Source organism: Shewanella sp. c952, assembly GCF_019654975.1.
In the GTDB taxonomy this organism is placed as follows: Bacteria; Pseudomonadota; Gammaproteobacteria; order Enterobacterales; family Shewanellaceae; genus Shewanella.
Genome location: NZ_BPEW01000012.1, coordinates 1 through 57671 on the forward strand (window position 1 = coordinate 1; position 57671 = coordinate 57671).

A 57671-nucleotide genomic window follows, 5' to 3' on the forward strand; every position below is an offset into this window, starting at 1 on the left:
TAGCAAAATGCACTGGCAGAGCGAGTGAATGGTATTTTGAAGCATGAGTTTCTGCTTTGTCGTTGCCGAACGATAAAAGAGCTTGGTGTGTTAGTTAAAGAATCGATAGAGATTTATAACCAATTACGGCCGCATCTTAGTTTAGGAATGAAAACGCCGAACGAAGTGCATGAAAAAGCCAGTAGGGGGTACCAACTGGCTTAATAAAAACCGTCAACCTATTTTAGGACTAGACATATTCAATAGTTAGCCAAAGGGACTAATTATTTTGCATCTAATATTCTTGAACTACCTATCTCAATTTTTCTTGGCTTTAATGCCTCAGGGATCTCTCTCTTAAGATCAATGTTGAGTAAACCATTTTCAAGATCTGCGCCAATAACAGTAACATAATCAGCAAGCTGGAATGTGCGCTCAAACCCGCGTTCAGCGATGCCTTGATATAGATACTTACGCTCTTCGCTCTGCTCTGCTTTGGTGCCTTTTACCAGTAACTTGTCGCCTTCACTGGTTATATCGAGTTCATCCATGGTAAACCCAGCAACGGCCATGGTAATGCGATAGCGGTGTTCATTGAGCAGTTCGATATTGTATGGTGGGTAACCTGAATTGCCTTTGTTTGACGCGGCATGTTCAGCAAGTTGTGCCAAACGGTCAAATCCAATAGCGCTACGGTAAAGTGGTGTTAGGTCGTAATTTCTCATGGTATATCCTTGTATAAAGCAATATATTTAATTTTATTGGCCGACTCATTCAAAATGTGAATAGTTGTCGCACCGGGCTAATTTTCACTAACGTTCTCGACCCCGAAGGCATCGTAATCTTGCTAGCTAAGAACCTCGTTGAGCGTTCCATAATTAATATATGTAGCCAATATTTTGCTTTTCAAGGGACATTTCACAATTATTTTTAATAATTCCTACAATCCACGATTTTTAGCATTCAATGTGCAACGAACATAAAAAAAGCAGCCATTAGGATGCTTTTTATCTTAAAAGCTACAGGTTTAGTTTGCAGCAGGTGCTGCTGGGCAACCCTTCAATGATTCGCCACCAGCAAGGTATTCAATATCTCCAGCAACAGGGTTAAAGTCACCAACTAAAATTGAATCCTGAGTTTCGATATAATCACGTAAAACTAATGCATCAGCGATTTCAATTGAAGTCGCTTCAATTGCTGGGTAACCATCACCACCGGCCGCCAAGAAAGTAGAAAGTGAAAACTTATAATCTTTACTTGCGTCGAATGTTTCGCCAGCGATTTCATTAATCGTTACTTTTTTAGCATCACAATCTACAGAAAGCTTAATGCCATCTAACTGAGCGTAAGAACCTGCACCAACAGTTTTTGTTGCAACTTCGTTCATATACTCAATAAGATCAGTACCACTCATAGTCGCATAAGCTACCATGTTACCGAATGGCTGTACGGTTAATACATCACGGTAAGTAATATCACCCTCAGTGATTGAAGCTCTAACTCCACCAGAATTCATGATACCGAAATCTGCTTCTACCAGTTTATAAGCGCTTTGCGCTCTTGCAAGTAAGTGGCCTAGGTTAGTTTGCTCATAACGAACAGTCGACTTTACACCAACAAGTTCACCATCTGTAGAGCCAATAACTACGTCCAATAGCTTCTGTCCCTCTTCTTGATAAGCTCTCAATGCTTCTAAGACACCCAAGTTTTGTTCAATTTCTGTCGTTCCTGGGATCAAAGTCCCTGACATTGGATCATCTCTATCTGCTAGTTCAGGTGAACCATATTTATTAAGCACCATCAGGTTTACAGGAACAAGCTTATAGGTCGCGAGATGAAGCTCACCATTAAAGTATTCAAAATCTGCTCGACCTACATACTTACCCCATTCATGGGCTTGCATGATATATGTGCCGTTTTGTGTATCTGGTGCACAATCATCGCCGCGATTAAAGTCAGCATAATTATTAGTACCAGGCTCCATACATACAGGGTTCTGAGAATGACCGCCTATTACGGCTTGAAGGTCACCTGCAGTGACTGCACGAGCAAGTGCAACATCACCCGGTGCGTTACTACCACTAGCAGCATCTGCATAGTGGCCCATATGAGTAGTCGCAAAAATCAAATCAGCGGCATCAGCGCCTTGTATTTCTTTAATAACTGCTTTTAGCTCTTTAGTTGGGTCTTTAAAATCAAGACCGCTGATGTATTCTGCGTTACCGATTCTGACAGTATCTTCAGTCGTTAAACCAACAACAGCTATACGCAAGCCATTAACATTGAAAACCTTATAAGCATCAAAGTAACGTTCACCTGTCTCTTTGTCATAGATGTTTGCAGCAAGCATTGGGAAATCCGCAAGTTTACGCTGCATTTCAACAACATCTAATGAGTTATCAAATTCGTGGTTACCGACAGCCATAGCGTCATAACCTATTAAATTCATGCCAATAAAATCAGGTACAGCATCTTGCATATCAGACTCTGGTACACCAGTGTTGATATCACCGCCAGAAAGCAGCAATGTTTCACCACCTGCAGCTTCAACTTCGGCGCGGATCTGATCGATCAGCGTTTTACGCGCCGCCATACCGTACTCACCATTGGCACTTTGCCAGAAGCGACCATGGTTATCATTGGTATGTAATACGGTGAACTTTGTACAAGCTTCGCCAGCTTCTGCACACGTAGCAGGTAGCACTACTTCTTTGTTGTCATCATTATCGCTACCACATGCTGTTAACGCTGTAACAACAGCTGTCGCGATTAGTCCTTTAATTAAAGTCTTTTTCATTACAATCAACCCCTTGATTATTTTTATGTTTTTGCAACATTTTATATATTCGGCAGAAATAACCCTATTTTCGCCGAGAATCATCTTAGCAAAGATTATGCTTTATTTGTGTCACATTCATTACATAAGATGATCTAAACCACTCTTTATTAAGTGTTTTGTTTCAAGTTATGTATCATTAACAGAACAAGGGGGTACTTGGTGAATTTAATATCAACAGCAGATAAAGGGATTGTTACTAATACTGGAAACTAAAACAAATAATTTCATTACGTTATAGGGATAAGGAAGATAGAATCGATTGTTTCTAATAGAGAACAGGCGCTGCCCTATTTAGCAACGCCGGATCGAACAAAAAAACAGCTATTAGTTTTCACTAATTTTAATTAAGTAACTTTTGCAACCATATAGAGATATCTCGTAGCTGCTCAGGTAACACATTATGTCCCATATTATAGGTTTGCCATTCAGTAGCATAACCTTGGCTTTGCAATAGTTCGAATGCCATTATGCCGGCATTAAGCGGCACAACTTCATCTTGAGTACCGTGTTGTTGCAAAATAGGCGTAGCGCTATTCTCAGTAGCAAGGTCAACAGGCATTTTATCAGCCGTAGGCAGGTAGCATGATAATGCCATAATTCCTGCTAGTTTTTGCTTAAATCTTAAGCCACAAAACAGACTCATTACTCCACCTTGGCTAAACCCAGCAAGGACGATTCGGTTTGCCTCAATGCCGAGTGCTATTTGTTCATCTACTAACGCACTAATTAGATGCTCGCTTTCAAGCACTCCACTCATATCAGCACGGTCGTGAAGATCCATACTCTTTATGTCATACCAAGCACGCATAATGTAGCCACTATTAATAGTGACAGCTTGCTCTGGCGCGTGAGGAAAAACAAAACGAATACTGTGACCATCTGGTAGCCCTAACGCTGGTACCACTGGGGCAAAGCCTGCTCCCGAATCACCTAATCCATGTAGCCAAATAACACAAGATGTAGCAGGAATTGAAGGCTCAACGGTAATTCTCTCTAACGGCTTATCTAGCATGACTTTCCTTTTGTTTTATTTAGTCCAAACTCAATTGCTGCATCATATCAGTCTCCCTGCAAACATCCTATATCGTTATTTAATAGAAAGGTTTGAGCAACTAAATGCACTTTAATACTGCCGCAGCTGCATCTAAGCTGAGCTAATTGATATAACAGAATACAGGCGAATAGCATGGGTTTACTTCAAAACGGACAGTGGGTCGATAAGTGGTACTCAACTGAGGAGACAGGCGGTAAATTTACTCGTTCAGAATCAAGCTTTAGAGATTGGGTAACCCCTGATGGCAAGCCGTTTGCAAACGGATTTAGAGGCTTTAAAGCTGAATCGAATCGTTACCACTTATATGTATCACTCGCCTGCCCTTGGGCTCATAGAACTCTAATTTACCTTCAACTCAAAGGTCTACAAGAGATTATTGGAGTAACCGTTGTCGAGCCGCACATGTTAACTAATGGCTGGGAGTTTTCTGGTAGTAAGCAAAGTCTAATCGCCCATCATATTGAAGGCGCTGATGTTGATGAATTAAACGCTGCTGACTTTCTTTATCAGATCTACCAAAAAGCAGATGCTAGTTATAACGGCCGAGTGACTGTCCCCGTGCTCTGGGATACGCGTACAAATACGATCGTCAGCAATGAATCTGCTGAAATCATACGCATGTTCAATAGCGCCTTTGATCATTTAGTTGATAGCAGTAGTGATTTTTACCCTCAAGCGCTGCATGCAGAAATCGATGAGCTAAATAGCTGGATCTATGACAGCATCAATAATGGCGTCTACAAGGCAGGCTTTGCCACGACTCAAGTCGCATATAATGAGGCATATGATCAACTGTTCACAGCTTTGGACACATTAGAAGAGCGACTGTCAACGCGCCGTTATCTTACTGGAGATGAATTCACAGAAGCTGATATTCGCTTGTTTACCACTTTAATTCGATTTGATGCCGTTTATGTCGGACATTTTAAAACCAATAAACAACGGATAGCAGATTACCCTCACCTGTTTGGTTATGTAAAAGATATTTATCAAATGGATGGTGTGTCACAAACAGTCGACTTTGACCACATTAAACAACATTACTATTTTAGCCATGAGATGATAAACCCAACTAGAATAGTGCCCAATGGGCCAGATATTGACTTCAATCAGCCCCATGGTAGAGAGCAAATAAACTAGCCGATCCCTAGCTCAGTTTTAATCTGTTGCAGTTGCTCGTCATTGTCTAACTTAAGGTTCCAGCGCACAGCGCCTGCATCAGCAATCATCATTAATGCATCTTGATGGAATTTGATGTCTTCCACCATGGCATATAAGTGACATTGATTATTTAGCCTTACTTGCACTTCAAATGGCGTGAGCACAATTTTTCCATTACTAAACTCAATAATCATCTATGGTCTCCGTTTTTAGCGCTATATTAAAAAAGCCCAACTCAGTTGGGCTTTTAATAGGCATTAACTCAGCTTAGTGCTGATGTCCGCCCTTACCATGTGCATGTCCATGAGCAATCTCTTCAGAGGTTGCATCACGTACGTCTGCAACTTCTAAATCAAATGTTAATTCACGGCCTGCTAATGGGTGGTTAACATCCACAGTTGCCATAAACTTACCCATTTTAATAATGGTGACTTGGCGTTGACCTTGATCAGTGCTGATCAAAGCGCGCATTCCAGCCTTCCATACTTTAGCGCCTTGTAGATGCTTAACAGATACGCGTTGTTCTGCATCTTCGTTACGCTCACCGTAAGTTTCGCTAGCAGGCAATGTGACAGAAAACTTAGCGCCCACTTCTTTACCAACAAGTGCATTTTCAACACCAGGCATCATATTGTCGTGACCATGAAGGTATGCGATAGGCTCAAGACCTTCGTTGCTCTCTAAAACTTCGCCCTGTTCATCACGTAATGTGTAGTTAAATTGCACTACAGAATCATCTTTAATACTCATGGTAATCCTTAACTCAAATTTTGTTGCGTGAGCTTAACAAAAGTCATTCAAAGCCACTAGTGTTATCTCCTATTACAATTGAGCACCTGGCACAATCGTAATATGCTCAATCTGCTGCAACACTTGATGATTGGCCAAGGCAAGTTGGCAAACACCAGATGTGATCTTATGCTTCGCAGAGCAATCTACACTCCATTGGCGCAGTAAATACCCTGCTAACGATGCTCGGCATGTCAGCATTAAGCGTTGATTTTCCATTTGGTAATCAAGCTCTATTGCTTCAGGGTGAGCCAAAGAGGGATGAGGAATGAGTTCAAGTTCAATTTCTTGTTGCCAATATTTATCATGCTCATAAGTCTCTAGGTATTTAACACTAGCATCTGAAAGCACGGCACTTTTAATACGAGTCACCACAAAGTCTGTAAACAATTGGTTAGCCCTATCAAATGCTCGAACATGCCAACGCTGACCATTATTTACCAACGCATGGGGGACTATCTCTCTGGGTTTATTGCCCGATGACACTGACACGTACTCTATCGCTAGTGCTTGTTTGGCTTGAATAGCCCGCATTAGTGCTGCAATGATGTCTGTGTCTGGGTGAATAAGTTGTATCGCATCAATACACACAGCGCTTGGCTTGACCGGATGTGATAAGCCATCTCCAAAACCTTTGGCAAGACCATGCAATATGGCTTCAGGTTCATGGGCAAATAGCGCTTTAAACTCTGGCAGACGGTGATAACACTTAGTCTGGTGTACCAAGCGCATATTTGTCGGCGCTAAAGTTTTATAGCTCTGAAAATCTCGGGTAGCCGCCGCTAAGCCGGTAGCAAATTTATTGATTAAATCTTGACGGGAAACTTGACCGAAATACTGCAAACTAAAATCAATAAAAGCGAGACGTTGTCGTTGCGCGTGAGAAAGGTTGTCCATTGTAATATGCCATTCCAGTCGATAACTTTATTGAAGAAATTCAATCTAATATATCGACAAAAAAGATGCAATCGTTTTGATTGCACCCTTTTTTTAAATCGCTATTTGCCTACTGGACTTTCTGCTTATTCAACACCGAGTGCTTTAAAGGTCGCTTCGCTTGGATAACCATCAGCGACCAAACCATTACCTTTTTGGAATGCTTGTAGTCCTTTTAAAGATTTAGATCCCAAGATACCATCAGGCTTACCGACATCAAAACCCAGCGTATTGAGCTGGCTTTGCAGTGCCTTTACCTTTGCGCGGCTCAAGTTTGGCATTTTAGGTGGCTTAACTTTAAGCCCGGCAGCACCATTGATTCTGTCAGCTAGATGCCCTACAGCTATTGCGTAAAACGTAGAGCGATTCCACTTCATAATGACATCAAAATTGTCATAGCCCAAAAATGCAGGACCAGTATGACCTGAGGGCAAATAAAGAGCAGCTTGCATGTCTGGTGTACTTAATGGGCTTCCATTGGTTTGTGTTAAGCCAAGTTCTGCCCACGTTGTCAAAGGTTGTGCTTCCGCTCGGCCAAGATAAGCGTAGGAAAAATTATTAGGTAGACTAACTTCTCTTCCCCAACGCTCGTCGCGCTTCCAACCTAGGTTTTGTAAAAAGTGCGCCGCTGAAGAAAGCGCATCCTCAGTGCTGTTCCAAAGATCCGCTTTGCCATCACCATCACCATCTACAGCATATTTAGCGTAAGCCGACGGCATAAACTGAGTATGCCCCATCGCGCCCGCCCATGAACCGACCATCTGCTTTTCATCAAAACCGTATTGCTCTTTTAACTTCAAGGCTTGCATCAATTCGGTAGTGAAATATTTGCTCCGACGCGGATCACACGCCAAAGTAGCTAGCGAGTTAAGCACTGACATTTTACCTTTATAGGAACCAAAGTTTGTTTCTAAGCCCCAAAATGCTAACAAATACTGTGGTGGAACACCGTATTCTTTTGCTAAGCGTTGCAGTAGTTCTCTGTGTTCTTTATAGAGCTTTCGCCCTTGTTGGACACGCCAATCTGTGACCCGTTTAGTAAAATAATTTTCAAAGGATGAGCTAAATTCTGGTTGTTGGTTATCGAGCTCAATGACCCTCGGCACAAATTTTACATTTGCCAAAGTGTTATCAATGGTATTTTGCGATAACCCTTGGGTTTTAGCTGTTTGTTGCAGATTAGCGACACAAGTCGCCCAATCAGGGGATGCGACGGATGCAAATACGGTAGAACTGCTAAAAACAAGCGTTGCTGCAAGGGGGATTAATTTAAACAATAGAAGGCTCCCAAAAAATGAATGACGCTAACGTATGAGTACACATATTACTGTGAGGTTAAAAGATTAATCTTACCTTAAAAAAAACAACTTTATAGATGATTTATAGTTCATTAAATCGATACTAGAAGACCTTAGACCGATTCACTGATAAAACGCCATCGATATCGACTAATATAGACTAAATTGAGACGGTTATAGCGGTAAATTCGGTCGTTTAGTTTGACTGCTCAAATTAACTGCTACGTATGCACTGCTCAGTCATCAAATACGCGGTTAAACAATCGAAAACAGTTAAATAACTTGCCAAAAGGTATGCGCAGTTGCAGACTACTGCCAATAGAGATAATCAATATCTTTCATTAACCAAAAGAGATTAATCATGACTGAGATGACTCCAGCTTTAGAAAGCTTTATCAACAACGTAAAGCAACACCAAGTGGTTTGGGGCCTGCAAGATGAAACAGGTGAAGGTTGGGTTGTATGTGACTCATCTGAATTTGAAGCAACAGATGTGATGCCTTTATGGTCTGAAGAAGCTCAAGCTAAAAGCCACTGTACTGACGAATGGCAGGCATACAGCGCCGTGGCTATTACTCTAGAAGAGTTTTTAGAGTACTGGGTAGGCGATTTAAATGATGACGGTGTGCTAGTTGGTCTTGATTGGGTCGCTGAGCAAGAGTGTCTTGAAGTTGACCCTATCGTTCTTGCTACTTCACTGGTTAATGTTGAAGAAGAGTAACCGTCTCAACAACCAGAACCAATCTAAAGTAAGCGCTAATCGTCAAGATTGAGCGCTTTCTTTTTAATAAAGGCCGTATTTAATAGGTGAAGCATATTGTTTGAACAAGCCCCGTTAATCGACATTCCATTTGATCGCAGGCATCAATGCTGGTTTTGTGGTGAACCTAGCTCAATGCAACTCAGTTACGCTAAAGAACATTACACTCCTCACCCATCACTGATGGTTCCAGCATGTAAGGAATGTTTTAAGATAGCTAAACAACACAAGCTAACGTCTATCTGGGACTGTAAAATGGCAGTTAAAGATGAACTCATGCGTATTTACGAAAAACATCTTGCCATTGGCGTTAACTGGACTAAGCAAGAACTTGAAGAATCAGAATTTGAAGATAAAGTTTTTGGTGGATTTAAGAAAAGCGCTTGGATGATGTATGAGATAGCAAGAGATAGAGTTAACTACCCTGCGTGGCCATTAAGTCTTAATGGTGTCGCTATTGACGACTTTGGTTACAATGCAGACTTTAGTTTTGACGGTGTTAACTACAGTTCTGTCACCCAAGCCATCAAATTCTACGCAAAACAATTTGTGCTCGATAAACGCTTTCTAGAGGATATTATCAGTATTGTTGGTAAACAACGTTTTGGATTTGCTATTCGAGTTGCACAAATCAATATCGCTGCCACTTCAGAGCTTAAGCGGCAGATCATCAATGACTTAAAGCTAGAACATCAGGATTAGCGGTTTAATGACTGCGTCAGCAGAGCCTCTGATTGACGCAATCTATCTTGCACAACTTCAACCAGTAGATCCGGCTGAAACTTCGAAATAAACCGGTCACAGCCTACTTTCTCAACCATTGCATTGTTAAAACTGCCACTTAGAGAAGTGTTTAAAGTGATGTAAAGATCACTCATACGTTTGTCTTTACGGATCTCATGAGTCAACTTGTAGCCATCCATTTCTGGCATCTCAGCATCTGTGATCAGCATAATAATATGTTCGGAGACGTTTATACCGCTGTCGCACCATTGTTGTAACTGATTAAGTGCCATTAACCCATCGGACACCTCTATAACTTCGAGCCCTAGTTGTTCAAGCGTCTCTCTCACTTGACGTCTAGCAGTAGCGGAATCATCTGCGATAAGCACCTTTCTACCTTGCATTAATGGCAACAGTTGTTCGTCTAACACTCCATCGGATAGTTTAATATCGTATTGAATAATTTCTGCCAGAACCTTTTCTACATCAATAATGGAAACAAGCTCTTGCTTATCTTGATATTCAATTCGGGTTATCGCAGTGAGATAATTATTAGGTCCGACGGTTTTAGGCGGAGGTAAAATATCGCTCCAAGTTAAATTGACTATGTGCTCGACTTTATCAACTAAAAACCCCTGAACTGAACGATTGTACTCAGTAATAATGAGATTACTCTGCTCATACACTGCCGAAGGTCGAAAGCCGATGGCTTTACGCAGGTCAATGACCGGAATGGCTAATCCACGAAGATTCGCAACACCAATAATACTTGGATGACTGCCAGGCATTGCAGTTAAAGGCGGTACTCTAACCACTTCCTTAACTTTAAAAACATTAATGGCAAATAGCTGGGTCACACTGATCCTGAACAACAACAGTTCCAGTCGGTTTTCACCAACCAGTTTTGTACGTTGATCTACACTTGCAAGCATTTGCGTCATGATGTTTCCACCTAAAGTACCATTAGAGCAGCGATTATAACGATATACGCCATAAGATAACTAGGTCAAAAATAACTTTAATGCACAGATTTTATTCAACATTACAAGTTTCGCAAGAAACATTGATCTCAATGACAAAATAATCGTGCCACGAACTGAATATGCTGGATTCAGTGGGATTTTAATCACAGGTTCATTGCTACAAGGTGAACCCAAGCACCGACATTCATATAGGCGAGGCGTTGATTGCCACTAATGGTCATTCCCTTGGTAAAATCAATAACGCTGAGTAAAGCCCACGCTCTTATACTAAAAAGCTGCCCATCATAGAAAGGCTTTGTGCCTGCCCACTTCGTTGCTGTATTCACTTAAACGAGAATAATCATTCCTACGCTAAAACGCCTAGAATTGAACTGACACAATGCCTCAGAAACGAACACCTTCAAGTAAAGCGGATATATGTGATCCAATTCAATTCAACCTGCGTAGTGGTAAACAAGAGCCAATAAAACAATATTTTGGCGATATTGATAGGCAGAGTGAAAATAATGCAAAATATTCAATCACAAAGTTCCCAAAGTCGTTATGCTAAGGGGTATGTTCCTTTCAAAAAGCCTTATATGGAAGAATCAAACTCAGATCTACAAGCACAGCAACTCAAAGAGAAGCTCGTTAACGTGGCTCATACACGTTGCAAACGAGACTACGCCGAACTATTTAGTTTCTTTGCGCCAAAAATATTAGCATTTGGCAATCAAAGGCTATCTACCCAAGGGTTAGCCATGGATCTTGTACAAGAGACCATGACGGCGGTTTGGACCAAAGCACATCTTTTTAATGCAGACAAAGGTGCCGTGACCACTTGGGTGTTTACTATAATGCGTAACCGTTGCTTTGATATGTTGCGAAAAGTCCAGCATAACAAAGAGGATACGGTTAGTGATGACATCTGGCCCATCTTTGAAACAGTAGAAGAAAACGAACCAGAAGATCACATACTCACCAACAAGCTTATGCATCATGTTGAGGAGCTTCCTCCTTTGCAACAGCAGGTAGTGCGAGGCATTTACCTTCAAGAGTTAAGCCAACAGGAGCTCGCAAGCAAGCTAAATGTTCCGTTAGGCACTGTAAAATCAAGGTTAAGATTAGGTTTGGTCAAACTTAGAAGTATTTTGGAGAAACATCATGATTAATTACCATCCAAATAACGACATGTTGCTCGAACATGCTAAGGGTAACCTCAATCTTGCTATGGCAACGGCTGTATCTGCACACTGCGAACTCTGTCAGAAGTGCCAGCACGTCCTAGCTGAGATGACTCAATTTCAAGCAGATGTCGCTTTATCCGAAACCGATAATTCAGCGCAGGAATTTGAAACCAGTATTGATCTAGATGACATGCTAACGTCTATTATGCAGCTTACCCCTGCATCAATAGCCAGTCGCCTTCCTCAACACGCCATTGTTTCAGTCAAAGGGCATGAATTTAGCTTACCTACAGCCTTCAGACAGCAAACAGACCAGACATGGAGCGGTATAGGTAAAATTAGTCGAATGCGACTTGATACTGAAAAAAGCCCTTCAAGAGCAAGTTTACTGCACATTGATGCTGGCGGAGAAATACCAGAACATACTCATCAGGGTACAGAGGTAACCTTACTGCTTGAAGGCCATTTTGAAGATGAATTTAATCGTTATGGTCCTGGAGATTTCATCGTACTCGATAGTAATCATCAGCACTCACCAAAAACTCAAGAGGGTTGTCTTTGCTATACAGTGGTTGATGCACCATTGCATTTCACCAAAGGCATTAGCAAGCTTTTAAACCCAATTGGCGAGCTAATCTACTAGTCAGCTTGAAACTAAAAAAGGCCGCATATTGCGGCCTTTTTATCAAAATGTTCTATTACTCTGGCGCGATGGGAACCACTGGAACGATACGCGAACCATGTTTGACCACTGTATTCATAATTCCAAAATGAAGCTCTTCTGAAACCAATTGGAACTCTGCAAAATCGGTTGTGCCGATGTAAGCAAAAACGTTCAGTTGCAAACCATGTAATCCAAAACCCTTAAAGGTCACTCTCAATGGTGTTTCATCCACTTTTTCGTGCTCTACAAGTAGGCTTTTTATATCGTCAATAATTCCATGTAACTGCTCAGTATTGGTTTTATAATCCAGCCTAATATCCGTTTTAAAACGAATTTTTTCTCGTTCTGATATGTTTTCGATATCCATTTCTGATAGTCGTGCATTTGGCACATTGATCACCGTTCTATCAATGGTTCGAATGCGAGTGCAGCGCAATCCAATCTCTTCTACCGTGCCCGAAATGGTGCTGAACCGACCAACGTCTCCTACTCTTATTGGCGCAGAAGAATAAAGAGTAATCGTACCAATAAAGTTTTCAATTGACTGTTTAGAGGCTAATGCAATCGCTACTCCACCAATCCCTAAACCGGCAAGGATCGTTGATGCATCAAAGCCTAGATGTTCAAGCCAGATCAAGATAGTCAGTGCGACGAGGATCACTCTTATAAAATTAGCTAACGGTCGTAACAGTGATGCAGTTTGACTCTTGCCTTGATTAATCCAACGTAAGCGTAAACTGTTCTGCAATACGTCAGTCAAACTCCAAATGAACCAAATTATTGCAATAACGAGTAGAAATCCAGTGTTAACTACCGCCATTACATTTGCCGAAAGCGTAGTGTTAGCCATCCAAGCACGGTCTAGCAATAACGCTAATAACAATCGAGAAGGTCCTACAACTAAATGGGCTAAATCAGCTTTATATTGATATTGGCTGCGAAGAATGAGTTTTTTTGCAAGCCAAGTCAGCGGAATAACAACCAGCAATGCCAGAACAAGGTAGCTAATCAGCAGTGCCCATTCCCACAAGTTCAGTTTAAAAAAGTGCCCTTGAGGAATATTCTGTACGTACCACTCAACAATGGGGCCATAGCCGAGTTCGCTATACAACATTGGTACTTTAGCGACTGTTGCATTGGAAATTTTCCAGATTTTACCAAGTTGCTTATCGGGGACTTTTTGCAACAAAAGTGTGATTTGATTGCCTTTAACTTCTACCCGGCCAAATGCGTCGCGATAATTTGGCAATTGGTCGTCACTTGCACCACTGGGTAAATCACTTATCTCTTCAAGGTTGACCCAAATATTACGCTCAATAATCGCCACTAATTGCTTGGCGTACTCAGGCCCAAGATCCTTTGACATCCCATCGGGCAAATAACGTAGATCTAGATACTTTGCTGCTTTATCGAAGTTCTGCTCAAATGTTGCCTCAAAGAACCCCTCTATCGTTCCCCGCGGAGTATCTCTAAACAAACTATCTTTATAGTCATAACTACTGGCTTTGGCGCTGGCAGTATTCAGCGCTTCTGTCGATTCAACATTCGGCTTCACTGCGCTCGCGAGTCCTGGTGTAACCGCAGATACAATGCCAATATTGCTTGCTAGCAATATCAGTCCCAAATAAAAAATAATCCTTGCCATTAATAGACCCCCTTTAAAAGCCAACAACTAAGAAGCTACGTTAAACTTAGCATGGTTCAACGTATTGTTAACATTTAATAATTGATAAGACTTTCACTTTAAGTGTTGACAAGTTGTACTAACTGGATATAATCCGCTCAGTTTTAGAGATATACCCTTTTTTGATATACTTTCACCGCCTTCTGTAAAGTCCACGATTCGTCGTTTGATCCCCACATAAGCGTTATCACAACAGGTTCGATCATCTTAATCGGCAGTCATTTTACTGTCATATCTTTATGTTTTACTTCGTTGCAGCTTGAGAATAGTTCAGTATTTGTGATCTTAACGACATATTCGTTAACAATACTGCGTACCAAGCCACTTGTATAAGCATAAAAAGATGAGTAATCTCGAATGGAACTTAAATTCATCTTTCGCGAAAATGCTAAGGATATTCTATCGTTATAAAACACTACCAATATTGGTAGCATTAATAAAAAGGAGTGTGACCATATGTCATACCTAGTAAATGGACATGAAATTACCGTTAACTTTCCAGTAGACTCAATTTCTGTCAACAAATCATCAATCGCCTTTACTGACAGTCAGGGTAAAAATAGACAGACTTTTTCAAAGCGCACTGAAGCGCTTAAATTTATGAAGTGGTTATTGTCTTCAAGTAAGTAAGTTTTAAATCTGTAGTACCGACTTTTCGATACATTTCCTCTCACTCGTATCGATAGTTTGTCTTCATAGGCAAACGAATAGGACTGAAACATATTCAGCTATTTAGTTAACTTCATTTGGTTCAGGCTTTACCTCTGCTCAGGTAAAAAGCCTAACCAAGTGGATACCCACCCTCTCAATGATAAATCTCCCCCGACTCAGTAAATCATAATGACACTAAGTCGCAGGATACTTACGTTGGTAACGCGGTAACATGGTCGCATTCCCCAATAAACCACCTTGATGAATATAAAGTATATTCGTGTCTTCGGTATCTGATAACAGTTTTTCTACACACATCCACCCTTTTGGATCATACAACAGTTCAAACTCTATCCCTTGCTCGGCAACTTTTTGCCAAATCTGATAAAACTCTCGATACAGTTTTCCAAAATGATATTTTTTGTCTGTTTTCACTACTTGGGGATGAAACGAAACGTCTGCAATTAACGCTGAGAATTGTTGAGAAAGATAGCTTTCATCACCAACACAAGCACAGGTTTTGACAGAAATATTCGGGGCGTTAAGTAGAAAATATTCATTAAGAAAAACAGCCGTTGTACCTGTACCTGACGGTAAAAAGACAGTTAATTCTGTCAATTCACTCAGTGAAAACCAGTCACTTATTTCTTTAGCCAGTTGATGTACCCCTTCCCTAGCGTAAAGACAGCGCCCACCTTCAGGAACAAACAGTGCTTGGTTGTCAGCAGGGAGCACCACTTGCTCTATATATTCACCACAACTTCGATTTTGTCTGTCATCAACTAGCGATAAATCAATTACATTCGCTCCGTTTGCTAACGCCTGCACATAATTGCCCTTTTCAGAACTCAATACTTGAGCTGCTATATGATCGGTATAAAAATCAAATTGCCAACCTTTCAGCTTTGCCAATGCGGACATAGAATAGAGAGAATTAGCTACCGGAGAGCCGTAGCCAACTAGTCGTGAAACACTGGGGAACTCATGGTTCAAAAAGTAGGCGAACTTCCGTGCTTTGTTTCCAGAAAACTCTTTATGTAACAGGTCATCTCTCTTAACAAAAATACGACTTCCGTTATATTCAATACTATCTATTGGTGTGTTGATTAACACAGGCATTCTCGTTAAACCATGGAAGGGTAATTGTAACCCTTAACAGTATCGAGTTCAGGCTATAGCGGTGCAAAATACCACTTTTTAGTGGTTTTGATTAATCCTAATCATTCAAAATAGCCCTAAATAACTATAAAACAACAACTTAAAATATGGCATGATTATGGCGTTATGGTAAGTTGGGTCATCGAGATTGATGACTAAATTTTATTTTGAGGGATCTTAAATGGCAGTATTGCGCTTAGTGTTTAACATAGCATGGTTTATTTTAGGCGGCTTTGTAATGGGTCTTGCTTGGTGGTTTGCAGGCTTACTGTGTTTCATCAGTATTATCGGCATCCCTTTCGGCAGAGCCTGTTTCGTGATTGGTGAGATGACATTTTGGCCATTTGGCCAAGACTCTGTTAATCGCCGATCTCACACGGGCATGGAAGATCTAGGCACTGGCGCATTTGGTACCATCGGCAATATTGTTTGGTTCTTACTGTTTGGGATCTGGCTGGCCATTGGTCACATTATGCATGCTTTTGCTTGTGCAATTACCATCATAGGGATCCCGTTTGCACTACAGCATTTAAAGCTGGCTATTTTAAGCTTAACCCCTATAGGTCAAACCGTGGTTGCGAAAGCTTAGGGCTGTCATAACAACACCTTCTTTAGCTGCGCGATTAGCGCAGCTGAACTATCTAAGCTGATATCATGCCCAGCATTATCAAACTCTACATGCTGACATCGGTAATGTTCTGCCATAGATTTACTACTCTCTGGCGAAACTAACTTATCTAACTTACCACTAAAAACAACAATAGGTTGCTGCAGTGAATCACAGCACCTAAACCAAGTACATGCCCAAAGTTGACGCAGTGCATTCCAAAATTTAACTCGGTTTTCTAACTTCAACTCAGACCAATGCTTGGCCATTGTGTCGTTATCTCCAAAGCGTTCACTGGACAATTTGAGCGCAGTAGCTTCCATGCAATCAATCCCGTGGTTTCTATTTCGCATCCGATATGCAACTAAAACTGCAGGTAAACTAAAGCGCCTATACCAAGGCGACAGATTGGCGGCACTTGCATTAATGACAACAATATTACTGACTTTTTCGGGGGCTAAACGTGCCATTTCAAGAGCTATCATTCCCCCCATTGAAAGCCCTATTATATTGTTATCATTGCCCTCCAATTGCTCCAATAACGCACGGGCATATGCCGTAATGGTTAATGGACTTTTCTCATGACTAAACACACCGTTACCTAAGCTATCCATTGCAATGACATCTACATTGAAAGCTATTACCTCAGCAGATAAAGACCCAATGAAATCTTGCCAATGACGTTTATCACGCATCAAACCACGCACAAGTATCCACTTAGGATTTTTATTGTCAGAATGTCTATCCATCAGCACCGAAACCATCGATTTAATGCTGCACTATTCTGTTTTAACAACAATTCTAAATTCATATTCTCCAACTCTCTACTTGCAGCTAAGTCCATTAAAAAATGCATTAAAACAGTATGTTTTCGCAATGTCCTTACCTGTCGATGCTGCTTTTGTGGATTGAACAATCCTGCAAAATTAAATACTTGCCGTGGATTTTTTTTTACCCAGCTCCAGGAGCCCATCTCTAATGTTAATGGTAGAAAAGACTTATCATTTTTTGGCGTTGCAAGGTAATCCCAAATATCACCATGAGTCCGATATATTAAGCTTTGAGGTGAGAAACTGTAGTGACGATGATGTGGATAACTTGCATGATATAACTGCTCCAAATAATGGATCTGCCCTAAACTTTGAATCTGCCTGTTAGAGCCTGCAAACGGAAACCAGATGTGATCGGTCATACCAAAGCCTGAATGGGCATCTAAAGATATAAGGCTAGAGCTATTAGTCTTAAGCTGTTCAACATATTGGATCAAAGCCTGCGTTTCTTGCTCTACACCTTGATGGCCCCTATACCAAGGCAAATGAGATGAAAGTTTTTGCCCACCAACAAGAAATGTAACCTTTGTTTCCGCCTCTATGGGAGCATTGCGCATTAGGTCCACCCGCTGTCCATTGCAGCGTGTACCGTTTAGTAACCCGACAGGATTAACAATTGGAACAAAAGCGAGTTTAATTTTGGTTAACAACAGCTGTAATTGACTGTCCCATTCAAGCCTAGATAGAATACTTTCAAGCAACGCCATTATTACCTGAATACCAATTACCTCAACGCCATGCACGCCTCCAACAAATAATACACAGGGCACGTCACATCCCTTTGCTCCCAACTCAACGCTAATAACGGGATAGCGATAGTTTTTAAACTCCACTTTAGCCAACGTTCTAGCATGCAACTGCGGATAGCGCTCAATCAAGTCCACTAATGTTTGTAACTCAGTAGGCAATGTTTCCATGATTTAATAGCGAAGTGATTAAGGTTAAGAGAACAAAGTAAGCGACTAATAAGACAGAGTAAGGTCAAGCAGATGACAAAGCTATTGCGGCATGTTCTGTTTTAGTATTTTATCCACATCGATTTTAGCCAAACCTTGATTAAAAAGATCGCGCCACTTCTTACCTTCTTCATTATTTTTAAAGGCAATATAAAGCTCTTTGTGGGTCAAAATACGTTTATTCAACTGTACTCGACTAGCAACAGGCTTCATATCAGGTTGTGCAAGTAAATAACCCAAAACATAGGTATCGATAACTGCAGCATCTATGCGTCCTGAAACTACTTTTTTAATATTATGGATATCTGAAGCGACCGCTTCAGCTGGCTGTACACCTTGGGCAATCATATTATCGAGTTGCTCGGTGTTAATGTACCCTTGGACTACGCCAATAGTGTATTGATTAAGGTCACTCTGATTTGACCAGCTAATAGGGTGACGTTTTTGCTCAACCAACCCCAAGGGGCTACTGCCCATCGAATTAGAAAAGACGAATTTTTCTGTTGGGTAAGCATATTCAGGTAAATATCCGGAATATTTTGAATCATCTCTCGATGCCATTCGCACAGCACGGCTCCAAGGATAGAAATCGACCTGAACCTTATGCCCGACAGCTGCTAATGCCGCACGAGCTATCGCAATACTAGCCCCCTCATTCTTCAACTGACTGCCAGCATAGGGTGGCCAATGCAAAGAGGTTAAATACAGTGTATCTGCATAGCTAAGCGATGATGCGCTGCTTAGCAACAAAAACAACATAAACCATCGCCGCTTGCCGATTACATCAGTTACTGTTTGAATATAAGTAAAAATATAATTACACATACTGAGTATTTAGCCTCCTTCGCCTTCTATCTCGCAGCATTAACATTCACTGGCCTACCAAAGATTCTAGTCAATCATAGCGATATCACCAAGAATAGCGCCTCAACCCCCTAAATAGTACTCTATAGAGTAGCGTAACACTCCAAGACTCAGAACTTATGCACAGCTAAAACAACGAAAGGAATTGTTACAGTTGCTTTTACCTATCATTGGAGATCAGGCATATACTCAGTAAGTACAATTAACATACAAAGCCTTAATCGCAGGTGTTGAATGTTAGCCACCCTCAACGAATCACAGGAGAAGCGAATGCTAAAGAAAACACTTATTACAGTCGTTGGTGGATTACTGACACTAACAGGTGCAGCCCTCATAATATTGCCAGGTCCAGCTTGGTTATTGCTACCGATAGGTTTAGCAGTGTTAAGCTTAGAATACACGTGGGCGCGGTATTGGCTTAAAAAAAGCCAAAATCACATGAGCAACACGGCTCGTTGGCTCGATAGGAAGATTTTACTGCGTAAATTGAAACGATAATAACCCATGTGTTATCTCGCTGTATTTCGCGTTATAGACTCTAGAGACAAACGTGACACTATCAAACAGAGACCGCTCACCCTAGCAAGCAAAATTGATTTCTACTGCGACTAAGATCCCATTAAACTAATCCAAACAAGCGATAGTCTCAATCGATTCAAAGAATTATCTTCAATAAAAATAATAACTTAATATAGCCCCACAAATAACCATACACAATGTAAGTTTATAGGGGCGCCCATGACCAAATTATCGATTCTTACCCTCGCCATGACTACTGTTTTTTCTGCAACGGCATTTGCTGCAAGCGAACCTATCGAGATAATACCTGCAGCAGTAATCACTAACCCAGAAAAAGTAGAGCTCGGTAAAATGCTATTTTTCGAGCCAAGGCTATCCAAGTCAGGTTTCATCTCTTGTAACTCTTGTCACAACTTGTCACTTGGCGGCGTCGATGCTTTGCCAACGTCAATCGGACATAACTGGCAACAAGGGCCTATTAACTCCCCTACCGTACTAAACGCTGAATATGGATTGGCACAATTTTGGGATGGGCGAGCAAAAGATCTTAAAGAGCAAGCCGGTGGTCCTATCGCTAACCCTAAAGAGATGGGCTTTAGCCACGAACTGGCAGTAGATACTATTCGTTCAATGCCAGCTTATCAGGCGCGATTTGCGAGCGTTTACCAGAGCGATGCGATTACGATTGAAGAGATCACCGACGCCATAGCAGAATTCGAAAAAACACTTGTCACACCAAATGCACCATTCGATAAGTTTTTACTTGGTGACAAAAATGCTATTAGCAGCGAAGCAAAAGCGGGATACCAGTTATTCAAAGACAAAGGTTGTGTGAGTTGCCATAACGGGCCAGCGGTCGGTGGCACCATGTATATGAAGATGGGACTTGTGAAGCCTTTCCACACCAATAACCCAGCTGAAGGACGAAAAGGGGTTACCGGTAATGAAGCCGACAAGTTTGTGTTCAAAGTACCAACGCTAAGAAATATTGAACTCACCTACCCGTACTTCCACGATGGCAGTGTTTGGGAATTGGCTGAAGCCGTAAACACCATGGCTGATATCCAGTTGGGTCAGGCATTAACAGAAACTGAAACTAAACAGATGGTATCGTTTTTGAATTCCTTGACCGGTGAGCAACCACAGATTGTATTGCCAATTCTGCCTCCATCGACAGCAGAGACGCCTCGCCCAGTGCCATTTGCAAATTAACCTCGCCAATAATTAAAGTTTAAAAGCAAAAAAGCCGCATAATGCGGCTTTTTTATATTCTTAGTTTCAACCTAATTTACATCGCCGGCTGAAAAGATAGCACTCTAAAACGCTCTACAATGGCGTTTAATACACCTTGTTGACGCATATTACTGAGTACACCAGGACTAAACCTGTCTAAGCGAGACATCGCTGTGACTAACAACTGACACTCATATAATGTGGCATCTGCTATATATTCAGGACGGTCAACCATATAGCTATTGTTGTACCACTCATCCCATTTAAATGTTTCAAGCAATAAGCCGTCACGGTCTAGATGGGCAACAAACTCTTGTAAACGCTTGTCTGAAACAAAATGATTACCAATAACAAGATCTTGAGCATACTCTTTATATAGACCAGCTGCGTGGCTCTGTATTGTTGAGTTGTTCATACTATACCTCCGTTTAGAACTGGCCATATGCTGCTCTTTAATATAGAGAAGACTATTTATGTAGATAATTGATATCTGCATAAGGCATACCAGTTTTCAATGAGGTTATTCTAATTGATGCTTGCTGAACGCAAACTTAACAACGACATATCGCTGTTAAGTGCTTATAAAACAGGCTTGAAAGTGTTATTCCTGCTAATTGCACCAAGCTAAAAACTTGCGAATTTTAAATAATATGTGCCACAGTTCCTTTCTATATATCCAGATTATTCCTCAGCCTTCTGTTACTTTTTCATTATTGTTTGCAATATGCTAATGCAATCTGCATTGACTATACTTAGTCGTAATGAATAACAGCGTTGAGAGTACTATGAAGTTAAAAATCAACAGGATTGTATTTGTACTACTTGCAATCTTCATCAGTAGCGGCTCTGTGTATGCATCTGACAAACATGACAAAAGTGACAAGCAAAAAGGTAAAAATAAGCAACAAACGCTGCCCTATGGCCTGCAAAAGAAAGTTGACCGAGGAGAACCATTACCACCTGGCTGGCAAAAAAAGCTAACACGAGGCGACAGGCTAAGTGACGAGCTATTCTCTCGAGGCAGAGTCACATCGCCTATCGACTCCAATGGAAACCTTGTCATCGACATCGATGATGTGCCAATTAAGGTCAATAACAAAACCCGAGAAATTATTGATATTCTCATCAAAGATAATTAGTCTAAATGTAGATGCTCATTTTTAAGGCCTGCTGCCAGTTCAACTCTAGATGTATGGACGTAGAAACGGTTATTCCCTTTTAAGTGAGTGCAACAGATAAGTAGGCTGGCACCAAGCCTACTATGATGGGCTGCTTTTAGTAAAAATCGGTGTTATTGATTTTACCAAAGGGACGTCAATTAGTGGCAATCAATGCCTCGCCTAGATGAATCTAGCAGGATGGATTCAGCCTGCAGCAGTGAACCTGTGAACCTGTGAACCTGTGAACCTGTGAGCAAAATGCATTAAACTCCCACTGAATCTAGGATTGTTAAGTAGACTGGGGAGAGGACAAGGGCAATTAAAATTACTCACCTAACTTTGTTGTATCTTCCGCAGCAAACTCTTCCATGATCAATTCGGTAAATAAACGCCCAGCTCTGCCTAACGGGCGCTCCATCGTGGATACCAGCTGAGGTGTAAAACTAAAACGATTGCCACCGCTAAAATCGACTTCGACCAACTGACCGCTATTAAGCTCATCAGCAATCAAAAAATCAGGCATCCAGCCAAAACCTAACCCCATTAGTAGTGCATTCTTTTTCATGATAAAACCAGACAAGTAGAACACTTTGTCGCCGCCAAATTGCAACTCATCACGATGCAACTTTTCCGGTGAGGAGTCCTCAATAGTAAGTTCAACATGGCGCTGCAATTCAAAAAGACTAATGTTTTTCTCAATCGATAATGGATGGCTTGCTGCTGTGACTAATATACTGGTTATTTCTGGCAACGGCTGAGGCCGATAATGGGGGCCCGTTCGATAATCTTTAACCAACATTAAATCAGCACTGTCACGCTCAAAACGTTCTTGAACTCCCCCTAGAAACTCCATATTGAGCTGCACTTTTGTCGGGATTTGTTGTTCCGCCATTCTTTTTAACGCGCGCATAATCGGCTTCATAGGTAATGCACCGTCAACCACCAACTCAAGCTTGGGCTCCCAGCCTTCACTAAACCTGCTGGCTAAATGTTCAATATTTGTTAGGTACTGCAGCAACCTTTGCCCTTCAGCCAAGATAACTTTACCTTCAGGTGTTAATTCAGCGCGGTATTGATCCCGACAAAAAAGGTTTACACCTAGGTGTTGCTCTAGCTTTTTGACTTGATAGCTCACCGCAGACTGCGCTTTATGCAATCGCTCTGCAGCCTTAGCAAAACTGCCCTCTTCCACCAGCACTTGCAGCACTTTAAATGCATCGACATCAATGCGCATATTACTCTCCTAGCGTAAACACAAACATACCATCTAAAAAATAGATTAAGTTGGGTTAATTATTATTCTTTTTTTTGCTGTTGTTAGCAACTAAATTGATAACAAGATCACATTATTAGAATAAGTGCGAACGCACACAGAAAGGAAAGCCAGTATGCCATTTTATGTGAAGCAGGGAGAGATCCCTACCAAGCGTCATATCACATTCAAAAAAGACAATGGGGAGCTTTATCGTGAAGAGCTGTTCTCGACCCATGGCTTTTCCAATATCTATTCCAATAAGTATCACCACAACATGCCAACAAAGGCATTAGAAGTCGCGCCTTATAGCTTAAGCCATGGTGCAGACTGGCAAGACTCTTTAGTACAAAATTATAAGCTAGATACTAAACAAGCTGATTGCCAAGGTAATTTCTTTAGTGCCCGCAATAAGATTTTCTTCAATAACGACGTGGCGATGTACACCGCTAAAGTGACTGAAGATACCGACGAGTTTTATCGTAACGCTTATGCGGATGAAGTGCTTTTTGTTCACGAAGGCCAAGGGACGTTACTAAGTGAGTACGGTGCCCTAGCAGTTAAGAAATGGGATTATCTCATCGTTCCAAGAGGGACTACCTACCAACTTAAATTTGATGACTATAAGGCCGCTCGCCTGTTTGTCATCGAGTCGTCGACCATGGTTGAGGTTCCGAAACACTTTCGTAACGAATATGGGCAGATGCTTGAATCAGCGCCTTACTGTGAACGAGATATCCGCACCCCAGTTTTGCAAGAAGCCATTGTTGAGAAAGGTAATTTCTCATTAGTGTGTAAATTTGGCGACAAATATCAGCTAACCGCTTTAGAGTGGCATCCGTTTGATCTCGTCGGCTGGGATGGCTGTGTTTATCCATGGGCATTTAATATTCAAGAATATGCCCCTAAGGTGGGTAAAATTCATTTGCCGCCGTCTGACCATCTGGTATTTACAGCGCATAACTTTGTTATCTGTAACTTTGTACCACGCCCTTATGATTTCCACCCACAATCGATCCCAGCGCCTTACTACCACTCCAATATCGACAGTGATGAAGTGCTTTATTATGTCGACGGTGACTTTATGAGCCGCACAGGTATCGAAGCGGGTTACATGACATTACATCAAAAAGGTGTACCACACGGACCACAACCCGGAAAAACTGAAGCCTCAATAGGCAAAACAGAAACCTACGAATACGCAGTGATGGTCGATACATTCGCCCCACTCAAATTGACTGAACATGTAAAGAACTGCATGAGCATCGACTACAACCGTTCTTGGATTGAAAGTTAGACTTAACCAAGAGCAACAGCCATCAACGTAATGGCGACTAAGAATTGATAAAGGATATTACAATGGCAAGCGAACAAAACCCACTCGGCTTACTCGGTATCGAATTTACTGAGTTCGCGACTCCTGAGCAAGATTATATGCATCAGGTTTTTATTGATTTTGGTTTTTCTTTACTAAAAAAATCCAAATCTAAAGAGATCCTCTACTACAAGCAGAATGATATCAATTTCCTGCTTAATACCGAACGTAAAGGTTTTTCTGCAGAGTTTGCCAAAAGTCACGGCCCAGCAATTTGTTCAATGGGTTGGCGCGTAGAAGATGCACAGTTTGCTTTTGAAGGCGCAGTTGCTCGCGGTGCAAAGCCTGCAGATGAAGAAGCAAAGGATATGCCATACCCAGCCATATACGGTATTGGTGACAGCCTTATCTATTTCATCGACACTTTCGGCGAGAATGACAATATTTATGCCACTGACTTTGAAGATTTAGACGAGCAAGTGATCACCCAAGAAAAGGGCTTTATTGAAGTTGATCACCTGACGAACAATGTTTACAAAGGCACGATGGAACATTGGTCTAACTTTTATAAAGATATCTTTGGTTTCACTGAAGTTCGTTACTTTGACATTAAAGGTTCTCAAACAGCACTTGTGTCATACGCCTTACGCTCACCAGATGGAAGCTTCTGTATTCCAATCAATGAAGGTAAAGGTAATGACAAAAACCAAATTGATGAGTACTTGCGTGAATATGACGGTCCAGGTGTACAACATTTAGCTTTCAGAAGTCGCGACATTGTCGGTTCTTTGGATGCTATGGAAGGATCATCAATCCAAACCCTCGATATTATTCCTGAGTACTACGACACTATTTTCGATAAGCTACCGCAGGTGACTGAAGATCGTGAACGTATTAAGCACCACCAGATCCTAGTTGATGGTGACGAAGAGGGTTATCTGCTACAGATCTTTACTAAGAATCTATTCGGCCCAATCTTTATAGAGATCATCCAACGTAAGAACAACCTTGGTTTTGGCGAAGGTAACTTCAAAGCTTTGTTTGAGTCTATTGAACGTGATCAACAAAGACGCGGTGTACTCTAATTTTTTAAAGAGTAGAACCTAAGCAAATATTTACTTTATAAAACCAGCTTAAGTCTGCCAAATGACTAAGCTGGTTTTTTGTCTCTATAGTCAGAACATTTCTCGGCAATGATATATCCAAGCCGCCAGTAATTATCTACAATAGCTCTCAGTCTTTTGACTTGTAGACGTTCTACCTGAAATATCGCTGATACCAGCTACTGAAGCAATTACTAACGAGATCCCTCCCCCATGCCAGATATCGCTCTACTCGCCGTATTTCTACCGACCTTCTTTTTTGTCTCTATCACCCCAGGGATGTGCATGACGCTGGCGATGACACTAGGGATGAGTATTGGTGTGCGCCGTACTATGTGGATGATGGCCGGTGAATTGGTGGGTGTTGCACTGGTGGCTGTAGCAGCCGTTATGGGCGTTGCCAGTATTATGCTGAACTACCCAGAGGCTTTTGCAGTACTCAAGTGGGTTGGTGGTGCTTATTTGGCTTATATCGGCATCAACATGTGGCGTTCAAAAGGTAAAATGGCTTTAGTTGAGGGCCAAACTGCGCCAAGTGTTGGCAATTTGGAGTTAATGACTCAAGGCTTTATGACCGCCATTGCCAACCCTAAAGGCTGGGCGTTTATGGTGTCCTTGCTACCTCCGTTTATAAACGTCGAACGGGAAGTGGCGCCGCAGTTATTAGCACTTTTATCCATTATTATGTTTACTGAATTTACCAGTATGATGGCTTACGCCACTGGCGGTAAAAGCCTGCGGGTATTCTTGAGTCGTGGCGATAATATCAAATGGATGAACCGCATTGCCGGCTCATTAATGATAGGCGTCGGTTTTTGGTTAGCACTGGGTTAAACAATCAACGCGCTGTATTGCAAACTACAAACCTCTGCTAATTGCTTAATCAGCGGCTTGTCGATAAGGCAACTTGCTGGTGAGTTGTTGCATATAGCTCTTAATGTTGTCAGCCTCTTGCAGAGTAAAGCTTTCAATAGCGCTGCGAAATTCTGGATGCGTGATCTCATGAGTTGAGTAAGTGGCGATAGGTTCAAATCCTCGAGACACCTTATGCTCACCTTGCGCGCCAGCGTCAAACACTTGTAGTTTCTCAGTGATGCAGTATTCAATACCTTGATAGTAGCAAGTTTCAAAGTGCAAGCCGTCGATATCGACCAAGCTCCCCCAATAGCGACCGTAAAGATGAGTTGTGGACTTAAAATACAGTGCAGATGCGACTACCTGCCCCTGTGTATCTTGCACCAATAGCAGCAAGACATTATCAGGCATGGTATTAGCAATTGACTCAAAAAACGCTAGATTTAAGTAGCCCGCATGCCCTGAGCGTTTTGCATAAGTTTGCCTATAACAGGCGTAGAAACTTTGCCACATTGCAGCCGTCGTATCACTGGCTGCAACGAACTCAAAGCTCAACTTATGTGGCGTTAGTTTGCCACGCTCTTTATTGATATCTTTACGTTTACGTGAGGTCAATGACATTAAAAAACCATCAAAATCCTTATAGTCTCTATTGTGCCAGTGAAACTGAGTACTCAGCCTTGTTAAACATGCATTCTCAGCGGTATGAGCTTGAGACATACTGCTGAACTGTGCTTTAGGGAGGAATAAACAGTGCCAGCTAGAGAAACCGTTTTCTATCGAAATATCACCAAGCACCTGCGTAATTGCATCGCAAACAATTAGCAGAGGCATATCAGCCGCGATGCCAATCCGTTTGCCTGTAACAGGGGTAAATGGAATGGCTGAGACAAGCTTTGGATAATAGGGGATTTGATGTCTTTCATACGCTTCAGCCCAGGCCCAGTCAAAGATATATTCACCATAGGAATGACTTTTTATATACAAGGGCATCACAGCGACGATGTCAGTTAGGTGGTACACAACAAGATGCAATGGTTTCCAGCCTGTACGCTGGCAAACACAACCACTGCGCTCCAATGCCGCTAAATAGGCATGATTATTAAATGGATTATTATCATCCATTAATCGGTCCCAAGTTCTAGGACTGATCGCATCAATACTCTCAACAAATTCAGCCCTGAGCTGAAAATCACTATTTAGGTCTGTGCTTTCTTTGGCTTGTTGCTTATCCAAACTCTTTTATCACTCCCGTTATGTTTAGGCTCTTTCAATACTAACCACCAATATAGATGATTAATCTATCACTATTGCATTTATACCCGATAAGCGGCACATTGCTAGTCTAATTTAAGAGTTGAACTGGTTTCTCCAAAAAGAATCAACCTCTACAGACAATAAACAAAGGATTGAAAATGCGCTCGTTTAAGGCCTTAGCATTTGCCATTTCAATGGCAATTCCCTTCACGACTCTAACACTAACCGCCAGCGCACCGCTATCGGTGAGTGCCGCTGAGACTTCTATCTACAGCCATATGGCCACCGCGCATCCAGTTTGGGCTGAACACGGTATGGTTGCCAGCCAAGAAGCATTAGCAACCCAGGCGGGAGTAGCAATACTTAAGCAAGGCGGTAATGCTGTAGATGCTGCAGTCGCAGTAGGTTTTAGTCTAGCGGTCACCTTACCAAGAGCAGGTAACATTGGTGGCGGCGGTTTTATGTTAGTGCATCTGGCCGAGCAAAATAAGACTGTTGCAATCGATTACCGAGAAATGGCTCCAGCTAAGGCGCACAAAGACATTTTCCTAGATGAAAAAGGAAATGCAGTAAAAAAACTTAGCCGTGAACACGGTCTGGCAGTCGGGGTACCTGGAACAGTGATGGGGATGGAACTCGCACTAGAGCAGTACGGCACGATGACCATGGCACAGGTCACTAAAACTGCTATCGATATGGCTAAAAATGGCATAGTCGTTACCCCTGATTTAGCTTCTTCATTATCAGGGTTAAAGAGACGAATTGCCCAGTGGCCAAGTTCAGCTGAAATTTTCTACAAAAAAGATAACACTGACTACCAAAGCGGTGAAATCTTAAAACAACCAGAATTGGCGAATTCCTTGTCGCTAATAGCAAAACAGGGTAGCAAAGGGTTTTATCAAGGTGAAACGGCCGAAAAAATCGTCGCAGCAGTTAAAGCCGCCGGTGGCATAATGACGCTTGATGATTTAAAACAATATCAAGCTATTGAAAGAAAGCCTGTATCGGGTAATTATCGCGGCTATCAAGTCGTTTCTATGCCGCCACCCTCATCAGGTGGTATCCATATTATCGAGATGCTCAATATGTTAGAGCAATATCCGATAGGAAAACTTGGCCACAACAGCGCCGCCACTTTGCACCTAATGACTGAATCCATGAAGCGGGCCTATGCCGATCGCAGTGAGTATTTGGGCGATCCTGATTTTGTTAATGTGCCGGTTGATGCTTTAACCAATAAAGAGTACGCCAAAACTCTCTCTAAAAAAATTGTCATGAATAGGGCTACGCCTAGCAGCGAAATTAAACCCGGCAAACTCGCACCCTATGAAAGTAACCAAACCACCCATTATTCTGTGGTGGATAAGTGGGGCAATGCGGTATCCAATACTTATACCCTTAATTTTAGCTATGGTTCAGGCTTAGTTGCCAAAGGCACTGGCATATTACTTAATAATGAGATGGATGACTTTTCAGCAAAACCTGGAGTGCCCAACGGCTTTGGCTTAATCGGTGGTGAGGCTAATGCTGTTGAGGGCAGAAAACGACCACTGAGTTCCATGAGCCCGACTATCGTAATGAAAGACGGTAAACCGTATATCGTTACTGGTAGTCCTGGTGGTTCTCGCATTATCACCACGACCTTGCAGGTTATTATGAACGTGATTGACCATGATTTTAACATCGCTGAAGCGACCAATGCAGCTCGAGTTCACCATCAATGGTTGCCTGATGTATTGCGAGTGGAACATACGTTGAACCTCGATACTCGTCAGCTGTTGGAGGAGAAAGGCCATAAGATAAAGGTCAATAACTCTATGGGTTCGACACAATCAATCATGGTGACTGAACAAGGTATATTTGGCTCATCAGATCCACGTCGAGCAGGCAGCGCGACCATAGGTTACTAGATTAACGACTAGCACCGATTATCAGATAAGCTTTAGCAACAATGCGCTTTCATTATTAATGGAAGCGCATTTTTTGAAGGGAGAAAACCTTACCAACCAAGCTCATTCTGGGTAACGTTTTTTCATTTTGGCAATTGAGTCGCGGATCAATTCAGTCAATACCGCTAAATCTACATCACTTAACCGCTTTATATATAAACATGACTTACCGGTTTTATGTTTACCAAGCTTAGGTAGAATCTCTTGGTAATCACCAAAACCATTCATAAGGTATATAGTGATATCATTTTTTCTTGCTGCAAAACCCGTTATCGGCCAATCTCCTTCACGACCAGAAGCATAGCGGTAGTGATATTGGTCAAAACCTATGATGCTGCCCCACATAACAGCAGGTTGTTTGGTTACAGTAGAAAACAATTGCAGCAGTGCTTGGCAATCTTCAAGCTTTTTCCCTGAAAGTTTCTGTGTTAAAAATAAAGAGGCGTCCGCACTGGTAGGCTGTGTCTTTAATGATTGACTCACTGACCTTGTTACAGATTGAACCTTTTTATTGGCAGTATTAACACTTGCAGCCATCTTTCCCCTCTCTGTTAATAACCATTGCAATGGCAATATCTTTAAATAGTGTAGCTACAAACATTAACAGTGTAATAAAAAGGGCAAAGCGTACGCCCTGCCCTTTATATGGAGTTGTGTTAGGGTCTGTTGATCTTTCGAGCTTAGTTTTTGTTCGATTCTTTACCGTAAGCAATAATGCTGCTACTGCAAGGCTTGAGCGATAACGCTTAGCCAGTTACCTGAAGCGCTCATAGCCCATGCTAGTCATAAAAGAATAGAAGCAATGAAACGAATCCAAAGGACAGCATTTCTTGGCCATTTTTTCTGCGTTAAAGGCTATTTGTGGAGAATCACTACACGGCATAGCCTCTGCCTTGCCAAAATGGCCAATAAGTTGCTGTAAAAACAACCATAAAAGTTCAACAGGCCCTAGTAATAACAGACTAAAAATCTTTTTCACCTTTAATGATTTCAGGGTAGCCACATATCGCTCGAGATGTTTGCATTCCCGCCATGGTTGCCGCTTCAACGCAGCTTGCATTAATCCCGGTTTTAATCCAATCACCAGTCACAAACAGGTTATCTATGCCGGTACCATCAGTATCGACTCGGTATTGAGTACTGCCCTTTACTGACATCACATAACGTTCAGAAGGATCAACATTAGCGCGCCAGTATTGGCTATCAAATCGAGCGACTCCAGTCGAATCGTTTTCATCATGAAGCCACTGCCAAGGGAATCCGCCAGTTGTCAGCGCTGATTGGCTGCCAGGCGCAGGCACATTATCCCAAAGCTTATAGATTTGGTTATCTAACTGCCCTATCGCACCCGCTTTTGCTATTGATGTTTTATGAGCTTGGAAACCGGTTTCAGATGCTGGCGGGTAATGCTCAACAGGTAATGCAGAGCAAAAATAGCTCGCATTTTTAGGTTGAGCGCCCTGCCAGTCTTCCATCTTAATCAAATGCGTTAACGACGCCCAAGTATCAAACGGTTCAGTAAACCCTGACAGTACAGGCTCTTCGCCATTATCAGGCCTTAAAGGCCACCCCATGCCCGCTAAATCCTGATCCAGCCACAGTTGATAAGCCTGAGTGGCAACCGTTTTTACTTTCTCAACACTTTTGCTTAAGACTTCACTTTGCTCCATGACCTCTTTAGCCACATGAGGCACTGAGCCAATAGACAAACCAAATATCACCTTGTCAAAATCTTTACCCTTTACTAGCCGCTTTTTAGGCAATGGCTGTCCATAATGGGCCTGATAAACCTCCTGCCAATTACTCCAGAAATGCTCCAAATTAACATCATGTTGCTTAATCAATTGCGCTTGCGTTTCATCGAGTTCTTCGAGTTTAGGTTGGCTTGGCCAACAATCAAGCCCCTTAACATCAACAAGTGGCGAGTATGATTCAACACCCTGTTTTAGTGCCACTTGCTCAGTGATCTCTATCGCCTGAATACTGTGGTTAACACACTCTAAGTTATCGACCTGATTAAAGAAGTGAAAATTAACACCACGACGTTTAAGCACTTCATAGTAAGGCGTAAAGACGGTATCGCCCATACCAGCCTGCATCTCCCACATCACCCCGCCTTGGTAGCACAGTGCAATCCGCATCATTGAACGGATAATGGTACCGGCTTCCAAGTTAGGATTATCAAAATTGCCTTTTTCATAGGCAAACACCAGATCGTAAAAACCACGCACTGGCGCAGAATCGACAGTAAAGGTTTGATTCGCACCGTGCTTAGTTAACCACTCACGGTAGTCATAATCGTTAATAACATCAAAGCCATGCTTAAATACATCATCAACGAACATGCCTTTTAAGATGGTTAAACCCAGATCAGCTGCAATATATAATCTACGCAGTTCATCATTAGTCTCTAACTTATCAACAAAACGCTCTTCTAAGCGCGACCTAAATGCATCCACCGCAGATTCAACAAAACCGCCCTCATCTTCAGTATCATGATGGTGCGCTTCACAATCTCGGCCAATCATTTGATTAAAGTGACATTCAAGCTTATCGGCCAGTGACGACAAGCTCTCTTTAGCGTCATCTATCGAGTCTTCTATTTTGTCATTTAGTTCTTCAAACCATTCACGGCTAAACCAGTGAACCGGTCTGGCTGACTCTTGCGTCTTAGCGGTGTCTTCATCTTCCAGGGCATCAAGCAAGTCATCCATCTCAGTTAGCCAATGACGGATCCAGCTAAAGGCTGCCTTGACGACTTTCCAAAGCGTTAATACTTCAGTGCTATCTCCTGGGATCCCGCTGCGCTCTGGAAACTGAATTGGCCAACTGTCTGATTCACCACCAACATCCTCTTGCAACACAATAAAATTATGTGGTTTAAAGGCATCTAAGAAAGTAGCTAGCGGGGTACCAGCGGGCCTATCGAGTTCTTCATAAGCCTTACGCATCAAATTAAAGGCATTTTGGTAAAAACCAAACCAGATATGCAGTCCATGCTCTTCGATACGTTGACCTTTTTCAGCATTACGTCCACTGGCGCCTTTACCACCAATTCGCCAACCCATCTGATAAACATCAATTTCATAGCGGTTCTGCCAACCAGGCTGCTCGGTTAAGCACGCCGCAGCGGTCATTGCCGCCACACCGCCACCTAAAATAGCGATTTTTTCTTTTTTTATGGTTGAGTTATCAACTAACACTTCACCTTGGGGAACTTCAAAGTCAAAGTTAACGTGGTAAGGCAGCAATACATTTTGTTCACCCAGTTCAACGCCTAACGACTCTTTAAATGAAAAAGAGGCATTATCAAACACAGTCGCTAGCAAATCATTTTCTAGTAACGAAATAGAGTGCACTTTATTGACTTTAGCCGGCGCTGCTGTAATTGCTTGGTAAACGGCTTTATCGCCAGCACTGTCAGGTAGTTGCTTTAAAAATACTTGGTCAATAGCGGGTTTAAATAACAAACTAAATAACTGCTGCTCGCCCAATTTATCGAGTTCTGGAATAAAGTCAGTTTGCGCTTTAAATAGATCCCAAGTCTGTCCTATTGCCTCTAAAGCTGAGAGCTGATGTTCTTCAGCGGCTTCGCAGTCAACACTTAATAACGGATGCATTGCCAATTCACTATCTTGTGAGAAATGCTTAAAACTTTTAGCAGAAAGGCTGAGCTTAGTTAGCGGTTCTCCAACTTCAGGCATCTCGTATTCACACATGTACTTAGGGTAACCGAACAACTCACGTCCATTAATGAGTGCCATCGCGTCATTAACGAATATGTGCAGCGGATGAAAATAGACATGGCTGATATCATCACTGTCACTGCTATTTTGGCGGCCCACCATGACCCAAGTAACAATGTCTGTTTCTTGGATCCAGCCCTTGTCTCTATCTTCTGGGTATTCAGAGTAGGCTTTATCAACCCGAGTAAAACTGGTTAACACATAAGGCGAAAGTACTTTAAAGTACATCGTACTGCCTGCCACTTGATTAAGGCACTTATCAATAGAGCACTGTAGGTTGGCCATTTTTCCTTTCATAAAAAAGCCGTACATATCTGCTTTACTTAAAATGAGTGGCGAGTGCATTAACATTGAGCCGGGGGGATAGATGAAGTTGGGGCGTTGAGCGTCCATTGCCTAGATCCTTGCTGGTAAAGAGTAGTGATTTCGCCCGTACTTTGCTGCTCGGGCTTTTTAGAAAACAAACTTCCCAGTAAGCTAATTTATTTACCAATAAATAACAACGTTGAATGCTTGTCAGTATCTCCTTAACGCATTGAACTTAAGTAAAGAACACTAGGTTCGCACTTTTAAGCGCCATATTAGCGAGGCAGCAATCATTAATCACAATTGCCGCCTCATCTATATAGTTAAAACAGTTTAGCTGCTTAAGGCTAGTGATACTGCATTAGTTTTTCGTCTGCTTGCTTAATGGCTGCAAATGCTTCTTTTTCTAGCTGACGTATTCTTTCAGCTGACACGGCATAAGTCTCAGATAACTCTGTAAGAGTGCTTTTTTTATTGGCAAGCCAGCGAGAATGAACAATATTACGACTGCGTTCATTCAGCGTTGTAAGCGTGCGCATCAGCTTAGACTTATTATGTTGTTGCCATTGCGCTTGTTCAATACTCTCAGCAAGATCTGACGATTCATCGACGACAAAAGATTTTTGAGCACCCTCTTCTCCATCTTCGTTAAGTGTTGCATCAAAGCTATCATCACGCGCCGCCATTCTCGCCTCCATCTCTTCAACGGTGTCGACTGGTATGTCTAGCTTTTCAGCAAGTGCGAGAGCCTCTTGCTTACTAAACCAACCCTGATGGGTTTTGTGACTTCGAAGATTAAAAAATAGCTTGCGCTGATCTTTAGTAGTAGCAACTTTGACTAGTCGCCAATTCTTCAATACATACTCACAGATCTCAGCTTTTATCCAATGCACAGAAAACGTCGATAAACGGACACCTGCGCGGTAGTCGAATTTTTTTACCGCTTTTAGTAACCCTATATTTCCCTCTTGGATCAGATCTTCAAAAGGTAAACCATAGCCTTTAAATCCTTTTGCTATATGAAGCACAAAGCCGAGCAGTGAAGTACTCAACTTATCCAAGTAATACTTGCCTCCGGTTTCACTATAGCGTCTTGCGAGTTCACGCTCTGCTTCAGCGTCTAAACGCGGAATACTTCGAGCAAATTGAATGTAACTATCTACGCTTGATGAATTCGAAGCTGACATATTAAAACCTTCCATATATAAATTTGTAGCCGCATCACGCTCTGTTCAGCACATATGGCAGATACAAGGAACATGAATAGAGAGCAAAAGTAATGAGCAAGCCAATGATGATTTAGCCCTGCCCCGTTGAATATGGTGAAGAAGTTTAAACCGCTTACGAATCAATAAATAAATGAAACATAATCAATAGCTAAAACAGTAACAACAATAAATCAAGTTATTGATATTTAATAAATTAAATTCATAAAAAACAAATATGGAATGAGCGATTCTTTTTTGGAAAGGAGGATAAAAGTGAAAGTAAACCGATAAAATGGAGAGGAAATTAACTAGCTGATACATTGTTGACGACTAACGGTTTGCATTAAATGTAAAAGCAATACTAGTAAACACCAGTACTGCTTTTGCCTATACCAAAGGTGTCATCAATGTATAAATCTAACAGCCTCATGTAGAGAAGAAGCTCGTTATCTTAGTTAATGACTCCTAAAATCATAAGATAATTAGAAGCGACCTACGATGCTCGCTGATAAGTTAACTCCGTCTACATCAGAATCGATGAGTCTAGAAGCATCAAATGTAGCTGAGAAGGTATCGGAGATCTGCCACCAATAGCCGGTACTAATAGAATAATCGCTTGATCTAGTATCAAAATAGTTTGCCCCGACATACCAGGAGTCATTAATATACCAATCAGCACCGACATTAAATGTATCGTCAAAATCTGTATGCGACCAGTTAGCACTAAGCTCAATTCCAGCAGTTGACTCTAAAGCCATAAAGCTGCGAACAGCCAATCCATATTCCTCAGCGGTATCATTATCGCTATCTGAATAAAATGCAGATACTGCAGAAGATGAATTGAAATAGTAACCAACTTCAGCTAAGTATGAATCGGTATCAAAGCTGTCGAAATTTGTTCTACCGTATGCAGCTGAAATAAACCAGTTTGAATCAAATACAAATTTACCATCGATGTTGATTGAATCTACATCAAAATTTTCTATATCATAATACTGGTAATTTACGCCGACATTTGATTTTTGAGCCAAAAAGCCATTGAGCGCATATGGACCATTACTTTGGTCTACTGCTTCAAAATAGTATCGATAAGCGGCACTCCATACACCGTCGCTAACTTCTTCAGAATTAGTGCCGTAGTTGATTCTAGCTTCATGATGAAATTCATTTTCTGCGGCAAATGCAGAGGACGTGGCGGTAGCGAATAATAAAGCTAATGCAATTGGTGTTTTTTTCATTGTTTATTCCCTTAAATGATTAATAACACTAAGAGAAGAGCGTTAACTTACTATCTTAAGCAGATCTGAAGCTTCTCCAAGCTTTTACAGGCATCCACTTCAAGTGAACGCTTTGCTCTCCTAGCGAAAAGCAATATATTACATCTAACAGTAGAATGTAATGCAACAGTTACATTTAATAACACTTTACTCTGCGACACTATTTATATCGACATCACGATAAAGAAAAAATGCAGTTTATCGAGCAGTGTGTTCTTCGTTAAACTCTAAAGCATACCGTTTACAATTTGCATTCATTAAACCTGTAGCGGTAGCACAATTTAAGTACATACACTAAACGCAAATTCTAGATATAAAAAACGCAGCTCAATGGCTGCGTTTTATATTTAAACTAATGGATTTAACTTAGTCACCGAAATCATCAAGTAGAATATTTTCAGGCTCAACACCTAAGCTTTCTAGCAAGTTAATCACTGACGAGTTCATGATAGGAGGGCCACACATATAGAACTCACAATCTTCCGGCGCTTTGTGGTCACGCAAGTAGTTTTCAAACAATACATTGTGAATAAAGCCGGTGTAACCGGTCCAGTTATCTTCAGGTAACGGATCAGATAGCGCGACATGCCAGACAAAGTTTTCATTCTCAGCAGCTAACATGTCGAAATCTTCTTGATAGAACACTTCACGTGTTGAACGAGCACCGTACCAAAAACTCATCTTGCGTTGCGTCTTTTTGCTCTTAAGCTGATCGAAGATATGTGAACGCATGGGTGCCATACCCGCACCACCACCAACAAAAATCATTTCGGCATCGGTCTCTTTAACGAAGAACTCACCAAATGGACCTGAGATAGTCACCTTATCACCGGCCTTTAGGTTAAAGATGTACGATGACATTTTACCCGGAGCCACTTTATCATTAGGTGGCGTCGCAATACGCACATTAAGCATGATACGCCCCTTTTCATCAGGGTAGTTAGCCATCGAATAAGCACGTAAAACATCCTCATCGACTTTTGAGACTAGCTTAAACAGTTCGTACTTCTCCCAATCATCACGATACTCAGCGGGAATATCAAAGTCTGCATAATTGACAGTATGCGCAGGTGCTTCAATTTGAATATAACCACCCGCTTTGAAAAGAACGTCTTCGCCTTCTGGTAGTTTCAGCAATAACTCTTTAATGAAAGTCGCTGTGTTATTGTTAGAAATAACTTCACATTGCCACTTCTTAACGCCAAAGATCTCCTCTTCAACCTCAAGCTCCATATCCGTTTTAACTGAGACCTGACAGGCTAAACGGCAGCCCTCTTTTGCCTCTTTTTTACTGATATGGTCACGTTCTGTCGGCAAAATATCGCCACCGCCAGATTTTACAGTCACCCGACATTGGCCACATGTACCACCTCCGCCACAAGCTGACGGAATGAAAATGTTTTTGCCCGCTAACGCGCCGAGCAGTTTGTCGCCCGCTGCTGTTGAAATACTTTTTTCAGCATCATCATTAATACGGATATTAACATCACCCGTAGAAACCAATTTACTTTTGGCGAATAAAATCACCATGACCAACATGCTTACCACTGCGGTGAACATGCCGATACCAATTGCCATTTCCATCGAATTTACCTTTTGTTTAATTCGTTTTCATTAAGCTGCTTAACTAAACAGGCTTAAATAGAAATACCAGAGAAAGCCATAAAGCCTAGTGCCATCAAACCGGTGGTAATAAACACAATACCTATGCCCTGTAGGCCTTCAGGTATTGCATGGAATTTCATCCGCTCACGTAATCCAGCAAGCATCACTATCGCCATTGCCCAGCCAAAGCCTGAACCTGCGGCGAATACCACTGACTCACCCAGTGAGTAATCACGGTTAGCCATAAAGATAACACCTGCAAAAATCGCACAGTTTACCGTTAGCAATGGCAAGAAAATACCAAGAGAGTCATACAATGCTGGAATGTATTTATCTAAAAACATCTCTAAGATCTGTACCAAGGCTGCAATCACCCCAATAAAGGTAATTAACTGCAAATAGCTTAAATCTAATGCAGGGTAACCTGCCCAAGCTAGCGCACCAGGCGCTAAGACATTGGCGTAAATTATTTGGTTAAGTGGCACAGCTAAAGTCATTACCACGATAACCGCTATCCCCAAACCAAAGGAGGTCGACACTTTCTTAGACACGGCTAAAAAAGTACACATTCCCATGAAGAATGACAGTGCCATGTTGTCGATAAACGCAGCCTGAATAAACAGGTTTATATAATGTTCCATATCGCCTACTACCCTCGCTTACGCTGAATGACGTTAATTGACCAGATCATCAAACCAATTAAGAAGAACGCACTTGGTGGTAGCTTGAACATCTCATTAGCTAAATACCAACCGCCGTTTTCAACGGTTTGTAAAATTTCATGGCCAAACAAGGTACCACTACCAAGTAGTTCACGAACAAACGCCACACCCAATAAGATCACGCCGTATCCCATTGCATTACCAACAGCATCAACCACAGCGAGATGTGGTGGATTTTTCATAGCAAATGCTTCAGCACGCCCCATGATGATACAGTTGGTGATAATCAAACCAACGAATACTGACAGCTGACGTGATAATTCATACGCTATATCTTGTAATACCATGTCGACAATAATCACTAATGAAGCAATGACCGTCATTTGCGCAATAATACGTACACTATTAGGTATAAGAGAACGTATGCTGGAGATAATTAAATTTGAGAATACCAGTACAAATGTCACGGCGATTGTCATTACTAATGCGGTTTGCATTGAGTTACTAACAGCTAGCGCAGAACATACCCCAAGCACTTGCATCGCTACGGGGTTATTGCTGAAAATAGGACTGGTTAAAATGTCACGAGTTGATGCAGTTTGAGTACTCATCACTTAGCCTCCGACGCTTTTAGCTTATTTAGGAACGTTTCAAACCCTTCAGAGCCAAACCAAAACTGCACAGCTCGTTGGACTCCTCGACCTGTCATTGTTGCTCCACTGACAGCATCAACACCATGAACATCTCCAGCTTTAGCACCGCCTTTAACAACTTTGAAAGAGACTTTTCCCTTCTCATTAAATAGCTGCTTACCATGCCATTTGTCGGTCCACTCTGAGTCATTTAGGAAATCACCAATACCCGGAGTTTCACCATGCTCATAAAACACGACATTTTCAACGGTATTAAAGTCAGGTTGCAACGCCACATAACCATAAACCATCGACCATAAGCCTTTGCCGTAAATAGGCAATACTACAGCCTCTAGCTGGTTATTATCGTCAAAGACTTTAAAGACTCGTACTTGGTTAGCACGGGTTTTGATTTTGGCTTTATCTTGCTTTTTCTCAAGCTTTACTGAGGTTTCTGGGTTAATTGCCGCCATTTTGTCATCAAAATCTAGCACGTTAATTTCAGAACCAGTAGCAACATCGCCAGTCTCGAGCGTCACTAATAAAGGCTTAACGTCTTTGTCGAATATCGCTCTAAAGTCTTTATCCGCTATATCGACGTCTGCAGCTATTAATACATTGCGTTTAAGCTCGTCACGTTTCTTGACCAGCTTGCGCTCTTTTAGCAGCTCTGCTGTACCTGTGATCATAAATGAACACAATAGGCAGAGGGTCACGGTGAAAATCATCGTGCCCAAAAATGAATCTTTCTTAAATGCCATTACGCTTTATTCCCCGTATTGACCTGCTTTGCACTTTTAGGCATACGATAGAGTAGGTACTCAAATATCGCTTCCCAGAGTTTGGCTAATAACATCGCTGGCATCGCCACAGCAATAGAATTGGCTTTTTGATGAGCTTTAAAGACCATTACGTTTCAGTCTCCGTTTAATGTTGGCTTTCGCGACGAGGTAATCAAAGATTGGCGCCCATAAGTTGGCGAACAATATCGCGAGCATGACACCTTCAGGCATCTTTGGATTAACAACTCGAATGAGCACGGTCATAAAACCAATTAACAGTCCATAGGCCACCTTACCTTTACGGGTATAAGATGTAGTCACCGGATCTGTTGCCATAAACATCATTGCAATCGCAAAACCACCGGTTACTAAATGCCAAGTCCACGGCATAGCAAACAGTTCATTTTTAGATGAACCAATAATGTTAAATAGTGTGGCTGTCGCTATCATGCCTGCGAGTACACCCGCTACGATACGCCAGTCAGCAAGACGGGTAAGGATTAGGAACCCACCACCGATGAGTAATGCCAGAGTGCTAGTTTCACCAATTGCACCCACAGTAAAACCAAAGAAAGCATTCCACCAGTTAGGATCGGTAAACGCTTCATACCATGCATAATCAGCAAAGCTCATTTTGCCAGCTGCTGTTTGCATTAACGTTGTCGCACCAGAGAATCCATCTACGGCAACGAGTTGAGTAACAGCAGTAACCTGCGATGGATAGGCGAAGTAGATAAACGCCAGACCTGCTAGTGCGGGATTAAGGAAGTTATATCCCATACCACCGAACACCTCTTTTGCCATTATGACACCAAAGGTGATCCCCATTGCCACTAGCCAAAGCGGCGTAGAAACAGGCAAGATCAAAGTAAATAGCAAAGCAGTCACAAAGAAGCCTTCGTGTAGTTCTTGACCGCGTACCTTAGCAAATACCATTTCCCAAAACAGACTCACTAACAGCGCTGTAATGTAGATAGGTGCATACAAGCTTATGCCGTAAATAACTAAACCAATAAAGCCTGTTTGCTCCGTCATGCCACCAAAAATGGCATTAAAAGGAATAAGCTGCCACACGCTAGAAGCTTCTAAACCCGATGCTACTGCAATCTGTGCTTGTAGACCGATGTTGTATATACCAAACAAGATGGCTGGCAATAAACACAACCCCACAATTGTCATGGTTCTTTTTACATCGATGGCATCTCGAACATGTACCTTGCCTTTAGTACTTCGACCATGAGCCACAAGTAAAGAGTGCAGATAACCCTTTACTGAGTTGCCCGGTGCATAATAATCCTCTTGGATATCGGGCTTTTTATCTTGTTGACTCATCAACCTTCCCTCTCAATAATTTCTAAACAAGCGCGCAGCTCTTTACCAAAATCGTACTTGCCGGGACACACAAAGGTACATAATGCTAAATCTTCTTCATCAAGTTCCAATGCCCCTAAAGCTTGCGCTTCATCAGTATCTCTAACAACGAGATCGCGTACTAACAGCGTTGGCAAAACATCAAGCGGCATCACTCGGTCTAATTGACCAAAAGCCATCATTGCACGAGCTGAGCCGCCTGTATGGGTGGTTAAGTTAAATAGTTTCTTAGCGCCTTTAAGACGTGAGGTAACCGCACGAGTGATGGAGAATTTTTCAGAACCACCTCTTACCCATGGTAATAGATGGTGTTGTGAATCTTCTTGAAGCACACTGACTTGATTATGAAAACGCCCGAGGAAATCATGGACGCCAAAAGCAGTATGACCCGACAAAACAGAACCTGAAACCACACGAGAGTTACCCTCTTGCAGTTCACCAGCGACCACTTCTGATAAACAAGCACCGGTTTGAACGCGAACTAATCGCGGCTTGATAACATCCGGCCCAGCAAGAGCAACAACACGGTCAGTGTAAATCTCGCCAGTTAAAAACAGTTTGCCGTAAGCAATCACATCTTGATAACCCAAATGCCAAACAGGACGTTCAAGGCTAGCGGGCAACACAAAATGAATATGGGTGCCAACTAAACCCGCAGGATGTACGCCTTCAAAATAGTGATTGATGACATGAGGCAATTCGCTACCAGGTAGCTTCTCGCCTGGCGCTTGACCCAAATGAACTTTTCCGTCGGTAAGTTGACCTAAAACAGCAAGCCCTGCAGCAAATGCATCGGCTTGCTCTGCAATAACAATCAAAGGGTCAGCTGCCAATGGGTTACTGTCCATCGCGCTGACAAAAATGCCTGCTGGCGTAGAGTCTATATTGGGAACGCGGGAGAAAGGTCGAGTGCGTAAAGCCGTCCACAAACCACTATCGACCAGCTTTGCTTGCACTTGGCTGCGACTTAATGCTTGGATATCTTCATCTATACCAAAATGAATTGAATCACCTTGATTGCATTCAATGACGATAGACTGAAAAAGCCTTCGCTCGCCACGGTTGATAGCAATGATTTTGCCGCTAGCGGGTGCTGTGAACTTAACGCCAATATTCTTTTTATCTTCAAAAAGAACTTGACCCTTTTGCACCACATCGCCGATTTCTACTAACATCGTTGGTTTTAAACCAACATATTCCTCTCCCAAAAGTGCAACATGGGAGCAAGATTTGCTAGCATCAACAACCTGCTTAGGCTCGCCAGCAATTGGCACGTCGAGGCCTTTTTTCACTGTTATAACTGGGTTTGAATAACCTGTCATCACAAACATCAACCGTTAAATAATTGGATGACTAATAGTAGTTGTTTGTTAACTAATATTCCACGTTTGACATCACACTTCGTGGCGGATTTTGTAAGTTACATACAAAAAAGCGCTTAGCTAAGCAAGTACAGAGAAATTGTTTCATATTTGGTTAACTCAAACAGGCATTAATGTAATTTTACAACAAAAACGAGGGAGATTTTCAAAGATAAAATACAGGCCCTAGCTAGCAAAAATGGTGAAAAACTTGAAGTGCAGCATGACCTCTCACGCTAACTTACTTTCACAAGCCTGAGGCAGAACTAACTGTCACTATAATAGCTATAACCAGTGTATTTCACTGTATGACTGAACAAGGTACATTTAACAACATCTAACAAAGCTACATCGATTTGACCGTTTAGCCATCAGTAATACTTAACAACTTTATGACAAAAAAGCCCGGTAACGCTAAACCAGATAATTAACGTTTTACTCGAGTAACGTACCAATATAGATACTATTATTGCGTTATAGCCGCCAGCCAAAATCCGCTAGCCTTAAATATCACTGCTATTTATTGTAACGAGCATACACTGTAGATCGTAAATCCAACTCAGAAGCGAGGCGCTAGATTAGAATTAATAAAGTAAACACAGAGGAGTCATTCAATTTGACTCCCCTTCCGTTTAGAGCAGTTTGAAACAACGCAGATTTAATCCCTTTGCAAAGCAACAATAGGGTCGAGTTTGGCGGCCTTTTTAGCTGGATATAAACCAAAACCGACACCGATTGTCATACAAACTCCCAGCGCAAGTACAATAGCGAAAGGAGACCAAGCTACAGGCCAACCGGCTGCAGAAGAGATAACCAACGCCAACAATAATCCAACACCAATACCGATAATGCCCCCAGTTGCAGAGATTGCGATACTCTCGATAAGAAATTGCCGCGCAATATCCTTTCGTTTAGCGCCTAACGCTCTTAAGAGCCCAATCTCACCAGTTCTTTCTAGAATGGTCGCCAACATAATATTCATAATGCCAATGCCGCCCACAAGTAAGGAGATCCCAGCAACACAAGCCATAACGATATTAAATATCTGCTGCGTCTTCTGATGCTGAGCCAGTAAATCGGCTGGTACAACAACATCAAAATCTTTTTCTCCACCATGGCGACGATTCAGAAGGTGCTGCAAGCTTTTAGAGGCTAACGTTGGATCGACGCCATCAACTAGCGCCAATTTAAAGGAATCCAATTCATCCTCCAAATGCTTAAACTGCATCTTTTTCAGCGCTGTGCTCAGTGGGATAAAAACCTGATTTCGCTCGCCACCTAACTTAACGCCTTGAATCGTTGACTTAGTGCCCTCTTTTTCAGATAGCACGCCAACAACCGTAAACCATTGGTGATTAACTTTAACTAAACTGCCAATGGCATTGCCTTGTGGAAAAAGGCTTTGTGCTGCTTCAGGACCCAGAACAGTCACCTGTTGAAAGTGTGACTCGTCTGCTTGGTTTAGCCTTCGCCCCTCACCTAAATCTAAAGCACTCAAATCGAAATAACTTGGTGTGACACCTAAGACCTTTGCGTCGCTGCGCCCTTTTAAACTAAACAGGCTAAAGACTTTAACGTTCTTTTCCGCACTCCAATTTTCAACAAAAGGCAATGTATCGGTTGCGCTATCAATATCTCTAAGGCTTAAGCCGACACTATGTTCACGCACTGACTTGAGTGCTTCCCCTTCTGTCGCTCGAGCATTAACAACAAGATTATTTACTCCCATTGATTCAATCATTTTCAGCGCTTCGCGTTCGGCGCCTTCGCCGACACTAAGCATAGCAATCACCGCGCCGACACCAAAAATCATTCCTAGAAGAGTCAGTAGTGTGCGCAATTTATGATGACGCATCTCATCGAATGCTTGCTTTATACCGTCTAAGTATATCGATAGGCTTACTGTAGGTGCCGTTGGTCTATTACCCGTCATACTCGATTCCTTTTCGGCGGTGTTGTTAAGGCGATAGTGTCACCTTTTGTGAGCCCATCTTTAATAACTGTACGATTTAAGCTGCGATTACCAGGCTGTACCTTCTGCTTAATGAAACCAGCAGATGTCTTTAGATAGACCCAGTACTCACCGGATTTTTGGAATAACGCTTGATTAGGTACAGTAATAACATTTTGAAGATCAAGAGCATGTACACTGGCGTTAACTTGCCTTCCTGGTTGCATCACCTTAACGATGGTTTTATCTATGCTAACGGTTAATTCAAAGTAGTTTACAGGGCTGTCTTTCTCTTTCGATTTTGACAACGCATCTAATTGCGAGACTTCTCCTAAAATTGGCATATCTGGATAAGCATCAAGATACAGAGTCACCGGTTTACCTATTGCTAAACCCAATGCTTCAGATTCCAATACGTACAACTTCGCTTGCATTTTCGATGTATCAGGTAGCGTGCCGATGGTCATTCCAGACCACATCATGTCACCAGCAACTGGCGGCACGCCATTCCAACCTTCCTGTGCAACAAAGACTCCATCGTGAGGAGCTATGATCTGCATTTGATTGAGGTTATTGGAGTAACGCGACATTTTAGCTTGATGACCCTTTTGCTTAAGCTTAATAAGCTCTTGCTCTGCATCCGCCTGAGAACCATGTTGGCCAAGCCCCCAGTTATAGAAGGTCATTTTCGCTTCTAAGTAATCTTGATTACGCATCTGATCAATAATGTCTATTTTAGTATAAACACGCTCATCCTCACTAAAGAAGCGATCTGCTAGCTCACGCTCCTCCCCCGTCAGCTTAGTGTCCGTTGTTAGCGTCTTATCTATGGTTTTATCTTTCTCTGTTTGGATCTGACTGTCTAAGCTTAAGCGGTCAAAATCGAGCTTTTCCATTTCCAATCGGTAGCTTTCTCTTGTTGAATCCATAGTAGCAACCACATCACCAGCTTTTACATTGCTAAAATTATCCATGATCCAAGCTAAAGATTGTGGTCCCCTGAGGCCAGACGGCACAGTCACTGTCGTCGAGTTAGCCGCTTCAAGTTCTCCAGAGGCTGGAATATCAACTTTAAAATCAGCGGCTACGATTTCAAGTGTCAGTACGCCATCACTCTTTTGCTGACTGCAACCCGTTGTCATTATCAATAGGAAACCGCTAACCGCAGCAGCTATCAGTGTGCGCTTGTTTATTACTGAATTAATCATGGTAGCAACACCTCATCGCCTTCATTTAAACCTGATGTTATTACCACCTGTTCTTTGCCCATAGCACCCAGCGACACGAACTGTTTACTGTTACTCAATAAGCCTGGAGTGTAGACGTATGCATTACCTCGTTCATAATGCACTGCATCAAGCGATACCAGTAATTGCTCGGTATTATTAGCGATATCAATACTGATTTTTGCCGTCATACCAGGCCTCATCAACTCGGTATCCGCCTCTTGAATACTGGCTACAGCATCAAAGATCACTAAAGGCACATCTTGGTTTTTGACTCTAAATACGGCGCCAAGCTCTTTTATTTCACCATTGAAACTTCTTTCGGGATTGGCATCTAAACGAATTTTAAGTTTTTGACCAACTTTAACTCTACCGGCTTCAACTTCAGGAATAGTCATATTGACTTGCATATGCTTAAGATCTGGAATACTCAATAAGGTATCGCCATTAAACACATTTTGTCCTTCGGCAACTTTATTGCCTTGTTGATCATTGCCGTATACCACCATGCCACCTCGAGGCGCGATAAGGGTAAGCGATTGAATACCTTTTTTAAGTGCTGCGACTTCCAGTTCAAACTTCTGCTTGTCTCCTTCAAGCATCTTGACTCTTTGCTCTGCACTCAAACTCTCTAATTCTATCTTCTTATGGATCAAGCCCACTCTATCGGTAGCAATAATGGCGTCTCGTTGATACTTTTTCTTGTCGATGACGGAAACCGTTTCGTCAGAGATCTCAACTTTAAGCCGGCTTTTCTCTTGATTCATTTTAGCTTCGGCAAGTTCAAGCTTTAACTCTTCCAACTTCTTCGCGTTACGCAACTTTGAAGTTTCAAGATCTTGCAGTGTCGTTTCTAAATTGGCACTTTTAACCGAAAGTCGCTGCGCAAGTTCAGAGGTATCAAGCTGAGCAACGCGATCGCCTTCGCTTACATCACTGCCTTCTGGTGCTAACATTTTTATTTGATATTGCCAGACCCGCCGAATAGCTGGCGGTTTTAAATTGACAGTATTAGACGATACCAGCTCTCCTGTGACTTCGATCTGCTGGCTCAGCACCCCCGATTCAATTTGGGTGACAGCGGAGTCTGAGCAGCCGACTAATAACGCACTCATCAATGAGATCCTTACTAAAGTTCCCTTCATGTAGTACTCCTAATAGGCTCGACTAATACGCTCATTCCTGGAATGATCTTCACTCTTTCATCGCTAGTAAATGTAATTTCAACTCTAAACCAATTGCTGCTACCCCAAGCTGTTTGCTTTGTTGCTTGACGGCTAATGCCCTCAATAGCACCACTAAGGGAGGTGCTTGGTTGCGAGTCCAGCCTCAGACTTACGGCATCACCAATTTTCAATCTATCAACATCAACTTCATTGACCCAAGCAATCACTTCAAGCTCTTTCATCGCTGGAATTGTGGCCACCTGTCGACCAATTTGCACCGAATCTCCGACTGCAAATTTTTTATCAGACCAAGGATCTCTTCCATATAAAATGGGGCCATTAATTGTGGAGGTGATCTCTAACTGCTCTAACCCTTTAAGCGATTGCTCTAACTCTCTAAGTGCTCGCGTCTTATCAATATGCAACTGAGCGATTGATGCCGCTCTTTTATCTGTTATCTCTTTTAAAGACTGGACCTTTTTTGACAGTTCAGAATTCGCCTTAAGTTTATTAAATTGATTGTCCGCGTAATCTTTTGCCGCAATATATTTGGCTGGGATCCCAGCATCCAATTCTGCTTTCTCAAGTTCTAGTCTCGCTTGCTTTAAATCAAATTCAGCTTGTAAAATCTGTGCATCAAGCTCTATCGACTGACTTTGCTCTTGAGCGGTTACTCTTAATAAACTCGCCTCCAACTGCTCAATTTTATTAGCGATGGCGCTCTTATCAAAAATAACCACCACTTCACCTGTTTTAGCAATACTGCCTTCAGGTAGCATCCACTGGATTTGATACCGCCAAGCATCCCCTGCTTTTGGCACCATAATGGGTTGCGAAACAACCGACGAAACCTTGCCCGTTAACAGTAATGGGGATAACGCGGGATCTAACGTAAGCGGAGCATCACTTGGTAATACTTGAGCTGCTGATGACAATTCATTGGCGACGACAATACTTGGCGTATAGGCCAGCAATAAATAGAGTGCTGACAAACTTATAATGGCTTTAAGCTGCATTGGTTGCCCTCTCTTCAATCTCAACAATATCGCCATCTCTCATGCGGATAATCCGCTGAGCATAAGCTGCTACTTCCTCTTCATGGGTGACCAAAATGATGGTTTGTCCCGCTTTATGTAATTCGGTAAAAAGCGCCATAATCTCGACTGAAGTTTTACTGTCAAGTGCACCAGTGGGTTCATCTGCCAACAGTATTGCGGGCTTGTTAACTAAAGAGCGAGCGATTGCGACGCGTTGTCTTTGTCCACCAGAGAGCTGATTAGGTCGATGATCATGGCGAGTACCAAGTCCGACTCGCGATAGAAGCTCGTGAGCATAACTTGAATCTTGTTGGGGGTTTGCTGAGAACCTCAGCGGCAATAACACATTCTGTAAGGCCGATAAGCGTGGCAGTAAATGAAAACTTTGAAACACAAAACCAATCTCTTTATTTCTAACTGCTGACAGAGCGTCATCATCGAGATCTTCGACTTCCTGATTATTTAGGCTATAACCACCTGATGTAGGCTTATCGAGACAACCGATAATGTTCATTAAGGTCGACTTACCTGAGCCTGATGGCCCCATAATGGCAACGAATTCATTTTTAGCAATACTAAAACTCACTCCATTGAGTGCTTTTACACATGTATCACCCATGGGATATTCTTTTTTTAATTCATGAACTTCTATCATAACAGTGCTCTTTATTTAGCAAATAACCCAGCCTGACTAACGGCCTATAATACAACTAAAGGCACAATAAAATAGCCAAAACTTTGACAAAAATTTGTAAGTTAACGTGATATTTTCAATCTATCAAACGGTAGGATAAAACTTGGATATTGAAGGTGAGAGCTGCTGAAAAAGGGGTAACAAAGATAAGCTTGTTTTAATCACTATTGGCATGGTTCATCCTGATTTCGTGGTTTCAATCCATTTGAAACATTTTTTATTATGCTAATAACCTACTGTTCTTGAATTGAAAAAACAAGGTATCTGTGGATTAAAACAATGCAAATAATTCATCTTTTCTAGCTTAAGGGCATTTTGGGCGCCTTTGTTCTGCTTCCCGCTAAGTTTTGCACTAGGTCAAAATCGCACCGATTATTGTCAATATTGAAATACTCAGAAAGAATATCCATTGAAACAGATATTTAAATGGCCTTTCAACTTCACTCATAAACGCAATATACATCTGCCAAATCGCAAATAAACCAAAGTTAAGTGCTATAAAAACCAACATGCCAAAGCTATGCATCTGCGACACAGCTTCAAAAGCACAAGCTAAAAGTATCAAAGTCGATAACAGCAGGAAGATTGAAATATAGTGAAACACACAATACATGGTGGTTTTAGCTACGGGATCAAAATCCGCTTGCAGCATAGGTGCTAGAAAATGGCGTTTACCGTATGTTAAGTGTCCGACACTGGTCAATGCCGCGAGCACCCCTGCAAACAAAAAGTAGAAATTCATCGCACGTCCCAATCCTATTTAGTATGTAAAAGACTCTGCTAGTAAAGATAGTTTACTATTTGGCACAAGTCTTAGTGTATAAGACAGGGAGTATCGCGCTAATCTTACAAAAAAAGAGAGCTTCCGCTCTCTTTTTTATTACATGGTTGCCATCGTCCAATAATCGAGCCGCTGATCAGGCTGACTAATCACCACTTTGCATTTTTCTTTATATTTCCCCATCAATGGCCCTAAGCTTTTTGAGTTAGGCATTGATGCTTTATGTTGCTTCGTTGCGACAAGAACGGCCTCATTAACGTACTCTTCGGTTTGGTACTTGTTCGCAATTTCAACCGCTTGTTCACCAGAAGCTTTTAATCTATCACCCACAGCTTGCATCTGTGGGGCATTCATTGCAGCTATCGCATTTGAAGCTATCTGATAATATGCAGCACATTCAGTTAACTCTTTAGTAAGCGCATCTTCGGCATCTCCTGCTGCGGCGTTAAAAGCGAGCAGCCCAATGGACAGTGCCAGTATTTTTGGCAAAATTGTTCCAGACATTAAAATAATCCTTTTTTATAATCGTTCGATTTAACTATTTCTACTTTAGCTTTCATTTAATATCAAGAGCAACAGTAAAAAACATGCCACTTAATTATTGGAGGGTTGAGATAAAGCGCTATATTATCAATAGTCTAAGACTGTACGTTCACCTGAAGTTTGGCGCGTAATCCTTTTTTAACGTCACTCCATTCTGAATCGATAATTGAATAGACTACTGTATCCCTTATGGTGCCATTAGCTAATATCTGATGATTTCGCAAAATGCCATCTTGGTTAGCACCTAAGCGGCAAATAGCCTGACGTGACACTTCATTGTGTACATGTGTACGAAATTCAACAGCTATAACATCCAATGTTTCAAACGCATAGCTCAATAACAACAGTTTGCACTCAGTATTGACCGCTGTACGTTGAACACTTTTAGCATACCATGTATGGCCTATTTCTAAGCGACGATGACTTTGTTGCCAGTGGCATATCCTGGTACAACCTACAATCTCTCCGGAATGACGATCTCGAACAGCAAAGGCAAGCGACTCTCCTTTTTGTTCGTCCGATAACGCTTGCTTGATGTAGTCATTCATGTCTTCGGGATTCGGTACCTTGGTATACCAAAGCTGCCACAAATCACCATCACAAACCGCAATGCTCAATGCGGGGGAATGCGCTAACGTTAAAGGCTCTAAAACAACATGTTCACCCACTAGCGCGTTGTTTCTCACTTCTTGTGCGTTCACCTCAACCTCCTTTGTTTTTTTAATTAACCTAGCATGATTAGTCAAGCAAGATAAATACAATTTACGGGTCTACATTTCCCCTTTCTTTACCCGTTAGAGTATTACTGATTATCTCTTTGCATAGCGATTTGCTAAATATACCGCGCAAAGTTTAATCCTGCTTTTGTCGGCTTTATATTTGCTTTTAGTGCCGCGGTACCTAGATAAAGAAATCCAACAATCTGATCAGTTTCATCAAGGCTCAAGGATTGATGCACGTTTCTATCGAAGGCTAACGCACCTGTGCGCCAAATGGCGCCAAGCCCTTGCGCAAATGCAGCCTGCTGCATTGCCATTGCTGCGCAACCGGCAGCAAGATGTTGTTCAAATTCAGGTACCTTGGGGTGTTGTTTTACTTTAGCAACCACGGTGATGACCATAGGTGCTCTTAATGGCATATTCTTGGTCTTAGCGATAAACTCTTCCTCTGCACCTTTTAATTGAGAGGCTTTGGCAAAAATAGTTCCAAGGCGTTCAAGTCCGTCACCAGTAGCAATAATAAATTCCCAAGGTGTTAAACCAGCATGATCAGGAACCCGTGCTCCTGCGTCCATAATATTCTTAAGCTGCTCATCAGTAGGAGCTGGAGCGATAAGGCGTGGGGTGGATTGTCTCGTCAATAAAAGCGTTAATGCGTCCAACAGATTGTCCTTAAAACTGTGAAAAATAGGTAACTACGTTGAGAGTAGCAAGCCCATAAAAAAAATCCCACCTATTTGGTGGGATTTAATAAAAGGTTCAGTTTCAGTTATTAAACAATCTGGTTTTTCTTTGCAATATAATAATCAAGGCTTGTATAGCGGCCTCCTCCCATAAAGATCAGCGCCATCAACATAAACAGATACGTGACCGCAAATTCAATACCGTTGTTTAATACAACAATATTGCCTGAGCTGGTTAACCATTCATAATTGCCGTTTTGTTGCAAAATCTCCTTTGCTTTGTCTAGCTTCTCAGCAGACGCCAATACACTTTCATTCGCGAGCCAAGAGCTGGCATCTGCAATCGCTAACCAACCATTGTCCCAATGCACAGCAAAAGCGGCAACTAACATGGTAAAAGACAACGGAATAGCAATTAGGCGTGTCGCTAACCCTAATATTAGTAGCCCCCCACCGACAAATTCGGTACCCGCTGCCAATACAACCATTAACTCAGGAAAAGGCAAACCGAGACCCCAGTCAGGATTACCAAACCATGCAGCCGTATCGCTAAAGTGGGATAATTTATTATAACCAGCCTGCATGAGTACTGGTGCCAAATATAACCTCAATGCAAGTGGTGCAATCCCTTCAGCGTAGCGTATGGTGTTCAAAAACTTTTGATATAGTTGTGCAAGTTGCATGTCAATCCCTCGTATATTCTATTACTTCAATAGACCCTAACAACAATAACAATCTTTCATCAGTCATCGATTAAGCTAAACCATATCGATAATATGAGCGCTAATCTTCTTGGCTAATTTCAGTAATCTCTGTAATGAGTGTATTCAATTTTTTATTAAACCGCTGTTTTTGTTTTGTACTGGCGAGTGCTTCGAGCTTGATTATAAGCTCGCCAAACATTTTTGAATTGTTATCAAGCACCGCTTTGTAAGCTTTGGATTTTACGGTTTCAGGTTGAGTCATTAATAAGGTTAGGCTATGGGAAAGCGCGACTTGGTTACGGCGATTTTTTAAAGCTTGAGAAAATAGGCGGATCCAGTCGTGACGATACTCTAGCCACATGTCTAATGTGTCGCTGCGGGCAGTATTGTATTCATGTATCGCTGATTTTTGAGTCGGAGTGAGCTTGCCCATCCACTTCTTAATTCGTTTCTCAATGCGCTCGTCTGCCATCTGTACGAGCGCAGCTTGGTCCTTACCTAAGTACTTTTTATTAAGCTCTTTTTCTTCAACTCTTAATTGAGCGATAATTTGTTCGACTTGTTCATCAGACAATGAACTGATAATAGGTACTATGGATGGCTCAACAAAATCAAACACTCTAGTCCAGTGTGATTTTGCAGAAACAACGTGGTCATTCCACGATTGTAGGGTAAAACTCTGGTGATTAAATTCAGCTAATAGCTGAGACAGTTGAGCTTGATAACGGCGGAGTTCTTGAGCGCGATGCCAAACTAAAAACTCATCTAATGCGACTTCAAACAGCTGCTGTTGCTCATCATTTAACGTGACATACTCTTCTAGTTTCCACTCGATAGCCCAGTCGAGAAAATAGTAGCCAACCTTAGTGGAACAGCCAGCAAACATAATAAGAATAAACAGCCATAAACCGAGTTTTTTCACCAATGACCCCATTAAGATGCTTTCATCTAGCATAGAACATGGTTTGGTTTGTGGTCTAGTAACAAAATGTATAACCGTTGTAGACTCCATCAATCATGGCTAAGTAACGATTAGATAGAACCGATGCAGCTCAAAATAGTTAAGAGCAGCTACCAATCAATGTCTGATATTGACGAGCACAACCTAAATAGCTCTCAGCCTGTTTGATTTTATCTGTGTCAGCATTGAGTTTTCCATCGATAGTCATGCTATCAAAAGCCATTTGCAGTGCCCAACAAACGGCAAAGACCCAATAGAGATCCACCGCTGCTGGTATCGCCTTTTGCGCATGATGGTTAAGATTTGATTGATTATTTAAATAACGTTCAATTAACCATTGTCGCTGCTTTGATGACAGCGAGTGGCTTGAAATAACAGATGCTAGATCGCATAACGGATGTGAGCTACAAGCATATTCAAAGTCGATACAGTTAAGTTTGTCTTGCACAACCAGAATATTAAATGGATTTAAATCCCGGTGGCTAAATTGGTTATTAATTAAACACCGTTCATGCAAAAAAAGCATCTCTGAAACGGCATCGGTTTGTGCAAGTAACAGGTCAAACTGGTGTAACCAAGCAGCTAATGATGGAGAAGAGTCACACTGCAGAAGGAGCAATTGCTGTTGCATTTGGCTCAAGCGTGAATAATAGATCTGCCACTGTTGTTCTACTGTGATAACATTTTTAGGTATTGGTAGCTCTTTCAAACCATTCAGTAGTTGCAGCAGTAGCTGTTCAGCTTTGGGCCAACTTTCCGCGACATTTGATATAGGGTGCGAGCCATTGGCACTATTCAGATCACTCCAGCTACGATTTTCATTTTGTGCAACAAACTGACTCAAATAGAATTCTTTCTCTGGGCTTATATACACAATATTAGGCGCAAAACCTGCTTCACTGGCATCGCGCCATGCAGCGACCTCACTGCGTCGGTCACAGATCTGCGTACTTGCCCAACTATTAAGCCTTAATACCCATTCAGACTCACTGTCTTTGCTAGAGTGTATCCCTCGAACATAATAGTTACGGTTACTCAGTCCTTGAGTTAGCGACGCTATCACGCTTACCTGACTTAGCCCAACTACAGTGAGGTAGTGTGCCAACTCTTGCTTAAGCGATTCACTCACTAGGCAATTCCTGGTGACATTGCAACATTGCCTTGTTGAGCGTTCATTTTTCTTCGCCACATAAAGTAACCAAACACCACCATAACCACATAAAAGACGAACAGTGCAGCAGTCAACATCAAGCCTTTACTGACATACAGATAAATAGAAACGGCATCAATCACAAACCAGTAGATCCAGTTCTCTAGCACCTTTTTTGCCACTAAGAATGTACTCATGACGGCAAAGCATGTGGTTGCTGCGTCTAAATAAGGGAAAGAGGCTTGAGTCTGATTAGCCATAAAGTAGCCAATAACAACTGACATTAAGCTTGTTCCAGCAATAAGCTTTAGATGAGTCGACAAGCTCCAGGAGACAATATTAACCCCTTCATGAGCCTTGCCACCTTTAGTCCACATCCAATAACCATAGACCGCCATTGCCATATAATAAACGTTTAATACCGACTCCATCAGCAAAGAGACTTTCCAAAATAGCACAGTATAAATTGCCGTGCTGGTCAATGCTGCTGGCCAACACCAAACGCTGCCCTTCATGGCAAAAATAAGATAAGCCAATGCTAGTAATACCGCGATAGCTTCCCAGCCAGTAAGTGCTTGAGCATCATTAAACACGCCTGCAAAGCCTTCATTTATCAATAGCCAAAAATCTGCCATGAAACCATATCTCTCTATTAAAAAATTTTTAAAGCAAAAAATAAAAAGCCACAAAGCATAATGAATACTCTGTGGCTTGTTCTATTTAACACATTTGGTTATTCACTATGGCTCAGATCTAACTCACCACCAATAAACTTACACACAAATACGGCTTTGCCCCACTTCTCGTGAGCGGCTTCCATCTCGGTTGCCAACATTGCCATGACTTCAGCATATTCACCACACACTTGAGTCGCCATTGCGTTAGTCACGCGATGGATATTGTCGTAGCTATCGACTCGGCCAATAAACCACTTTATTGGGTCCAAATAGTTGTCTTGTAATGGATAACAACTTATCTCTGCTGTTAACTTCATATTGATGACCTTAATATTGATAACGTGTAACAAGATTTAAACTTAATACTCAGTAATTACATAAACTTAACGTTTACTGTCAGTCCTAGCTGACGCGGATCACCATAGCGTATATATTGCTTATCTGCCCAGCCTAAATCAGGCTCATTGCCGAAATAGAACCCACGAACACCATACTTTTCATCAAATAGATTACGTCCCCAAAGGTACGCTGACCACATATCTGCTTCATAGCCTATTTTGGCATTAAAAATTTGATAGGTATCTGATTTTGATTCATTACTATCTGAATAGTAGAAATCGCTTTTTCCACTAGCATTTACGTTAGCAAACCAGCCAGAGTCAGTACGATAAGTTCCGCCAACACTGAAGGTAAAGTTTGGCGAATGGGCTAACTCTCTACCAGATAGATCGACCGTAGTATCTTCGTCAACGTAATATTCATAGTCACCGTAAGCAGTTTCTAGCCAACCTATGCTGCCGTAGATGCTTAAATTATCGGTTGCATACCAAGTACCGTCTAGCTCTGCACCATAGTTATGAGAACTACCTGCGTTTTCCGTATATAAATAGAATCGCTGTTGATTCTCTGAATCCTGTTGCGAAGCAGCGACTTGCTGGTCTTGTCTATCCATGTAGAAGACAGCTAAATTTGTATTTGCTAGTCCATTAAACCACGTCGATTTCAATCCTAATTCGTAGTTATATAGAATTTCTGTATCGTATTCCGTTTTATCTGCTAACTGATCTGGTAAAGCCATATTAAAACCGCCAGCTTTATAACCACGAGCCACTCGAATGTATGATTCATGATTGGCAGACAAAGCCTTACTTAACGCAATATGACCGCCCCACATAGTCTCATTTGGGGTATATCTAGCATTTTTAAACTCATCATCAATCAAACGAGTTTCGTTATACTCTACATCTCGTTCTTCGACTCGCAAACCAACAGATAGAAAATAATCATTTCCAAGCTGGCTATCTAATTGTCCAAACACAGCATAATTAGTTGCTTCATAGTCAGAATCAACAGACTCATCAGGGAATCCGTTGTAAAAAGATTCTAGCGCATTTTTTTCATCTAAATTCATGGCATAAACGCCAATCAACCAGTCGGTAGTATCTGAAAAAATCCTGCCAGACTCATTGGAGCTAAACCTAAATTCTTGAGTGAAAGTTGTTCTATCGCCTTCTTTATCCCAAGTGTAATCATATACACATGGTGCACTGCCAATCTCATTCCAATCATCGTCATATTCTGCACATGTTTTACTTGCCCAGTAATCAGGATTAGCCCAATCGCCATCGTAGTTATGGCGAGTATCAGAGCTGGCAAACGACGTTAAAGAGGTGATCTCAAATTTTTCAGTGCCTGTGTAGGTAAATTTTAAAGAACTACCAGTGGTCTTTTGCTTATCAACACCAGGAGCATCAGTTAATGTATCGAAACCATTATTATCTAATGTCCATGCATCATAACCATTATTATAGTTTGCGTGTAAAAAGGTTAGATCAATCTCTAAATCTTCAGTGGCGTACCAGCGCAATTTTGCTCGCCCGGTAAACTCATCGCGTTTATTAGTATCACTCACGCCAAGATAGAGGTTATCTCTATAGCCATCTTGCTGGTGTTGTTGTAGTGACACTCGATAGAGTAGATTTCCAGAATCTGTCAGTGGACCAGAGCTAAAGCCGCTAAAAGTTTGCAAGTTATCATCGCCAAGTGAAACCTCGGCGCCGTTTTCAAACACATCAGTTGGATCATTACTCTTAAGGTAGATAAGACCGGCTAACGCGTTGGCACCATACTGCGTCCCCTGAGGGCCTCGCAGCACTTCTACCTGCTGCAGGTCGTACATGCTCGAAACCATGCCCAAACCTGATAGGTCGATATCATCTACAATAAAGCCTACAGAGGAGTTAGGTGCACCTTGGTACTCTTCTTGTTCACCGACACCGCGTATTTGGAAATACTTAGGACGTGAGCTGCCACCAGACCAGTTAAAATTGGCAATTGAATTTAAAACATCTTCAAAGTGCTGCGCACCTTCATCTTCAATTTGCTGTTGATCGATGACGGTAACACTCGATGGCATTTTATCTAAGCTAGTACCACGAAAATCGGAAGTAACAACCATCACTTCCATTTCGTCGTGAGGCGTATCGGTGCTGGTTTCAGACAGTGCAGGTTGTGAAATAAGCGCTGACATAACAGCTAGCGCAACAGGAGAATAAACTTTTGGATATAACATAGGACCTCAAATTTTAATTTTGAGATCCGGCAACATAAAGAAGCGATCGGGAAATGAATTGTGGCCCATTCCTACGCCGGTATTAGCCGGATCAGGTTCAAAGGGTTTGTTT

The 57671-nt window shown here is 41.9% G+C and carries 56 protein-coding genes, 1 pseudogene and 1 riboswitch (1 of these 58 running past the window's edge); of the genes and pseudogenes, 15 read left to right on the forward strand and 42 right to left on the reverse strand.

The window, feature by feature from the left end; translation table 11 throughout:
• A pseudogene (locus tag K5R16_RS10115) lies at positions 1-204 on the forward strand (integrase core domain-containing protein); the annotation flags it as partial.
• A 59-nt stretch (positions 205-263) separates the two neighbouring features.
• Here K5R16_RS10115 and K5R16_RS10120 read toward each other — a convergent pair.
• The 3 genes from K5R16_RS10120 to K5R16_RS10130 all read right to left on the reverse strand — a co-directional run bounded on the left by K5R16_RS10120 (position 264) and on the right by K5R16_RS10130 (position 3830).
• Positions 264-704, reverse strand: a complete 441-nt coding sequence (locus tag K5R16_RS10120) for an Hsp20 family protein (RefSeq protein ID WP_020912924.1) — start codon at positions 702-704, stop codon at positions 264-266.
• 302 nt (positions 705-1006) lie between these two features.
• The gene (ushA, locus tag K5R16_RS10125) at positions 1007-2776 is read right to left on the reverse strand and encodes a bifunctional UDP-sugar hydrolase/5'-nucleotidase UshA (RefSeq protein ID WP_220737442.1); all 1770 of its coding nucleotides are present in this window, start codon (positions 2774-2776) and stop codon (positions 1007-1009) included.
• Positions 2777-3158: 382 nt separating this feature from the next.
• Positions 3159-3830: an alpha/beta hydrolase gene (locus tag K5R16_RS10130; RefSeq protein ID WP_220737443.1), complete on the reverse strand. Its 672-nt coding sequence runs from the start codon at positions 3828-3830 to the stop codon at positions 3159-3161.
• Positions 3831-4004: 174 nt separating this feature from the next.
• Here K5R16_RS10130 and K5R16_RS10135 point away from each other — a divergent pair, with 174 nt between their 5' ends.
• Positions 4005-5012 carry a glutathione S-transferase family protein gene (locus K5R16_RS10135; RefSeq protein WP_220737444.1) on the forward strand — a complete coding sequence of 336 codons (1008 nt, stop codon included), beginning with the start codon at positions 4005-4007 and terminating at the stop codon, positions 5010-5012.
• On the opposite strand, the gene K5R16_RS10140 is transcribed toward K5R16_RS10135, so the two are convergent.
• The 4 genes from K5R16_RS10140 to K5R16_RS10155 all read right to left on the reverse strand — a co-directional run bounded on the left by K5R16_RS10140 (position 5009) and on the right by K5R16_RS10155 (position 8035).
• Positions 5009-5227 carry a DUF3389 family protein gene (locus tag K5R16_RS10140; RefSeq protein WP_220737445.1) on the reverse strand — a complete coding sequence of 73 codons (219 nt, stop codon included), beginning with the start codon at positions 5225-5227 and terminating at the stop codon, positions 5009-5011. The two genes, K5R16_RS10135 and K5R16_RS10140, sit on opposite strands and share 4 nt — an antisense overlap.
• Before the next feature lie 73 nt (positions 5228-5300).
• Positions 5301-5783 carry a peptidylprolyl isomerase gene (locus K5R16_RS10145; protein WP_220737446.1) on the reverse strand — a complete coding sequence of 161 codons (483 nt, stop codon included), beginning with the start codon at positions 5781-5783 and terminating at the stop codon, positions 5301-5303.
• A gap of 72 nt (positions 5784-5855) precedes the next feature.
• Positions 5856-6719, reverse strand: coding sequence for a YafY family protein (locus K5R16_RS10150; RefSeq protein ID WP_220737447.1), 864 nt, complete (start codon positions 6717-6719; stop codon positions 5856-5858).
• A 125-nt stretch (positions 6720-6844) separates the two neighbouring features.
• On the reverse strand, positions 6845-8035 hold the full coding sequence (locus K5R16_RS10155; RefSeq protein ID WP_220737448.1) for a lytic murein transglycosylase: 1191 nt from the start codon (positions 8033-8035) through the stop codon (positions 6845-6847).
• 382 nt (positions 8036-8417) lie between these two features.
• On the opposite strand from K5R16_RS10155, the gene K5R16_RS10160 reads away from it, so the two are divergent.
• The gene (locus K5R16_RS10160; protein WP_020912933.1) at positions 8418-8777 is read left to right on the forward strand and encodes a DUF2750 domain-containing protein; all 360 of its coding nucleotides are present in this window, start codon (positions 8418-8420) and stop codon (positions 8775-8777) included.
• Between the two features lie 96 nt (positions 8778-8873).
• Positions 8874-9518, forward strand: a complete 645-nt coding sequence (locus K5R16_RS10165) for a hypothetical protein (RefSeq protein WP_220737449.1) — start codon at positions 8874-8876, stop codon at positions 9516-9518.
• Here K5R16_RS10165 and K5R16_RS10170 read toward each other — a convergent pair.
• Positions 9515-10480 carry a chemotaxis protein CheV gene (locus K5R16_RS10170; RefSeq protein ID WP_220737450.1) on the reverse strand — a complete coding sequence of 322 codons (966 nt, stop codon included), beginning with the start codon at positions 10478-10480 and terminating at the stop codon, positions 9515-9517. The two genes, K5R16_RS10165 and K5R16_RS10170, sit on opposite strands and share 4 nt — an antisense overlap.
• Positions 10481-11028: 548 nt before the next feature.
• Between K5R16_RS10170 and K5R16_RS10175 the strand changes: the two genes are divergently transcribed.
• Entirely contained in the window at positions 11029-11673 is a 645-nt protein-coding gene (locus K5R16_RS10175) for a sigma-70 family RNA polymerase sigma factor (RefSeq protein ID WP_220737451.1), read from the forward strand.
• Complete coding sequence (locus tag K5R16_RS10180; RefSeq protein ID WP_220737452.1) at positions 11666-12331, forward strand: ChrR family anti-sigma-E factor; 666 nt, start codon at positions 11666-11668, stop codon at positions 12329-12331. Before K5R16_RS10175 ends, K5R16_RS10180 begins: the two co-directional genes overlap by 8 nt.
• A 55-nt stretch (positions 12332-12386) precedes the next feature.
• On the opposite strand, the gene K5R16_RS10185 is transcribed toward K5R16_RS10180, so the two are convergent.
• On the reverse strand, positions 12387-13997 hold the full coding sequence (locus K5R16_RS10185) for a mechanosensitive ion channel family protein (protein ID WP_220737453.1): 1611 nt from the start codon (positions 13995-13997) through the stop codon (positions 12387-12389).
• Positions 13998-14492: 495 nt separating this feature from the next.
• Between K5R16_RS10185 and K5R16_RS10190 the strand changes: the two genes are divergently transcribed.
• Positions 14493-14666, forward strand: a complete 174-nt coding sequence (locus K5R16_RS10190; RefSeq protein WP_220737454.1) for a hypothetical protein — start codon at positions 14493-14495, stop codon at positions 14664-14666.
• 216 nt (positions 14667-14882) lie between these two features.
• Here K5R16_RS10190 and K5R16_RS10195 read toward each other — a convergent pair whose 3' ends face one another.
• A complete protein-coding gene (locus K5R16_RS10195) occupies positions 14883-15806 on the reverse strand; it encodes a 1-aminocyclopropane-1-carboxylate deaminase/D-cysteine desulfhydrase (RefSeq protein WP_220737455.1) in 924 nt (307 codons plus the stop codon).
• 220 nt (positions 15807-16026) lie between these two features.
• On the opposite strand from K5R16_RS10195, the gene K5R16_RS10200 reads away from it, so the two are divergent.
• Positions 16027-16434 carry a YccF domain-containing protein gene (locus K5R16_RS10200; protein WP_220737456.1) on the forward strand — a complete coding sequence of 136 codons (408 nt, stop codon included), beginning with the start codon at positions 16027-16029 and terminating at the stop codon, positions 16432-16434.
• Positions 16435-16439: 5 nt separating this feature from the next.
• On the opposite strand, the gene K5R16_RS10205 is transcribed toward K5R16_RS10200, so the two are convergent.
• From K5R16_RS10205 to K5R16_RS10215, 3 genes are all read right to left on the reverse strand, one after another.
• On the reverse strand, positions 16440-17201 hold the full coding sequence (locus K5R16_RS10205; RefSeq protein WP_220737457.1) for an alpha/beta fold hydrolase: 762 nt from the start codon (positions 17199-17201) through the stop codon (positions 16440-16442).
• A complete protein-coding gene (locus K5R16_RS10210) occupies positions 17201-18199 on the reverse strand; it encodes a M14 family zinc carboxypeptidase (protein WP_220737458.1) in 999 nt (332 codons plus the stop codon). The genes K5R16_RS10205 and K5R16_RS10210 overlap by 1 nt, the downstream gene beginning before the upstream one ends.
• Before the next feature lie 81 nt (positions 18200-18280).
• Positions 18281-18997, reverse strand: a complete 717-nt coding sequence (locus tag K5R16_RS10215) for an ABC transporter substrate-binding protein (protein WP_220737459.1) — start codon at positions 18995-18997, stop codon at positions 18281-18283.
• 375 nt (positions 18998-19372) lie between these two features.
• Here K5R16_RS10215 and K5R16_RS10220 point away from each other — a divergent pair, with 375 nt between their 5' ends.
• Both K5R16_RS10220 and K5R16_RS10225 read left to right on the forward strand, forming a co-directional pair.
• The gene (locus K5R16_RS10220) at positions 19373-19600 is read left to right on the forward strand and encodes a PGPGW domain-containing protein (RefSeq protein ID WP_220737460.1); all 228 of its coding nucleotides are present in this window, start codon (positions 19373-19375) and stop codon (positions 19598-19600) included.
• 270 nt (positions 19601-19870) lie between these two features.
• On the forward strand, positions 19871-20833 hold the full coding sequence (locus tag K5R16_RS10225; RefSeq protein ID WP_374758393.1) for a cytochrome-c peroxidase: 963 nt from the start codon (positions 19871-19873) through the stop codon (positions 20831-20833).
• Between the two features lie 76 nt (positions 20834-20909).
• Here the strand turns inward: K5R16_RS10225 and K5R16_RS10230 are convergent, their stop codons facing one another.
• Entirely contained in the window at positions 20910-21269 is a 360-nt protein-coding gene (locus K5R16_RS10230) for a DUF6508 domain-containing protein (RefSeq protein WP_220737462.1), read from the reverse strand.
• A 370-nt stretch (positions 21270-21639) separates the two neighbouring features.
• On the opposite strand from K5R16_RS10230, the gene K5R16_RS10235 reads away from it, so the two are divergent.
• Positions 21640-21993 (forward strand): hypothetical protein, encoded by a 354-nt coding sequence (locus K5R16_RS10235; protein ID WP_220737463.1) that lies wholly within the window; start codon positions 21640-21642, stop codon positions 21991-21993.
• Positions 21994-22339: 346 nt separating this feature from the next.
• On the opposite strand, the gene K5R16_RS10240 is transcribed toward K5R16_RS10235, so the two are convergent.
• Positions 22340-23248 (reverse strand): LysR family transcriptional regulator, encoded by a 909-nt coding sequence (locus tag K5R16_RS10240; protein ID WP_220737464.1) that lies wholly within the window; start codon positions 23246-23248, stop codon positions 22340-22342.
• 154 nt (positions 23249-23402) lie between these two features.
• Here K5R16_RS10240 and K5R16_RS10245 point away from each other — a divergent pair, with 154 nt between their 5' ends.
• The 3 genes from K5R16_RS10245 (at position 23403) to K5R16_RS10255 (ending at position 26518) form a co-directional block, all read left to right on the forward strand.
• A complete protein-coding gene (locus K5R16_RS10245; protein WP_220737465.1) occupies positions 23403-24563 on the forward strand; it encodes a homogentisate 1,2-dioxygenase in 1161 nt (386 codons plus the stop codon).
• Between the two features lie 62 nt (positions 24564-24625).
• The gene (hppD, locus tag K5R16_RS10250) at positions 24626-25666 is read left to right on the forward strand and encodes a 4-hydroxyphenylpyruvate dioxygenase (protein ID WP_220737466.1); all 1041 of its coding nucleotides are present in this window, start codon (positions 24626-24628) and stop codon (positions 25664-25666) included.
• Positions 25667-25897: 231 nt separating this feature from the next.
• A complete protein-coding gene (locus K5R16_RS10255; protein WP_220737467.1) occupies positions 25898-26518 on the forward strand; it encodes a LysE family translocator in 621 nt (206 codons plus the stop codon).
• A 45-nt stretch (positions 26519-26563) separates the two neighbouring features.
• Here the strand turns inward: K5R16_RS10255 and K5R16_RS10260 are convergent, their stop codons facing one another.
• Positions 26564-27775 carry a GNAT family N-acetyltransferase gene (locus tag K5R16_RS10260; RefSeq protein ID WP_259649832.1) on the reverse strand — a complete coding sequence of 404 codons (1212 nt, stop codon included), beginning with the start codon at positions 27773-27775 and terminating at the stop codon, positions 26564-26566.
• A gap of 179 nt (positions 27776-27954) precedes the next feature.
• On the opposite strand from K5R16_RS10260, the gene ggt reads away from it, so the two are divergent.
• A complete protein-coding gene (gene ggt, locus K5R16_RS10265; RefSeq protein ID WP_220737468.1) occupies positions 27955-29706 on the forward strand; it encodes a gamma-glutamyltransferase in 1752 nt (583 codons plus the stop codon).
• Positions 29707-29808: 102 nt separating this feature from the next.
• Here ggt and K5R16_RS10270 read toward each other — a convergent pair whose 3' ends face one another.
• The 26 genes from K5R16_RS10270 to K5R16_RS10395 form a co-directional block, all read right to left on the reverse strand.
• Complete coding sequence (locus K5R16_RS10270) at positions 29809-30312, reverse strand: DUF1801 domain-containing protein (protein ID WP_220737469.1); 504 nt, start codon at positions 30310-30312, stop codon at positions 29809-29811.
• A 395-nt stretch (positions 30313-30707) separates the two neighbouring features.
• Complete coding sequence (locus K5R16_RS10275) at positions 30708-33884, reverse strand: NAD(P)-binding protein (protein ID WP_220737470.1); 3177 nt, start codon at positions 33882-33884, stop codon at positions 30708-30710.
• A gap of 260 nt (positions 33885-34144) precedes the next feature.
• Positions 34145-34984 (reverse strand): RNA polymerase sigma factor RpoH, encoded by an 840-nt coding sequence (gene rpoH, locus K5R16_RS10280; protein ID WP_259649833.1) that lies wholly within the window; start codon positions 34982-34984, stop codon positions 34145-34147.
• Between the two features lie 503 nt (positions 34985-35487).
• A complete protein-coding gene (locus tag K5R16_RS10285) occupies positions 35488-36243 on the reverse strand; it encodes a putative porin (protein WP_220737472.1) in 756 nt (251 codons plus the stop codon).
• Between the two features lie 405 nt (positions 36244-36648).
• The gene (gene nqrF, locus K5R16_RS10290) at positions 36649-37866 is read right to left on the reverse strand and encodes an NADH:ubiquinone reductase (Na(+)-transporting) subunit F (protein WP_220737473.1); all 1218 of its coding nucleotides are present in this window, start codon (positions 37864-37866) and stop codon (positions 36649-36651) included.
• Between the two features lie 53 nt (positions 37867-37919).
• Positions 37920-38528: an NADH:ubiquinone reductase (Na(+)-transporting) subunit E gene (nqrE, locus tag K5R16_RS10295; RefSeq protein WP_020912964.1), complete on the reverse strand. Its 609-nt coding sequence runs from the start codon at positions 38526-38528 to the stop codon at positions 37920-37922.
• A gap of 8 nt (positions 38529-38536) precedes the next feature.
• Positions 38537-39160 carry an NADH:ubiquinone reductase (Na(+)-transporting) subunit D gene (locus K5R16_RS10300; protein ID WP_220737474.1) on the reverse strand — a complete coding sequence of 208 codons (624 nt, stop codon included), beginning with the start codon at positions 39158-39160 and terminating at the stop codon, positions 38537-38539.
• Entirely contained in the window at positions 39160-39942 is a 783-nt protein-coding gene (locus K5R16_RS10305) for a Na(+)-translocating NADH-quinone reductase subunit C (RefSeq protein WP_220737475.1), read from the reverse strand. The genes K5R16_RS10300 and K5R16_RS10305 overlap by 1 nt, the downstream gene beginning before the upstream one ends.
• A complete protein-coding gene (locus K5R16_RS10310) occupies positions 39942-40091 on the reverse strand; it encodes a hypothetical protein (RefSeq protein WP_220737476.1) in 150 nt (49 codons plus the stop codon). Before K5R16_RS10310 ends, K5R16_RS10305 begins: the two co-directional genes overlap by 1 nt.
• Positions 40081-41295: an NADH:ubiquinone reductase (Na(+)-transporting) subunit B gene (locus K5R16_RS10315; protein ID WP_220737477.1), complete on the reverse strand. Its 1215-nt coding sequence runs from the start codon at positions 41293-41295 to the stop codon at positions 40081-40083. Before K5R16_RS10315 ends, K5R16_RS10310 begins: the two co-directional genes overlap by 11 nt.
• Positions 41295-42656, reverse strand: coding sequence for a Na(+)-translocating NADH-quinone reductase subunit A (locus K5R16_RS10320; protein WP_220737478.1), 1362 nt, complete (start codon positions 42654-42656; stop codon positions 41295-41297). The genes K5R16_RS10315 and K5R16_RS10320 overlap by 1 nt, the downstream gene beginning before the upstream one ends.
• 697 nt (positions 42657-43353) lie before the next feature.
• Positions 43354-44628 carry an ABC transporter permease gene (locus tag K5R16_RS10325; RefSeq protein ID WP_220737479.1) on the reverse strand — a complete coding sequence of 425 codons (1275 nt, stop codon included), beginning with the start codon at positions 44626-44628 and terminating at the stop codon, positions 43354-43356.
• The gene (locus K5R16_RS10330; RefSeq protein WP_374758394.1) at positions 44625-45788 is read right to left on the reverse strand and encodes an efflux RND transporter periplasmic adaptor subunit; all 1164 of its coding nucleotides are present in this window, start codon (positions 45786-45788) and stop codon (positions 44625-44627) included. Before K5R16_RS10330 ends, K5R16_RS10325 begins: the two co-directional genes overlap by 4 nt.
• Before the next feature lie 62 nt (positions 45789-45850).
• Positions 45851-47017 (reverse strand): efflux RND transporter periplasmic adaptor subunit, encoded by a 1167-nt coding sequence (locus K5R16_RS10335; RefSeq protein ID WP_220737481.1) that lies wholly within the window; start codon positions 47015-47017, stop codon positions 45851-45853.
• Entirely contained in the window at positions 47014-48078 is a 1065-nt protein-coding gene (locus K5R16_RS10340; protein ID WP_259649834.1) for an HlyD family secretion protein, read from the reverse strand. The genes K5R16_RS10335 and K5R16_RS10340 overlap by 4 nt, the downstream gene beginning before the upstream one ends.
• A complete protein-coding gene (locus K5R16_RS10345; protein WP_220737482.1) occupies positions 48044-48730 on the reverse strand; it encodes an ABC transporter ATP-binding protein in 687 nt (228 codons plus the stop codon). Before K5R16_RS10345 ends, K5R16_RS10340 begins: the two co-directional genes overlap by 35 nt.
• Positions 48731-49121: 391 nt before the next feature.
• Entirely contained in the window at positions 49122-49511 is a 390-nt protein-coding gene (locus K5R16_RS10350) for a hypothetical protein (RefSeq protein WP_220737483.1), read from the reverse strand.
• Between the two features lie 138 nt (positions 49512-49649).
• Positions 49650-50054, reverse strand: a complete 405-nt coding sequence (locus K5R16_RS10355; RefSeq protein WP_259649835.1) for a hypothetical protein — start codon at positions 50052-50054, stop codon at positions 49650-49652.
• Between the two features lie 134 nt (positions 50055-50188).
• Positions 50189-50794 (reverse strand): GNAT family N-acetyltransferase, encoded by a 606-nt coding sequence (locus tag K5R16_RS10360; protein WP_220737484.1) that lies wholly within the window; start codon positions 50792-50794, stop codon positions 50189-50191.
• Between the two features lie 131 nt (positions 50795-50925).
• Entirely contained in the window at positions 50926-51474 is a 549-nt protein-coding gene (locus K5R16_RS10365; RefSeq protein ID WP_220737485.1) for an NAD(P)H nitroreductase, read from the reverse strand.
• 110 nt (positions 51475-51584) lie between these two features.
• Positions 51585-52178: a DoxX family protein gene (locus tag K5R16_RS10370; protein WP_220737486.1), complete on the reverse strand. Its 594-nt coding sequence runs from the start codon at positions 52176-52178 to the stop codon at positions 51585-51587.
• Between the two features lie 100 nt (positions 52179-52278).
• Complete coding sequence (locus K5R16_RS10375) at positions 52279-53121, reverse strand: DUF6279 family lipoprotein (RefSeq protein WP_220737487.1); 843 nt, start codon at positions 53119-53121, stop codon at positions 52279-52281.
• 139 nt (positions 53122-53260) lie between these two features.
• Entirely contained in the window at positions 53261-54289 is a 1029-nt protein-coding gene (locus K5R16_RS10380) for a phosphotransferase (protein ID WP_220737488.1), read from the reverse strand.
• Positions 54289-54945 carry a nicotinamide riboside transporter PnuC gene (gene pnuC / locus K5R16_RS10385; RefSeq protein ID WP_220737489.1) on the reverse strand — a complete coding sequence of 219 codons (657 nt, stop codon included), beginning with the start codon at positions 54943-54945 and terminating at the stop codon, positions 54289-54291. The genes K5R16_RS10380 and pnuC overlap by 1 nt, the downstream gene beginning before the upstream one ends.
• A gap of 98 nt (positions 54946-55043) precedes the next feature.
• Positions 55044-55304 (reverse strand): hypothetical protein, encoded by a 261-nt coding sequence (locus tag K5R16_RS10390; RefSeq protein WP_220737490.1) that lies wholly within the window; start codon positions 55302-55304, stop codon positions 55044-55046.
• A 56-nt stretch (positions 55305-55360) separates the two neighbouring features.
• Positions 55361-57559: a TonB-dependent receptor gene (locus tag K5R16_RS10395; RefSeq protein WP_220737491.1), complete on the reverse strand. Its 2199-nt coding sequence runs from the start codon at positions 57557-57559 to the stop codon at positions 55361-55363.
• Between the two features lie 51 nt (positions 57560-57610).
• Positions 57611-57671, reverse strand: a riboswitch (TPP riboswitch) (it continues 71 nt past the right edge of the window).

Coding starts and splice junctions, on each gene's coding strand:
- K5R16_RS10195 (WP_220737455.1), bottom strand. CDS start 15,806: ATGCCTGTGTTAATCAACACACCAATAGATAGTATTGAATATAACGGA.
- K5R16_RS10175 (WP_220737451.1), top strand. CDS start 11,029: ATGCAAAATATTCAATCACAAAGTTCCCAAAGTCGTTATGCTAAGGGG.
- K5R16_RS10135 (WP_220737444.1), top strand. CDS start 4,005: ATGGGTTTACTTCAAAACGGACAGTGGGTCGATAAGTGGTACTCAACT.
- K5R16_RS10390 (WP_220737490.1), bottom strand. CDS start 55,304: ATGAAGTTAACAGCAGAGATAAGTTGTTATCCATTACAAGACAACTAT.
- K5R16_RS10315 (WP_220737477.1), bottom strand. CDS start 41,295: ATGAGTCAACAAGATAAAAAGCCCGATATCCAAGAGGATTATTATGCA.
- K5R16_RS10355 (WP_259649835.1), bottom strand. CDS start 50,054: ATGTCTGGAACAATTTTGCCAAAAATACTGGCACTGTCCATTGGGCTG.
- hppD (WP_220737466.1), top strand. CDS start 24,626: ATGGCAAGCGAACAAAACCCACTCGGCTTACTCGGTATCGAATTTACT.
- K5R16_RS10350 (WP_220737483.1), bottom strand. CDS start 49,511: ATGAATTTCTACTTTTTGTTTGCAGGGGTGCTCGCGGCATTGACCAGT.
- K5R16_RS10330 (WP_374758394.1), bottom strand. CDS start 45,788: ATGACAACGGGTTGCAGTCAGCAAAAGAGTGATGGCGTACTGACACTT.
- pnuC (WP_220737489.1), bottom strand. CDS start 54,945: ATGGCAGATTTTTGGCTATTGATAAATGAAGGCTTTGCAGGCGTGTTT.
- ushA (WP_220737442.1), bottom strand. CDS start 2,776: ATGAAAAAGACTTTAATTAAAGGACTAATCGCGACAGCTGTTGTTACA.
- K5R16_RS10240 (WP_220737464.1), bottom strand. CDS start 23,248: ATGCGCATTGATGTCGATGCATTTAAAGTGCTGCAAGTGCTGGTGGAA.
- K5R16_RS10205 (WP_220737457.1), bottom strand. CDS start 17,201: ATGGATAGACATTCTGACAATAAAAATCCTAAGTGGATACTTGTGCGT.
- K5R16_RS10395 (WP_220737491.1), bottom strand. CDS start 57,559: ATGTTATATCCAAAAGTTTATTCTCCTGTTGCGCTAGCTGTTATGTCA.
- K5R16_RS10230 (WP_220737462.1), bottom strand. CDS start 21,269: ATGAACAACTCAACAATACAGAGCCACGCAGCTGGTCTATATAAAGAG.
- nqrF (WP_220737473.1), bottom strand. CDS start 37,866: ATGGAAATGGCAATTGGTATCGGCATGTTCACCGCAGTGGTAAGCATG.
- K5R16_RS10170 (WP_220737450.1), bottom strand. CDS start 10,480: ATGACGCAAATGCTTGCAAGTGTAGATCAACGTACAAAACTGGTTGGT.
- K5R16_RS10215 (WP_220737459.1), bottom strand. CDS start 18,997: ATGTTGTTTTTGTTGCTAAGCAGCGCATCATCGCTTAGCTATGCAGAT.
- K5R16_RS10130 (WP_220737443.1), bottom strand. CDS start 3,830: ATGCTAGATAAGCCGTTAGAGAGAATTACCGTTGAGCCTTCAATTCCT.
- K5R16_RS10310 (WP_220737476.1), bottom strand. CDS start 40,091: ATGGTCTTTAAAGCTCATCAAAAAGCCAATTCTATTGCTGTGGCGATG.
- K5R16_RS10150 (WP_220737447.1), bottom strand. CDS start 6,719: ATGGACAACCTTTCTCACGCGCAACGACAACGTCTCGCTTTTATTGAT.
- rpoH (WP_259649833.1), bottom strand. CDS start 34,984: ATGTCAGCTTCGAATTCATCAAGCGTAGATAGTTACATTCAATTTGCT.
- K5R16_RS10335 (WP_220737481.1), bottom strand. CDS start 47,017: ATGAAGGGAACTTTAGTAAGGATCTCATTGATGAGTGCGTTATTAGTC.
- K5R16_RS10200 (WP_220737456.1), top strand. CDS start 16,027: ATGGCAGTATTGCGCTTAGTGTTTAACATAGCATGGTTTATTTTAGGC.
- K5R16_RS10180 (WP_220737452.1), top strand. CDS start 11,666: ATGATTAATTACCATCCAAATAACGACATGTTGCTCGAACATGCTAAG.
- K5R16_RS10370 (WP_220737486.1), bottom strand. CDS start 52,178: ATGCAACTTGCACAACTATATCAAAAGTTTTTGAACACCATACGCTAC.
- K5R16_RS10300 (WP_220737474.1), bottom strand. CDS start 39,160: ATGAGTACTCAAACTGCATCAACTCGTGACATTTTAACCAGTCCTATT.
- K5R16_RS10345 (WP_220737482.1), bottom strand. CDS start 48,730: ATGATAGAAGTTCATGAATTAAAAAAAGAATATCCCATGGGTGATACA.
- ggt (WP_220737468.1), top strand. CDS start 27,955: ATGCGCTCGTTTAAGGCCTTAGCATTTGCCATTTCAATGGCAATTCCC.
- K5R16_RS10185 (WP_220737453.1), bottom strand. CDS start 13,997: ATGGCAAGGATTATTTTTTATTTGGGACTGATATTGCTAGCAAGCAAT.
- K5R16_RS10320 (WP_220737478.1), bottom strand. CDS start 42,656: ATGACAGGTTATTCAAACCCAGTTATAACAGTGAAAAAAGGCCTCGAC.
- K5R16_RS10145 (WP_220737446.1), bottom strand. CDS start 5,783: ATGAGTATTAAAGATGATTCTGTAGTGCAATTTAACTACACATTACGT.
- K5R16_RS10235 (WP_220737463.1), top strand. CDS start 21,640: ATGAAGTTAAAAATCAACAGGATTGTATTTGTACTACTTGCAATCTTC.
- K5R16_RS10190 (WP_220737454.1), top strand. CDS start 14,493: ATGTCATACCTAGTAAATGGACATGAAATTACCGTTAACTTTCCAGTA.
- nqrE (WP_020912964.1), bottom strand. CDS start 38,528: ATGGAACATTATATAAACCTGTTTATTCAGGCTGCGTTTATCGACAAC.
- K5R16_RS10225 (WP_374758393.1), top strand. CDS start 19,871: ATGACTACTGTTTTTTCTGCAACGGCATTTGCTGCAAGCGAACCTATC.
- K5R16_RS10160 (WP_020912933.1), top strand. CDS start 8,418: ATGACTGAGATGACTCCAGCTTTAGAAAGCTTTATCAACAACGTAAAG.
- K5R16_RS10140 (WP_220737445.1), bottom strand. CDS start 5,227: ATGATTATTGAGTTTAGTAATGGAAAAATTGTGCTCACGCCATTTGAA.
- K5R16_RS10275 (WP_220737470.1), bottom strand. CDS start 33,884: ATGGACGCTCAACGCCCCAACTTCATCTATCCCCCCGGCTCAATGTTA.
- K5R16_RS10210 (WP_220737458.1), bottom strand. CDS start 18,199: ATGGAAACATTGCCTACTGAGTTACAAACATTAGTGGACTTGATTGAG.
- K5R16_RS10305 (WP_220737475.1), bottom strand. CDS start 39,942: ATGGCATTTAAGAAAGATTCATTTTTGGGCACGATGATTTTCACCGTG.
- K5R16_RS10255 (WP_220737467.1), top strand. CDS start 25,898: ATGCCAGATATCGCTCTACTCGCCGTATTTCTACCGACCTTCTTTTTT.
- K5R16_RS10325 (WP_220737479.1), bottom strand. CDS start 44,628: ATGACGGGTAATAGACCAACGGCACCTACAGTAAGCCTATCGATATAC.
- K5R16_RS10245 (WP_220737465.1), top strand. CDS start 23,403: ATGCCATTTTATGTGAAGCAGGGAGAGATCCCTACCAAGCGTCATATC.
- K5R16_RS10285 (WP_220737472.1), bottom strand. CDS start 36,243: ATGAAAAAAACACCAATTGCATTAGCTTTATTATTCGCTACCGCCACG.
- K5R16_RS10220 (WP_220737460.1), top strand. CDS start 19,373: ATGCTAAAGAAAACACTTATTACAGTCGTTGGTGGATTACTGACACTA.
- K5R16_RS10120 (WP_020912924.1), bottom strand. CDS start 704: ATGAGAAATTACGACCTAACACCACTTTACCGTAGCGCTATTGGATTT.